Genomic DNA, 55643 nt, shown 5'->3' on the forward strand with positions numbered 1-55643 from the left:
ATTGTCGACGGTCGGCGCGAATTCTCCTCCTGGCTGCTGGCCCTGGTGGGTGCGGCTTCCGCCCTTGCCTGGAGCCTGTGTGCCTCGTTCGGTGAGGAGGACGACATGGTGGGCATGCTTTTCGCCGCCATTTCTCCTTTGATCAGTCTGCTGGCACTTGCCGAACTGATGCGCCAGTTGCGGACCCGGGCAGTGGGAGCGCCGGTCGGCTGAAGAAATGGGCCGGTGGTGAGAGAGTTCTTCCGCAGACGTCACTCGAGGCCCGCTAATCGAGGCTCGTCACGGGACGCTCACCGTCACCGTTCCCGAGCGGCCGGTCATTTCCGGTACGGGCTTCGACGACCTTCCGGGACCGGCGGCGGAGATTGCGGACGTCCGGGACGCACAGCACCGCCGCCGTGACGACCACGACCAGTGCGGCGCACCCCCACAGCGCCTCCGGGCGGCCGAACGCCGTCTCCGCCGGGCCCGCCAGGGCCATCGCCGCCGGCACCAGCGCGACCGAGCCGAACCAGTCGTACGCCGAGACCCGGGACAGCTTCTCCTCCGGTATCTCCTGGTGCAGCGCGGTCATCCAGGAGACGCCGAACACCTCCAGCGACACGCCGGTCACGAACATCACCGCGCACAGCACGGCGACCGGCGCCGGCACGGCGAGCGCGGCGGAGGGCAGAGCCAGCGGGAACACGCACAGGGTGCCGACGAACAGCAGACGGCGCGGCTGCCAGCGGGTCATCAGCAGCGCGCCCACCACCGTGCCCCCGCCGAAGAACGCCAGTGCCACGCCCCAGGGACCGGCGCCGCCCAGATGGTCCCGGGCGACGAGCGGCCCGTAGACCGCGTCGGCCGCGCCGACGACCGCGTTGGCGACGGAGAACTGGACGACGACGCCCCACAGCCAGGGACGGCCGATGAACTCCCGCCAGCCCTCCTTCAGATCGGCGAGCATGCCGCCGCCGGGGGCGCGCGGCGGTATGTGCCTCACGTCGAGGAACGCCCGCAGCGCCGCCGCGACCGCGAAGGCCGCCGCGTCCGCCGCCAGCACCCAGCCGGGCCCGATCGCGGCGACCATGGCCCCGCCCAGCGCGGCCCCGCCGAGCGTCGCCCCGTGCATCGCCATCCGGAACACCGCGAACGCCCGCCCGGCCTGCTCGCCCTCGACCGAGGACAGCAGCATGCCCTCGGCAGCCGGGTTGAAGAACGCCTGACCGGTACCGCCGAGCGCGCTGAGCAGCATCATCTGCCACAGTTGTGCCTCGCCCGCCAGGACCAGCGCCGCGAACGCGGCCTGCGAGACACAGTTCAGGGCGTTGGCCGCGACCATCACCCGGTGCCGCGGCAGCCGGTCCGCGACGGCACCGCCGATCAGCAGGAACAGCACCAGCGGCAGGGTGCGGGCGGCGGCCACCAGACCCACGTCGCCGCCGTCGCCGCCCGCGCCCAGCACGGCGAACGCGGCGGCGATCAGCGCGCCGTGACTGCCCAGGTTGGTCACCACGGCGGCGGCGGTCAGCAGGGAGTAGTTGCGGCCGGCCCAGGCGGGACGGCGGCGGGATGCGGTGGTCGGCACCCCGTGACTATCGCCGGGCCGGGGCCGACTTGCCAAATGGAATGCCGGCCCTCGGACCTGCTAGGACTCCGTCGGAGCTTCCTCGGTGAGGCGCACCGTGCTGAGGATCTTCTGCACGGTCGCCTCCGGGATCTCGTCCTTGACGCCCTTGGCGCCGTACAGGTTCCAGGTGACGAAGTCCCCGGCGCCGTTCTTGAAGCCGAACGTGATCGCCTTGCCCTCGCTGTCGCACTTGCCGTTCTGCGGCGTGTTCTCCGAGTGCGCCGTGGCCACGCTGCCCTCGAGACCGGACGTCGTGGTGTACGCCTTCGGCTTCTCGTGCTTCACGCTCTTCTTGTCGGGCTGCGTGTACCCGCCGTAGATCCACCACGGCACCCGGGTCTCGGCCGCCATGTCCGTGTCCTTGGCGCCGTTCTCACCGCGGGTACCGGCGGTGGCGAGGGCGGTGTCCTCCTCGCGGCCGTCCTTGTTGTCGTCGCTCGTGCACCACTTGGACTTCAGATACGCGGGGGCGGTGACGGTGGTGCGGTCCATCTCACCGTCCTTCTCCTCCCACTCGAAGCCCACGCTGGTGCCGGGAGTCTCGATCTCCCAGTCGGCCGGGACGTCGAACTTGGTGCCGAACCGCGTGTTGACGACGACCTTCCAGCCCGGGATGGTCGCCTTCTCCTCCTCACCGCCGCGCGGGTTGTCGTCCGAGGCGGAGACGCTCGGTTCCGCGGAGGTTTCCTTGGTCGCGGTCGCGGTCGCGGTCGCGGTCGGCTTGGCGTCCTTCTTGCCGTCGGCCGCGTCGTCCTTGTCACCGCCGAGCACCAGGAAGCCGGTGACACCGGCGGCCACGACCACGGCCGTCGCCGCCACGATCGCCACCAGCTTCGTCCGGTTCCCGCCACCCCCGCCCTGCGGTGGCTGCGGCCCGCCCGCCGTGGTCTGCGCGCCCCACCCCGGCTGCTGCGGGTACGTGTTCGGCTGCTGGTAGCCGGGCTGCTGGTACGGATTCGGCTGTTGGTACCCCGGCTGCTGGTACGGGTTGTTCGACTGCGGGTTCTGCTCGCCCCCGGGCGGCTGCTGTCCTGGCCACATGGGCAGTAACACTAGCCGCGCCAGGGACACGATTGGGTCACCGCCCTTTGACGGGGACGTAGCAAAACCGGATGCCGCGCGACATGGCGGCCCGAGGCTACTCGCGGGTAACCTGCGTTCATGAGCGCAGACCAGATGACCATCGGCGAAATGCTCGCCGCCACGGTGCCCATGGCCCGGACCCTCGACCTCCAGTTCCTGGAGACCACGCCCGAGCAGGCCGTGGTGGCCCTGCCGGACCAGGCCGACTACCACAACCACGTGGGCGGACCGCACGCAGGTGCGATGTTCACCCTCGGTGAGTCGGCGAGCGGCGCGATCGTGCTCGCCGCGTTCGGGGACCAGCTCGCACGGGCCGTGCCGCTGGCCGTCCGCGCCGAGATCGCCTACAAGAAGCTGGCGATGGGCCCGGTCACCGCCACCGCGACCCTCGGCCGCCCGGCCGCCGAGGTCGTCGCCGAACTCGACGAGGGCGTGCGCCCCGAGTTCCCGGTCTCGGTCGCCATCCGCCGCGAGGACGGCACCGTCACCGGCGAGATGACCGTCGTCTGGACCCTGCGCCCCAACGGCTGACCGCCGGCTCCGCAGCCGGACCGGGCGCACGGCACGACCCGGTAGGCTTCCCGTTCGTGCGCCGGGACCCGGCGCACGAACGGCGGACCGGGAGGACAGGGCGTTGCACGTACAGGAGTGGCTCGAGACCGTACCCGCGGTCGCCGTGTACGCCCTGGTGGGGCTGGTCATCGGGCTGGAGAGCCTGGGCATCCCGCTGCCGGGCGAGATCATCCTGGTCTCCTCCGCGCTGCTCGCCTCCCAGCACGGCGACATCGACCCGGTGGTCCTCGGCGCCTGCGCCACCGCCGGAGCGATCATCGGCGACTCGATCGGCTACGCCATCGGCCGCAGGGGCGGACGACCGCTGCTGGCCTGGCTGGGCGCCAAGTTCCCCCGCCACTTCAGCGAGGGGCACATCGCGACCGCCGAGCGGTCCTTCAAGAAGTGGGGCATGTGGGCCGTCTTCTTCGGCCGCTTCGTGGCCCTGCTGCGCATCTTCGCCGGCCCGCTCGCGGGTGTGCTGCGGATGCCCTACTGGAAGTTCCTGATCGCCAACGTCCTCGGCGGCATCGTCTGGGCGGGCGGCACCACCGCCGTCATCTACTACGTCGGCATCGTCGCCGAGTCCTGGCTGAAGCGCTTCTCGTGGCTGGGCCTGGTGCTGGCGGTACTGATCGGCGTGACGTCGATGCTGGTGCTGAAGCGCAAGGCGAAGAAGGCGGCACCACGAACGCCGGAGCCTGTTGTCACCGCTGACTAGGACGCCCCGGCAGGGGCGCGGGGCCGTGCTGATGTGCGGCTCCGCCGCGTGGGCGCGACAAGCCCTCCACGCCCCGCAGACCGCCTGCGGCCCTAGGGGGTGTCGTTTGGGTCAGGCCGGCTTCAGGCGACGGCGCCTCACAGCCGAGCCGGGCGGGGTCCGGTGCGTGCGGCCGCAAGACGGCAACGCCGCAGAGGTGCGTGCCGGACCCCGCGACCCCGGCAAGATCCAAACGACATCTCCTAGGCCCCGTGCTCGTCCCGGTGGACCTTCGCCAACTCCGCGTACATCGTGCCGTTGAGAGTGAGCCCCTGACGCTCTTCGTCCGTCAGCTCCCGCCGGACCTTCGCCGGCACCCCCGCGACCAGCGACCCCGGCGGCACCCGCATCCCCTGCGGCACCAGCGCCTGCGCGGCGACAAGCGACCCCGCGCCGATCACGGCGCCGTTGAGCACGGTCGCCCCCATGCCGATCAAACAGTCGTCCTCGACAGTGGCCCCGTGCACCACGGCGTTGTGCCCGATCGACACCCGCTCGCCCACGCCGACCGGGAACCCCGGGTCGGCATGGAGCGTGCAGTTGTCCTGCACATTGCTGCCCGCCCCGACGGAGATCCGCTCCACGTCCCCGCGCAGCACCGCCCCGTACCAGACGCTCGCGCCCGCGTGCAGCGTCACGTCCCCGATCACCGAGGCCGTGGGTGCCACGAAGGCGCCCCCGTCCACCTTCGGCTCCCTGCCTCCGATACCCGTGATCAGCGCGCGGTGCGTCATCGCCCTCTCCTCCACACGACGTCGTAGACATCACGCACCGTACGCCAACCCGGTGGGGTGAAGATCACAGGGTCACCGGCCCGTCGGTGAGCCGCCCGCCGACTACGGTGAGCGGGTGCCGAAGCGCAAGAACACGTTCTCGTCCTGGCCGCGCCGCCTCGCTCAGCGCGCGGTCCACGCGGGCTGGGCCTGGGTGCAGCGCACGGGTTCGGTGACCGCCGAGCACCCCGGCCGCTTCCGCTTCGGGGCGATGGGAACAGGTACCAGGCTCGCCTTCCCGCTCGGCACGGTCTTCGGTGAGCCCTGGATCCGGATCGGCGCGCACTGCATCGTCGGCGAGCAGGTCACCCTCACCGCCGGCCTGATGCCCGGCCTCGACCTCGGCCCCGAGCCGATCCTGCGCATCGGCGACGGGGTCGTGCTGGGCCGCGGCAGCCATGTCATCGCCGACACGACGGTCAGCATCGGCAGCGACTGCTACTTCGGGCCGTACGTCTACGTCACCTCCACCAACCACTCCTACGACGATCCGCACGAGCCCATCGGCAAGCAGTGGCCGCGAATGGAGCCGGTGGAGATCGGCACCGGCTGCTGGATCGGCACCGGCGCGGTGATCCTGCCGGGGGCGCGCATCGGGCGGAACGTGGTGGTGGCCGCGGGCGCGGTGGTGCGGGGCGCGGTGCCCGACCACGCCGTGGTCGCGGGCGCCCCGGCCCGTGTCGTACGCCGCTGGACCCCAGCCGACGGCTGGCAGCCGCCGCTGCGCACCCCGGCGCCCGTACCGATCCCGGAGGGCATCACCCCGGAGCAGTTGCGGGCGCTGTCGGAACTGGACGAGGAGAGCGCCGCGCGGCTCGCGGAGCTGGACGAGGAGGGCGTGACCCGGCTCGCCGAGCTGGAACCCGAGGGCTGAACCGTCCTCACCCGGTCGTGAGCAGCGCCGATTCCGGTCGCAGTACAGTGCGATGGACGATCGGGTCCGTCCCGCGGCAGCCGGACACGGGGCCCCGGTCGCCCCACCTGTTGGACGGAACGGACGGAACGTGTCGGACCTCGACCTGCTGACCCAGTCCCTGGCGCGCAACGTCAAACGCTGGCGCACCGAGCGCGGCTTCACGCTGGACACGCTCGCGGCGCGGGCCGGTGTCAGCCGCGGCATGCTCATCCAGATCGAACAGGCCCGCACCAACCCGAGCATCGGCACGGTCGTCAAGATCGGCGACGCGCTCGGCGTCAGCGTTCCCACCCTGCTCGACTACGAGCGGGGACCGCAGGTCCGGATCGTCCCCGCCGACCGGGCCGTGCGGCTCTGGCACACCGAGGGCGGCAGCTACAGCAGGCTGCTCGCCGGGACCGAGGCGCCCGGCCCGCTGGAGATGTGGGACTGGCGGCTCATGCCGGGCGAGAGCAGCGACTCCGACCCGCACCCCGCCGGCACGGTCGAACTCGTCCACGTCACGTCCGGGGAGCTGACCCTCACCGTCGACGGGGCGGAGCACCGGGTGCCGGCCGGCGCCAGTGCCTCCTTCGAGGCCAACGCACCGCACACGTACGGAAATCGGGGTGACGTCCCGATGGAGATGATCATGACCGTCTCGGTGCCGCGCGTGCACTGAGAGGCCCCTGTTACGGTGCGGCCATGCGCGCACCCATCGGAGACTTCGACCACGTCACCCCCGCCCCCGACTGCCTCGACGAACTGACCGCCCCGGTCGCCGCCGCCGTCCGCGCCTGGAGAGGCAGCGTCCCCGCGGACCGGCTGCTCCACGTCGACACCGACCCGCGCTGGGCGGACACCGCCGTCTTCGTCGAGCACTACGGCCGGGAGCTGCTGGAGCGGTCGGCGAACTGCGTGGTGGTGGCGGGCAGGCGCGGCGGCGGGACCACGCTCGCCGCGTGCGTCGTCCTGTCCACCACGCGGCTCGACGTCAACGGGGTCGTACGGCGTCATCTCGGCGCCCGCAAGGCGTCCTTCGCCCCGATGGACACGGCCACGGGGGAGACCGGCATGGAGTACGGCGGCATCACCCCGATCGGACTGCCCGGCGACTGGCCGGTGCTGGTGGACGCGGCCGTCGTGGACCTGCCGTACGTGCTCGTCGGCAGCGGCCGACGGCGCGGCAAGCTGCTGGTGCCGGGCAAGGCGTTCGCGGAACTGCCCGGAGCGGTCGTACTGGAGGGGCTGGGAGCGGCCTGAGCTCACCTCACCGTGTGGTGGGCGAGCGGCAGATGCGGGTCCGCCGCGCCCGGCACCGGTTCCGGATCGGCGTGGACCAGGGCCGCGGTCAGCCGGGGGACGGCGTGCAGCAGCGCGTGCTCGGCCTCGACGGCGACGCGATGGGCCTCGCGCACCGTCGCCTCGCCGTCCACCACGACCGCCACCTCGGCGCGCAGCCGATGGCCGATCCAGCGCAGCCGCAGCTCACCCACCCCACGCACACCCGGAACCCGCGTCAGCGCCCGCTCGGCCCGGTCCACCAGGGCCGGGTCGACGGCGTCCATCACCCGCCGGAACACCTCCCGCGCGGCGTCCCGCAGCACCAGGACGATCGCCGCCGTGATCGCCAGCCCGACCACCGGGTCCGCGTACCGCCACCCCAGGGCCGCGCCTCCGGCGCCCAGCAGCACCGCCAGTGAGGTGAACCCGTCCGTACGGGCGTGCAGCCCGTCGGCGACCAGCGCGGCCGAGCCGATGGACCTTCCGACCCGGATGCGATACCGGGCCACCCACTCGTTGCCCGCGAACCCGACCAGCGCCGCGACGGCGACCACCGGGACGTGCTCGACGGGGCGCGGGTCCAGGAGCCGGTCGAACGCCGTCCAGCCGGCGAAGGCCGCGGACGCGGCGATCGTCAGCACGATCGCGATGCCCGCCAGATCCTCGGCCCGCCCGTAGCCGTACGTGAAGCGACGGGTGGCGGCACGCCGCCCCAGGACGAAGGCGATGCCCAGCGGTACGGCGGTCAGCGCGTCCGCGGCGTTGTGCACCGTGTCACCGAGCAGCGCCACCGAGCCCGACACGGCCACCACGACCGCCTGCGCCAGCGCCGTCACGCCCAGCACCGCGAGCGAGACCCACAGGGCGCGCATGCCCCGGGCCGAGGACTCCAGTGCGGAGTCGAGCTTGTCGGCCGTCTCGTGGGAGTGCGGGGTGAGGAGGTGGGTGAGGCGGTGCAGCGGCGAAGCCCGGTGGTGCTCGTGCCGGTGCTCGTGCGCATGTTCGTGGTCGTGGTGGCGGTCGCTCACGATCGTCCCCTTCCGGTGCGCGAGGTGGACGCGATGGCGCCCACACCTCATTATGTGCGTATGAGCGCACGCATGCACCTATCACCTGCGCACGATGCGCACCCACGCACACCCGGCGAGGAGCACTTCGCGCTCGCGGCGGAGCTGCTCGCCCTGCTCGGCGACCGCACCCGGCTGACCCTGCTGCACGCCCTGACCGGCGGCGAGGCCGATGTCACCACGCTCACCGAGGCCTGTGGCGCGGCACGGCCCGCGGTCAGCCAGCACCTGGCGCGACTGCGGCTCGCGGGTCTTGTGGGCACCCGCAAGGAGGGCCGCCGGGTGATCTACTGCCTGCGCGACGGCCATCTGCGGCGGCTGGTGGACGAGGCGCTGAACGTGGCCGACCACCGGATCGGCGACCGGCCCCCGCACGACTGACGGGGCAGCGGCCTCAGTACCGGGCCGCCGTGCCCAGGTACTGCTCCGCGAAGGCGGCAGCGGCGGTGGGGGAGGAGAACAGGCGGCGCAGCCGCGCGAGCGTGGTGCCCGCGCGGAACGGGTCCCCCGCCGCGGTGCCGTGGTACAGCTCGGACAGCCACTGCGAGAACTCCTGGTAGTCCCACACGCGCCGCAGACAGGCCCCGGAGTAGCCGGTCAGCCCGCTGCCGCCGTCCCCGGTGAGACGGGCGACCAGCGCGTCGCCGAGCAGGAACGCGTCATGCAGGGCGAGGTTCATGCCCTTGGCGGCGATCGGCGCGACCAGGTGTGCCGCGTCCCCGGCCAGGAAGAGCCGGCCGGACGCCATCGGCTCGGTGACGTAGTCGTGCATGTCCAGCACGCGCTTCTCGATCAGCCGCCCCTCGGCAGGCGGGGCCGCTCCGGCCGCCCCGAGCCGGCGCCGCAGCTCCGCCCAGACGCGCTCGTGCGGCCAGTTGTCCGGGTCGTCGCCGGGCGGGCACTGGAGGTAGTAGCGGGTCACCTCGGGGCTGCGGGGCATCTGACCGGCGAAGCCGTCCGGATGGCAGCCGAACAGGACGCAGTCGGCGGACGGCGGCGCCTCGGCGAGCAGGGCCAGCCAGCCGATGCCGTAGTCGTGCCGTACCACCCTGGCCCGCTCCGGAGCGAGGGAGGCCCTGGTCACCCCGCGGGCTCCGTCGCAGCCCGCGACGAAGTCGCAGGCGACGACCTCCCGCCGGCCGGTCTCCGGGCAGACGTACGACACCGACGGACGGTCACCGTCCAGGTCGTGCAGCCGCACGTCCCGCACGCCGAACCGGATGTCCCCGCCCCGCACGTCCGCGTACTCCCGCACCAGGTCGGTCACCAGCAACGGCTGCGGATACACCCAGTGGTGACTGCCCGTCAGCTCCTGATACGAGAAGCGGTACCGCTCCCCGTCGAACCGGAACTCGCACGCGGTGTGCAGCCCGGCCCGCTCCAGCAGGTTCCGCGCGAGACCCCGTCGCTCCAGACCGCGTACCGCCCACTCCTCGATCACCCCGGCCCGCGGCCGCCGCTCGATGAACTCCCGGGTCCCGGTCTCCAGGACCAGACACTCCAGGCCGGCCGCCCGCACGATGTTGCCGACGGTGAGCCCGGCGGGTCCGGCACCCACGACGACGACCGGAAAGCGCTGCGGGAAAGGTGAGTCGAGGTGGGGGGAGCTCTGGCTCATCGCGCCATTATGGCGGCGCGGCCCCTCGGTGACAGGCCCTGGGAGATGTCGTTTGGATCTTGCCGGGGTCGCGGGGTCCGGCACGCACATCCGCGGCGTTGCCGTCGGTCCTCGACGCTCCGCGCCGACTCCCTCCTCCGCCTTGCGGCCGCACCCACCGGACCCCGCCCGGCTCGGCTGTGAGGCGCCGTCGCCCGAAGCCGGCCTGATCCAACGACACCCCTAGCCGAGCCGGGGTATCTCGATCGCCGGGCAGCGGTCCATCACCATCTCCAGGCCCGCCGCGCGGGTCCGCTCGTAGGCCGCCTCGTCGATGACGTCGAGCTGGAACCACACCGCCTCGGCGCCCTTGGCCACCGCCTCGTCCGCGACGGCCCCGGCCAGGTCACTGTTGACGAACACATCCACGACGTCCACCTCGAAGGGGATGTCCGCGAGGGAGGCGTAGCCCTGCTCGCCGTGCACGGTCTCGGCCTTCGGATGCACCGGTACCACGCGCTTGCCGAACCGCTGGAGCACCTGGGCCACGCCGTACGCCGCGCGCTGCCGGTTCGACGACAGGCCCACCACGGCCCAGGTGTCACCGAGTCCGGTGAGGATCTTGCGGACCGTTGCCTCGTCGCCGTACACCGTCGGCCTCCCGGGGGTCGTGAAAGAGCTGTCGTCCCGCACAACGAAGCGGGACGCGTGGTGATTCCCGGCAGGGGCCACTCGCCCCGGGTAGGCGGTGGACTGTACCGGCCACCGGGCCGCCCGGCGCCGGGAACCGCACACGGTGACCCGAAAAGCGGCCCGGATACCTGCGTACGCCCGCTCGCGCGCCTACGCTCGCCTCGTGCTGCGCATCACCGACGCCCGAACCGGCGAACCCGTGGACGCCGCCCCCGCCCGGCGGGGCCTGACCAGGGTCGAGGCCCACCCACAGGGGCCCGGCCCGACGAACCTGCGTGTGCTGCTCGTCGCCGACCTGCTCGTACGTGCCCTGGAACTCGGCGGCACGCCGGTCTGGGCGCTGCTCACCGGCGGACGGCGGCAGGCGGAACTGCGCGCGGCGGGCGCGGCCCTCGGGGTCCGCCCCTTCGAGTACGGCGGGGACGCCGGCACCGGCCTGGGCGAGGCCCAGGTGCTGCACGTGGTGAGCGAGGGCGGCGCGACACCCGACGACGGGGTACGCGTCGCCGTGGCCCCCGTGCACGGGGAGGCACCGGGCCCAGCGGGCGGCGCCGACCCCGCCGCCCTGCGGCTGGCCCTGCTCACCCGTCCCAGGAACGAGCCCGTGACGGTCGGCCCGGCCGCCCTGGGCGACGCCGCCGACATCCTCGACCGCTGGCGCCGCGCGGTCGCCGACTGGGCGCGACGGCCCTCGCGGCCGATCCCCGACGCGGTGCGTGCCGGTCTGCGCACCGCGTGGGAGGACGATCTGGACACGGCCGGCGTGCTGGGCGTCCTCCGCGCGGTGGAGACGGCCCCGGACCTGGCGGACGGCGCCCGCTTCGAGGCGTACGCCTACGCCGACCGGCTGCTCGGCCTCGACCTCACCCGCGACCTGGGAGCCCCGGCGTGATCGAGCGCGCCGGGCGGGGACCGCTGCGCCGCCTGGTCGTCCTGCGCCACGCCAAGTCCGCCCGGCCGGAGGGCGTCACCGACCACGAGCGTCCCCTCGATCCGCGCGGCCGCCGGGACGCCCCCGCCGCCGGACGCGCGCTCGCCGAGGCCGACTGCCTGCCCGGCCTCGCGCTGTGCTCCACCGCCGTCCGGGCCCGCCGCACCTGGGAACTGGCCGCCGCGCAGTGGGGCACACCCCCGCCGGTCCGCCACGACCCCCGCCTCTACCACGCCGACATCCCCGCGCTGCTGGACGTGGTGCGCGAGACACCGGCCGAGGTCGAGACGCTGCTGCTGATCGGACACAACCCGGGACTGGAGGACCTCGTCCTGACCCTGGCCGGTGACGGCCTGGACGACACCCTGGACCGCGTCCGCGTCAAGTTCCCCACCTCCGCGATCGCCGTACTGTCCTGGCGCGGCGCCGCATGGCGGGACCTCGCCCCCGGTGCCGCCCTGCTGACGGCGATGACGGTGCCCCGGGGCGGGCGGGGGTAGCCGGGACGACCCTCCCGCGCGAAGGCACATAGGCTGGTGCGATGCAGGACGAGTACCGCACCGTCGCCCGCGCGGGTGTGCACGAGACCGAGGTCAACCGCTCCCGCTTCCTGTGCGCCCTCGCCCCGGCGGCCACCGAGCAGGATGCGCAGGACTTCATCGCCGCCGTCCGCAAGGAGCACGCCGACGCCACCCACAACTGCTTCGCCTACGTCATCGGCGCCGACGCCTCCACCCAGAAGGCCGGCGACGACGGCGAACCCGGCGGCACGGCCGGTGTCCCCATGCTCCAGATGCTGCTCCGCCGCGACACGCGGTACGTCGTCGCCGTCGTCACCCGCTACTACGGCGGCGTCAAGCTCGGCGCCGGCGGCCTCATCCGCGCGTACGGCGGCGCCGTCGGAGAGGCACTGGACACCCTCGGCACGATCACCCGGCGCCGCTTCCGGCTGGCCACGGTGACCGTCGGCCACCAGCGGGCCGGCAAGGTCCAGAACGACCTGCGCGCCACCGGACGCGAGGTGCGGGACGTGCGCTACGGCGAGGAGGTCTCGATCGAGATCGGCCTCCCGGACGCCGACGTGGCCGCCTTCCGCGCGTGGCTCGCCGACGCGACCGCCGGGACGGCCGGGTTCGAGCTGGGCGGGGAGGCGTACGGGGACGCCTGAGGGGACTCACGGGGCGGGCTCGTGCAGCGGGCTGGGGTCGGAGCCGCCCGAATAGAGGGTCATGGCGTGCGTGCACGGGGCGTCTGCGCAGTCCTCGCAGACTTCGGCGTCCGGCAGGGGGAACAGCTCCGCACCGAGGGACCGCATGCGGACCTCAACAGTGGGCTCTTCCGGCGGTTCGTTCCGCATCGCGTATCAGTCCTTCCATCAGGAGTTTTCTGCCATTGCGGCAGAAGAGGGTCTCGGTCGCGTCCAGCCGGCCCGTCTCGAAGTACTTGTTGGCGGCCTGCCCGCCACGGCAGTAGGCGAACAGGTCGCACACGGCGTGACAGGCGTCGACCCCGGCCAGGGCTTCGGCGACCCATGGGGCCTCCTCGGCACGGGCCAGGCAGCCGGCCAGCCCCAGTTCCCGCACATCGCCGACGGTGAACCGGCCGTGGCGCGCGGAGAAGAAGCCGGCGAGGTCCGGGCTGAGCGGCACCACCTGCCCGTCCCAGGTGACCATGGGAAGCGGATCGGCCGGCAGGCCGGCCCACCGTCCGGCCACACCGGCCAGCTCCGCCCTGACATACCGCCAGGCGTGCTCCAGGTCCCGCAGCGCCATACGCCGGTCGGCGCGCCCGCGAGCGGCCAGCGCGGCCCAGAACTCCACGATGTTCTCGTCGTCGTGGAGGGTCCCGGCGTACACGCCCTTGCGTTCCACCAGGTTCACCCCCAGAACGCGACAGCCGAGAGCGGCGAACCACTGATGCAGTTCGGCCGCCCTGCGCGCGGACGGGTCGGACACGACGGCGACGGCCCCGAACGCGATGCCGTGCTTCTTGAGCAGCTCGATGCCGCGCAGCACGCGATCCGTCGCCTCCCGGCCGGCGCGGTCCACCCGGTCGGTGCCGGGGCCGGGACCGTCGACACTGACGGAGACCTCGATCCGCCGTTCCGTGAACAGCCGGCACCACGCCTCGTCGATGAGCGAGGCATTGGTCTGCACGGCGTGCCGTACCGGGTGCCCACGGCCCGGAGGAAACCGGTCGAACAGCTCCCGCAGACGGGACACCCCCGTGGTGAGCGGCTCGCCGCCGTGCCACAGCACGGTGACCGGGTGGTGTTCCGACCAGGAGTCGACGGTCCCCGCGACGGCGTCGGCGACCTCGTCGGACATCACACGGGCGAGCCCGCGGGAGGGCAGGTAGCAGTAGCGGCAGTCGAGGTTGCACAGTGGGGTCGGCTGGAGCAGGACGAGGGAACCGGTCCTCGCCAGTCGTGCCGCCGGGGCGGCACGTGCCGGTGGCGGCGGCCGCGTCATCGGCTCCCCACTTCCCCCGGCGGTTCTTCCTCCCCGTGCCCGGCGGCGGTGAGGAGCTTCAGCGTCTCGTCCTCGCCGTAGCGGTCGGCGACCTCCCGGTAGAGGCACAGCGCCTGGAGGTGGGCCGCGACGGCCTCGTCGCGGCGGCCCGCGCGCCGCAGTGCGACTCCGAGGTCGTTGGCGGCGATCGCCTGGCCGTGCCGATGGCCCACCTCCTGCTGCTCCCGTACGGCGAGCAGGTGGGCGTCGACGGCCTCGTCGAGGCGGCCCAGCGCGGACAGGGCGACACCGAAGTCGTTCCACGCCGTGGCGGTACGCTCCCGGGCGCCCAGCTCCTGGAAGACCGCGCGAGCGGTGGTGTGCGCCGACAGGGCTTCCTCGAGGCGTCCGGTCTCCCGGAAGGAGCGCCCCAGATTGTTCGTCGCGGTGGCCTCGTGCAACCGGTCGCCGACCGCGCGGAACATGTCGCGGGCCCGGGTGAGCGCGACGACCGACTCGTCGCAGCGGCCCAGCTTGAACAGGGCACGGCCGGCGTTGTTCCAGGTCGATGCCTCGACCTGTCGGTCGCCGGCCGCGTGCACCAGCTCGCGGGCGCGTTCGTGGGCCTCGATCGACTCGTCGAATCTGCGCGCTTCGGTCAAGGAGACTCCCAGCATGTCCCAGCTCTTTCCCTCTTCGAGCCGGTCCCCGCGCGACGCGTGGATCTCGCGGGCCCGCGTGTGCGCCGCGACGGCCTCCTCGATCCTGCGGCTGTAGCGCAGGGCCAGCCCGAGAGCGTTCCACGCCCGGCCCGCGCCGAGGTCGTCACCCAGGGCGTGCGCCGCCCCGGCGGCGCACCGGTAGACGGACACGGCGTCGTCGAAGTACCGCCGCCAGCTGAGATAGCCGTGAAGGCTCAGCGCCAGTCCCAGTGCGGCCCGTGCGTGGACGGGGTCGGACGCCCACAGCGCGGCGGAGATGAGGCCGGTGCGCTCGTGGTCGAGCCAGCTCAGCGCGTCCCTTCGGCCGCTGAAACCGGGGGCGGGGCCGGGACGGGACTGCATGTGCCGGTCGGCCGCCTCGGCGCGCCGCCGGTAGTGGGCGAGGAGCCGGGCCCGTGCCCGGGTGCCCTCGGCACGCAGTGACTCCTCGCGGTTCACGCGGTCCAGCGCGTAGGCGCGGACCAGGTCGTGCATGGTCCAGTAGCCGCGTACGCTGCCGGGCCCGACCAGATGGGCGCGGACCAGCACGTTCAGCTCCGGCCGTGGCAGCGCGTCGGCCCCGTACAGCATGGTGATCGCTTCATCGCTCGTCTCCGGTCCCGGGGCGAGCGCCAGGAGCCGGAACAGGCGGGAGGGGCCCGGACCGAGGCGGCGGTAGGACAGGTCGAACGCGGCCCGTACGCCGCGTTCGCCGTCGTCCAGGTGATCGATGACCGTGGCGGAGTCGGTCAGCTCCGTGACCAGTTCCGTCACCGGTTTGCCCGGATCGGCGATGAGCAGGGCGGCGGCGATCTGCAGCGCCAGAGGCAGATACCCGCACAGGGCGCACAGGTTCCCGGTCGCCTCGGGGGCGTCCAGGACGCGGAGGTCGGCGGGGGCGGCCGTGCGCAGGGCCACGCCCAGCACGTCGCGGGCCACCTCGGGCCGGAGGATGTCGAGACGGAGGAGGTGGGCACCCAGCTGCGGCATGGTGTCGCGGGAGGTGACGAGGACGCGGTGCGCGCTGTGGCCGGGCAGCAGCGGTCTGACCTGCCCGGGATGCGAGGCGTTGTCCACCACGATCAGCACCGCACCGCTCGTGCGGGCCCGTTCGGCCAGGACCGAGCGGTAGAGGCCGGCTCGTTCGTCCAGCGTCGTCGGCACATGGGCGGCCGCCACGCCCAGGGCGCGCAGCAGGGCCTCCACGAGCTGTTCGGCTCCGGCGGGCGTCTCGTCGTAGCCGTGGCAGTCGACGAACAGCGCGCCGCCGGGGAACCAGCCGCGTTCCCGTGCCGTGTGAGCGGCTCGCACGGCCAGCGCGGTCTTGCCCACGCCGCCCAGCCCGGCCACCGCGGTCACCGGGACCGGGGCGTGACCGCCGGGGCCGGGGGCAAGTGCCGCCAGCAGCGCGTCGAGTTCCTCGGCACGCCCGGTGAACTCGGCGGCAACCGGCGGAAGCGCGTCCTCTACGTGCGGCATGGGGCCGTAGTGGTGATGATGCTCCACCTTCTTCCCGATCGCCTCGCCCCGGAACGTCCCGTTGCGGAAGTCGATCCGGTCCCCGTTGTGTGTGTCCCCGCTCACACGGCTCATCTTGCCCTGAAAGGAAGGCCTCCGGCAGAGCGGCAACCGGCAATGAATCCGACATGCCGACGTTCGTGTGATCTGTCATGACGGGTGATGCGGGAGTAACCGCCCGTGCTGTCGGCCCCGGCGGCTACGCTGCGGGGATCATGAGACTGCTGCACACTTCCGACTGGCACCTCGGCCGGTCCTTCCACCGGGTCGGCATGCTCGGTGCCCAGGCCGAGTTCATCGGTCACCTCGTCAGCACCGTGCGTGAGCGCGAGGTGGACGCGGTGGTCGTGTCGGGAGACGTGTACGACCGCGCGGTACCGCCGCTCGCCGCGGTCGAGCTGTTCGACGACGCCCTGCACCGGCTCGCCGGTCTCGGCGTGCCGACGGTGATGATCTCCGGCAACCACGACTCGGCCCGCCGCCTGGGCGTCGGCGCCGGGCTCATGGAGCGCGCGGGCATCCACCTGCGGACCGAACCGTCCGCGTGCGGCACGCCAGTGGTGCTGTCCGACGGGCACGGGGACGTCGCCTTCTACGGGCTGCCGTACCTCGAACCCGCCCTGGTGAAGGACACCTTCGGGGTGGAGAGGGCCGGCCACGGGACGGTGCTCGCCGCCGCCATGGACCGGGTCCGCGCGGACCTCGCCGCCCGCGCGCCCGGCACCCGCTCGGTCGTCCTCGCGCACGCCTTCGTCACCGGCGGCGAACCCAGCGACAGCGAGCGGGACATCACCGTCGGCGGGGTGGCCGCCGTGCCCGCCGGGGTGTTCGACGGCGTCGACTACGTGGCGCTGGGGCACCTGCACGGCTGCCAGACCCTCACCGAGCGGGTGCGCTACTCCGGCTCCCCGCTGCCGTACTCCTTCTCCGAGGCCGCGCACCGCAAGAGCGTGTGGCTCATCGACCTGGCCGCCGACGGGGCGGTCACCGCCGAGCGCGTGGACTGCCCGGTACCGCGCGCGCTGGCCCGGATCCGCGGCGCCCTGGAGGAACTGCTCGCCGACCCCGCGCTGACACGGCACGCGGAGGCGTGGGTCGAGGCGACGCTCACCGACCCGGTCCGCCCGGCCGACCCCATGGCCCGGCTCACCGAGCGCTTCCCGCACATCCTCAGCCTCGTCTTCGACCCGGACCGGGCGGCGGACGACCCCGAGGTCTCCTACGCCCGCCGTCTCGCCGGACGCGACGACCAGCAGATCGCCGAGGACTTCGTCACCCACGTGCGCGGCGCAGGCCCCGACGCACACGAACGGGCGGTCCTGCGGGACGCCTTCGACGCGGTCCGCGCGGACGACGCGGTACGGGAGGTGGCGCGATGAGGCTGCACCGGCTGGACATGACGGCCTTCGGGCCCTTCGGGAGCACCCAGAGCGTCGACTTCGGTGAGCTGTCCGCCGCGGGGCTCTTCCTGCTGCACGGCCCCACCGGCGCCGGCAAGACCTCCGTCCTGGACGCCGTCTGCTACGCGCTGTACGGCTCCGTCCCCGGGACCCGGCAGAGCGGTCAGGGCATGACCCTGCGCAGCGATCACGCCGCTGTGGGCATCCGCACCGAGGTCACCCTCGAACTCACCGTCGCCGGACGCCGGCTGGAGATCACCAGGCAGCCGCCCTGGGAGCGTCCGAAGAAGCGCGGCACCGGCACCACCCTGGACAAGGCCCAGACCTGGCTGCGCGAACGCGACGCCGCCTCGGGCACCTGGAAGGACCTCAGTCGCTCGCACCAGGAGATCGGCGAGGAGATCACCCAGCTCCTCGGTATGAGCCGGGAGCAGTTCTGCCAGGTCGTGCTGCTGCCCCAGGGCGACTTCGCCCGCTTCCTGCGTGCCGACGCCGAGGCCCGCGGCAAGCTGCTGGGCCGTCTCTTCGACACCCGCCGCTTCGCCGACGTGGAGAAGCGCCTTGCCGAGCGCCGGCGGGCCGTCGAGTCGCGGGTGCGGGACGGTGACGCCGACCTGCTCGCCGACGCGCACCGGATGCAGCAGGCCGCGGGCGACTCCATGGAGCTGCCCGGGCTGACGCCCGGCGAACCGGGACTGGCCGAGGCCGTGCTGGGCGCGGCCGCCGTCGCCCGCAGCACCGCGCGGGAGCAGCTCACGGCCGCCCGCTGCCGCCTCGCCACCGCCGAGTCCGCCCTCGCCGACGCCGACCGGGTCCTGGACGTCGTACGCGAACGGGACCGGCTGCAACGGCGCTTCGCCGAGGCACGGGAGCGGGCGGCCCGGCTTCAGGAGCGCTCCGGCGCCCACCGCGAGGAGCGGGCCCGCATGGAGCGGGCCCGCAGGGCCGAGACCGTCGCCCCGGCCCTGGACCTGCGGGACTCCGCCGAGGCCGGGCACGGACGGGCGGCCGGTGCCGAGCTGCGCGCGCGGGCCCTGCTCCCGGCGTCCCTCGCGGACGCGGGAGCGGCCGGGCTCGCGGTCGCCGCCCGCCGGGCCGCCGAGGAACTGGGCGGGCTGGAGTCGGCCCGTCGCGCCGAGCGGCGGCTGACGGAACTCCTCGGCGAGCGCGCCGACCTGGACCGCCAGGAACATGCCGACGAGGAGGTGCGGGAGGACGCGGAGACCTGGCTCGCGGACTGGGAGGAGACCCGAACCGGTCTGCAGAGTCGCATCGAGTCCGCGCAGCAGGCCGCGTCGCGGGCCGGTGAACTCGACGTGCAGCGCGCTCCCGCGCGGCAGCGGCTGGACGCCGCGCGGCTGCGCGACCGGCTGGCCGGGGAAACGGAGACGGCCGAGGAACAGGCCCGCGCCGCCCGGGAACGGGCGCTCGCGGCGAGGCAGCACTGGCTCGACCTCAAGGAACAGCGCCTGAACGGCATCGCCGCCGAACTGGCCGGCGGCCTCACCGACGGCGAACCCTGCGCGGTGTGCGGCGCCACCGAACACCCCGCACCCGCCCGCAAGGTCGACGGGCACGTCGACCGCGAGACGGAGGAACGCGCCCTCGCCGACCACCAGCGCGCCGACGACCACCGCGCGGAGGCCGAGCAGCGGCTCGGCGCCGTCCGGGAAGCGCTGGCCGCCGCGAGCGCGGAGGCCGGGGACACCGCCACCGAGCAACTCTTCCGCGCAGCCGAAGAGTTGGAGCAGCAGTACGCACAGGCCCGGGACGCCGCCTCCGTACTGCACGCCGAGCAGGAGCGGCTGCGCCGCGCCGAGCAGGAGCACGAGCTGCGGATCACCGCCCAGCGGGAGGCGGCCGTCCGGGCCGCCTCCCGCGTGGGCCGCCGCGAGCGGCTGGACCGGGAACACGCCGCGCTGGAGGAGGAGTTGACGCAGGCGCGGGGGGACGCCACCAGTGTGACCGCGCGCGCCGCGCAGCTGGAGCGGAGCGTCGCACGGCTCACGGACGCCGCCGACGCCGCCCGCACCGCCGCGGACGCGGCCCAGCGGCTCAAGGAGGCCGACGCCCGGCTCGCCGACGCCGCCTTCCGTGCGGGATTCGACACCCCGGGGGCCGCCGCCGAAGCCCTCCTCGACGACGCCGCCCACCGCGAACTCCAGCGGAGCCTGGACGCCTGGCAACACGAGGAAGCCGCCGTACGGGCCGTCCTCGCCGAACCGGAGACCGCGGCCGCCGCACAGCAGCCGCCCGCCGACCTCGCCCCGGCGCGGCGGGCCGCCGAGGACGCGGACCGCAGGGTGCGCGAGGCGGTCTCCGCGCGGGACGCCGCCGCCCGGCGCTGCGCCGAACTCGACCGGCTCTCCGCACGGGCCGCCACCTCGGTACGGAGGCTGGGACCACTGCGCGAGGAGTACGACCGGGTGGCCCGCATGGCCGGACTCACCGCGGGCACCTCGGCGGACAACGAGCGCAGGATGCGCCTGGAGTCGTACGTCCTCGCGGCCCGCCTGGAACAGGTCGCCGCCGCCGCGACCGTACGGCTGCAGCGCATGTCGTCCGGCCGGTACACCCTCGTCCACTCCGACGACCGCACCGGCCGGGGACGCAGCGGACTCGGACTGCATGTCGTCGACGCCTGGACCGGACGGGAGCGGGACACCGCGACCCTCTCGGGCGGCGAGACCTTCTTCGCCTCGCTCGCCCTCGCGCTCGGTCTCGCGGACGTCGTCACCGACGAGGCGGGCGGGGTCCGGCTGGACACCCTCTTCATCGACGAGGGCTTCGGCAGCCTCGACGACCAGACCCTCGACGAGGTCCTGGACGTCCTGGACTCCCTGCGCGAACGCGACCGCAGCGTGGGCATCGTCAGTCACGTCGCCGATCTGCGACGGCGGATACACGCCCAACTGGAGGTCGTGAAGGGGAGGTCGGGTTCGGAGCTGCGCCGGCGGGGGACCCGCTGAGGCCGGCTCACCGCCCCAGCGCGCGGCGCGGCAGCGGCGAGGAGTAGACGACGCTCGTGGTCACCGAACCGAGTGCGCCGATGCGCCCCGCCACCTCCTCCAGATGCCGCATCGAACGGGCGGCGACCTTGATGACGAAACAGTCCTCGCCCGTCACATGGTGCGCCTCCAGGATCTCGGGCGTCACCGCCACGAGATCGTGGAAGGGCTTGTAGTTGCCGGTCGGGTGGCGCAGCCGTACGAAGGCCAGGATCGGCAGCCCGATCCGCTCCGGGTCCACCACCGCCGTGTAACCCCGGATGACCCCGGCCTCCTCCATGCGGCGCACTCTTTCGGTGACCGCGCTCGCGGACATCGAGACGGCACGGGCGAGTTCGGCGAAACCGGCCCGTCCCTCCCGCTGGAGGACGTCGAGAATGCGCCAGTCGGTGGCATCCGGGGAATACGCGGTCATTCCTGAGAAATAGCAGGGAATCCCCGGCAGATCAAGGCAAAGGCCGAGGTTCTCCGCTTCAGAACCGGATCTCGCGGCCGTAGCTTCTCTCCCATGACCACCACCGCCGTGAACCCCGTCCTGCGCGTCGCCCCCGCCTCCCCGGCCGAGGCCGCCGCCCACTTCCGCGCGAGCCTCGCCTTCCACGCCGATGTCTCCGACGTGGCCGCCGCGCTCGCGGCCGGCGGCGACCCCGGGTTCGTCCTGGTGGACTCCCGTTCCACCGAGGCCTGGGAACAGGGCCGCGTCCCCGGCGCGGTGCACCTTCCCACCGCGCTCGTCCCCGAGCAGGCCGCGGAGCTCCTGGATCCGTCGGTTCCGGTCGTGACGTACTGCTGGGGCCCCGGCTGCAACGGCGCCACCCGCGCCGCGCTCGCCCTCGCCGAACTGGGCTACCGGGTCAAGGAGATGCTCGGCGGATTCGAGTACTGGGCGCGTGAGGGTTTCGAGTTCGACACCTGGCAGGGCCGCGATCGCCGTGTCCCCGACCCGCTGACGGCACCCGCGGGAGCCGACGACTGCGGATGCTGAAGCCCCGGCTCCGGTACGGGAGTCGACCCGGTAGGTTCTGCGCATGGTGCGATACGCGGAGCCGGGCACGGTCGAGTGGGTGGAGTCGGGCGGCGGGCCCCTCATCGCGGTGCCGGAGACGGTGCTGCCGTTCTGGACCGGCGCCGACGGCGAGGAGACGGCCTCGGACTACGACCGGGCCTGCGAGGTGGACGAACTCGTCGGACTCCTCCCGGTCGGCGACGCGGCGGCCCTGGTCCTGGGCGACGAGCCCGCCGCGACCGCCTTCCTGCCCGAGCACGACACCCTCGTCCGCCGGCTCGCCGGTGACTCCGAGGCGGAACTCCTGGCGAGCGTCCCGGCGGCGCTGCGCACCGCGCGGTGGCAGCCCGAGGTGCACTGGAAGGTGCCCGGCACGGTCGTCCTGTTCGACGCGGCCTGGCCCGGCAGTGACTCCACGGGCACCGACCATGTGAGCCTCATGCTCACTCCGGGCCGTTACGCGGTCCGCGCGGCCCGGGTCCGGCCGGGCCCGGAAACCTGGCTGGTCCTCGTCCGGGTCCGACCGCTGCCCTGACCCGCCCACCGCCACGGCGGTCGCGCCCGCCACCGGGGGCCGGAGGGCGACCCGCCGGCCTCGGCCGGGATCGGAGCGGTGGCCGCGCGGGCGGGTGTCGCGGCCGGTATGCGCGTGCGCCGGCCCGCCCGGCCCTGCATCATGGATGACCATGCCCAAGCTCCCGCACCCAGCACCCGAAGCGCTCCGCCGTGACCCCCTGCCGCTGCGGGGCCGGACCGCACTGGTCACCGGGGCCAGTCGGCGTGGTGGCATCGGTCATGCCGTGGCCCGGCGTCTCGTCGCCCACGGGGCGAGTGTCTACCTGCACCATCACGTGCCGCACGACGCCGCCATGCCCTGGGGCGCCGACCGGATCGAGGACGTGACCGCCTCCGTGCGCGACGCCCTCGGCGACCCCGACGCCCACGTGCTCGCCGGCCCCGGCGACCTCACCGACCCCGCGGCCCCCGCCGAACTGCACGCCCGGGCAGCCGAGGCGCTCGGCGGACGGCTCGACATCCTCGTGGCCAACCACGCCCTCAGCGGCTCCGACGGCGATCTCGACACCGTCGACGCCGCCATGCTCGACGCGCACTGGGCCGTCGACGCCCGCTCGGTGCTGCTGCTCGTCCAGGCCCACGCCCGGCACCGCGCCGCCCTGCCCCCGCGCACCCCGGGCGGGCGCGTGGTGATGATGACCTCCGGGCAGGACATCGCCGGCGGTATGCCGGGCGAGATCGCCTACGCCGTCCAGAAGGGCGCACTCGCCTCGGTCACCCGCTCCCTGGCGACCGCCCTGGCCGAGCACGCGGTCACCGTGAACACCGTCAACCCCGGCCCCGTGGACACGGACTACCTGACCGGCGACACCTACGACGCCATCGCGGCCCTCTTCCCCGCCGGCCGCTGGGGCATGCCCGACGACCCCGCCCGCCTCATCGCGTGGCTGGCCACGGACGAGGCGGACTGGATCACCGGACAGGTCATCGATTCCGAGGGCGGCTTCCGGCGCTGACGGCGCCGGCCCGGCTCACAGCGCCGACAGCTCGTCCACCAGGTCGTCCAGGCCCAGCGAACCCTGGGACAGCGCCGCCATGTGCCACGCCTTGAGGTCGAAGGCGTCGCCGTGCCGCTCGCGGGCGTTCTCCCGGCCCAGCAGCCACGCCCGCTCGCCGAGCTTGTAGCCGATCGCCTGGCCCGGAATCGTCAGATAGCGGGTCAGCTCGCTTTCCACGAAGTCCGCCGGACGGCTGCTGTGCGCCCCGAAGAACTCCTCGGCCAGCTCCGGCGTCCAGCGCTCACCCGGGTGGAACGGCGAGTCCGCCGGGATCTCCAGCTCCAGGTGCATGCCGATGTCGACGACGACCCGGGCCGCCCGCATCATCTGCGCGTCCAGGTAGCCCAGCCGCTCCTCGGCGTCCGTGAGGAAACCCAGCTCGTCCATCAGCCGCTCCGCGTACAGCGCCCACCCCTCGGCGTTGGCGCTGACCATACCGACGGAGGCCTGGTAGCGGGAGAGGTCCTCGGCCACGTGCACCCACTGCGCCAGCTGGAGGTGATGGCCGGGGACGCCCTCGTGGTACCAGGTGGAGACCAGGTCGTAGACCGGGAAGCGGGTCAGGCCCATCGTGGGCAGCCAGGTGCAGCCCGGCCGGGAGAAGTCCTCCGACGGGGGCGTGTAGTACGGCGCCGCCGCGCTGCCCGCGGGGGCGATCCGCGACTCCACCTTCCGTACCCGCTCGGCGAGGTCGAAGTGCGTGCCGTCCAGGGACTCGATCGCCCGGTCCATCACGCCCTGCAGCCACGCGCGGACCTCGTCCACGCCCTCGATGTGCCGGCCGTGCTCGTCCAGGTGCGCCAGCGCCACCCACGGCGTCCCGGCGCCGGGCAGGACCTTCTCGGCCTCCTTCTTCATCTCGCCGAGCAGCCGGTGGTACTCGGACCAGCCGTACGCGTACGCCTCGTCCAGGTCGAGATCGGTGCCGTTGTAGTAGCGGGACCAACGGGCGTAGCGCTCCCGGCCCACGGTGTTCGGGGCGCCCTCGATTGCCGGCGCGTACACGTCGCGCATCCAGTCCCGCAGCTCCACGACGGCCGCGGTCGCCGCGCGGGCGCCCTCGTCCAGCTCCGTGCGCAGCGCGTCCGGTCCCGCGGCGGCGAAGTCCTCGAACCAGCCGCGGCCCTCGCCGGTGTCCGCCCACTCGGTGAGCTGCCCGACGAACGTCTCCGTCGGGCGCGGAGCCGCGTACAGCCTGCGCTCCAGGCCCAGCGCGAGGGACTCCCGGTAGCCCGCCAGTGCGGCCGGCACCGCGCGCAGCCGCTCGGCGAGCGCCGCCCAGTCCTCCTCCGTCTCCGCCGGCGTCACGGTGAACACCTCGCGCACCGAATGCGCGACCGTGCCCAGGTTGCCGACCGCGCGCAGACCCTCGTCGGCCTCGTGCACGGCCAGCTCGGCGGTGAGCCGCTCGCGCAGCAGTCGGGCGCAGCGGCGCTCGATGTCGCTGTCCGCGCCCGGCTGTCGCTCGGCCTCGTCGAGCCGCACGAGCGTGGCCCGCCGGAGCTCGGCGAGCGCCTCCTGTCCGGCGGGCGAGAGGTCGGGCAGGCGGGAGGAGCTCGCCTTCACTCCGAGGAACGTTCCGGTGACCGGGTCGAGGGCGATGAGCTCGTCGACGTAGGTGTCGGCGACCTGACGGGGAAGCGCGCTGTGGGTCTGAGACATGCGGACCATCCTGGTACGCGGCCCGTTGCCCGTCATCCCGTTTGAGCTGTGGGCGAAGACGGCAGCATCGGGCCGCAGTCCCACTGCTGGAAGATCAGCCGGGTCTCCACGCGGGCCACCTCCCGCCGGGACGTGAACTCGTCGAGCACCAGCCGTTGCAGATCCGTCATGTCAGCGACCGCGACATGCACCAGATAGTCGTCCGGGCCGGTCAGATGGAACACGGTCAGCGACTCCGGCAGTGCCCGGATCCGCTCCACGAAGGGTCCCACCAGCTCCCGCCGATGCGGTCTGACCTGCACCGACAGCAGCGCCTGCAGACCCCTGCCCAGCTTGGCGGGGTCCAGTTTCAGCCGGTGCCCGAGGATCACGCCGGAACGGCGCAGCCGGGTCACCCGGTCCAGACAGGTCGACGGCGCGACCCCGACCTGCGCGGCGAGATCCCGGTACGTCGTCCGGGCGTCGTTCTGCAACAGCCGCAGCAGATGAAGGTCCACCGGATCCAGTACGACAGATTCGGCCATCGACCGAACGTAGCACGGTGTCCGACGCGAACAGCCCGTTCGGTGTTCACCCTTCCGTCCATGGACTTGGGCATGGACACGCGACGCACCACACGAGCACTCGCCACCGAGGCCGTGCACGCAGGCCGCGACGACCTCGCCGGACTGGGACTGCACGCCCCGCCGATCGACCTGTCGACCACCTATCCCTCGTACGACAGCCGCGCCGAGGCGGCCCGCATCGACGCCTTCGCCACTACCGGCGCCGAACCGGAGGGCCCGCCCGTCTACGGGCGGCTCGGCAACCCGACCGTCGCCCGCTTCGAGACCGCCCTGGCCCGGCTGGAGGGCACCGAGTCGGCGGTCGCGTTCGCCAGCGGCATGGCCGCCCTCAGCGCCGTCCTGCTGGTCCGCGGCTCGATGGGACTGCGGCACGTCGTCGCCGTACGCCCCCTGTACGGGTGCAGCGACCATCTGCTGACCGCCGGACTGCTCGGCTCCGAGGTCACCTGGACCGATCCGGCCGGCGTCGCCGACGCGCTGCGCCCCGACACCGGCCTGGTGCTCGTGGAGACCCCGGCCAACCCCACGCTCGCCGAGATCGACCTGCGGGCCGTCGCCCACGCCTGTGGCTCCGTGCCACTGCTCGTCGACAACACCTTCGCCACGCCGGTCCTCCAGCGCCCGGCCGAGCACGGGGCGCGGCTGGTGCTGCACAGCGCCACCAAGTACCTCGGCGGCCACGGGGACGTGCTGGCGGGCGTGGTGGCCTGCGACGAGGAGTTCGCCGGGCGGCTGCGCCAGGTGCGGTTCGCCACGGGCGGTGTACTGCACCCGCTGGCCGGCTACCTGCTGCTGCGCGGCCTGTCGACCCTGCCGGTACGGGTGCGGGCCGCGTCCGCGGGTGCCGCCGAACTCGTCGGCCGGCTCGCCGCCGATCCGCGCGTGGCCCGGGTGCACTACCCGAGCATCGGCGGGGCGATGGTCTCCTTCGAGGTGCACGGGGACCCGCACGAGGTGATCGCCGGCGTACGGCTGGTCACCCCGGCGGTGAGCCTCGGCAGTGTGGACTCCCTCATCCAGCACCCCGCGTCCATCAGCCACCGCATCGTCGACGCCGACGACCGCAGGGACGCGGGTGTCAGTGACCGGCTGCTGCGGCTCTCGGTCGGCCTGGAGGACGTCGAGGACCTGTGGGCCGACCTGGACGCGGCCCTGGGGGAGCGGGTCGGGACACCCGTACCGGCGGAGGCGCCGGCCCGGGGCTGAGGCCGGACACACGGGGAACGGCCCGGCGGTGTGATCCGCCGGGCCCTTCCCCGTGTGCCCGTGCGGCGGCCGGAACCCCGTGTTCACGCGCTCGCCGTGCGCCGGCCGGCGCGTTGTGGCCGTCGCCCCGTGGCCGCGCGGTGGCCGTGGCTTCGTGCTCGGGCGCCGTGCCGGCGCCGCGTGTCCGCGCGACGGGCTACGACCGGCCGATCCGCTCGCCGTGCTCCCGCTCCTCCTTCGCGCGGCGGTCCGCCACGGCGTCCAGGCGGGCCGTGACGACCAGCGTGCCCTCCTCGATCTGGTAGTCGAGCGGCAGTCCCAGGCCGCGCATCGCGGCGACCATGCCGGTGTTGGACGCCTGCGTCACGGCGTACACCTGGGCGCAGCCGTCCTCGGCCGCCATCGCCACCAGCCGGGTGAGCAGCTCGGCGCCGATGCCCCGGCGCTGCCAGGCGTCCTCCACGACCAGCGCCACCTCGGTCTCGTCGCCGTCCCAGAGCAGATGGCCGAGGCCGACGATGCGGCCCGAGGCGGTCTGCGCGGCGAGCGTGCGGCCGAAGCGCGGGCTGAGCAGGTGGTTCAGATAGCGGTCCGCGTCGCCGACCGGCCCGTGGTACCGCATCCGCAGGGTCTCGGTGGAGCACCGCTCGTGCATCGCCCGCGCGGCCGCCAGATCGCCGGTGTCCGCGCGGCGCACGGAGATGGCACTGCCCTCCGGCAGCGTGAGGACGTCACGTCCGCGCGGGATCCGCGGACCGAGCCGGGCGTCCAGCTCCACCAGAGCGCGGGCGCGGGCGAACTCGGTGGGCGTGAAGGGCAGATACGGCCGCTCCACGGTGATCACCCCGCCCTCCGGGGCGCGCAGCCGGATCACGGTGTCCTCCAGGCAGCCCTCCTCGGGCACGGTCCCGGGCATCCGCCGGCCGCCCATGGACGTGGCGGGCCTGGAGTGGATCGTGCACCGGCCCAGCAACTGGCGCAGCGCGAGAGGAAGTTCGGCCGCGTCCTGTGCGGTGCGGGCGGCCAGCCCCAGGATCCGGGTCGGCGCGTCCACCAGGTCATGGGTGTCGGCCCGCTCGGTCCAGGTGTCCGAACCCCCGGCGAGCGACACGGCCGCGACGAGGTCCGTTCCCTCCGGTGCCCGCAGCAGGAACTCGTCGACGGTGTCCTCGCCCAGCGGGTGCGTCTGCAGGCTCAGGATGTCGACCCGCCGCTCGGCCAGCGCCGTGCAGAGCATGGCCAGCGCGCCCGGTTCGTCCCTGACCGTCGTCCGCATCCGCCACAGCACGCTGCCCCCGGCCACGGCGGAGGGAGGCAGGGCACCGCCGGTATCGCGCGCCGGCGGTGCGTGGCCGTGGCGCCGTGCCCACCACGCGTGGAAGGCGGCCGTGCACCGTGCGGCGAGTTCGACGGGGTTCCACCGGCGGTGCGCGGGGCCGGTGTGCCGGGTGTTCGTCACTTCAGACATGTCTCGACTCATACAGCCACTGTGAAGGAACCGTGTTTCGTGATCACGAACGCACTGTGACTGATGGGTAAAGCGTGCTTCCGCCCGTTTTGTTGAGTTACTGACCGACCAGGCCCGGCCGCAGCGTCTTCGTGAACAGCACGGTGCCGTCCTGCTCCCGCATCCGCACCGTCAACTCGCCGCTGTCGCCGTCGATGTCGACCTCGCCGAAGAACTGGTAGCCGCCGGCGGGCGAGACGTTCGAGGCGCTCGGCGCCTTCACCCACACCCGCTCCGGGCCGAAGGTGCCGTCGAGCGCACCGGCCGGGAAGGCGCCCGCGTTCAGCGGACCGGAGACGAACTCCCAGAACGGCTCGAAGTCGTCGAACGCGGCCCGCGAGGGCTGGTAGTGCTGCGCCGAGGTGTGGTGCACGTCGGCGGTCAGCCACACCGTGCCGGTGATCCGCCGGTGCTTGACGAACCGCAGCAGCTCCGCGATCTGCAGCTCCCGCCCCAGCGGCGTCCCCGGGTCGCCCTGGGCCACCGCCTCGACGTTCTGCCTGCCTTCACTCGTGTCGGACACGACGAGACCGATCGGCATGTCGGCGGCGATCACCTTCCACACCGCCCGCGACCGCGACAGCTCCCGCTTGAGCCACTCCAGTTGCTCCCGCCCGAGGATGCCCTGGGGGTCCACGGTCCGGTCACCGGAGGAGTTGGCATTGCGGTACGTCCGCATGTCCAGCACGAACACGTCGAGCAGCGGCCCCTGCCGCAGCACCCGGTACACCCGGCCCTCCCGGGCACCCGGCCGCAGCGTGGACATCGGGAAGTACTCGCCGAACGCGCGCCGCGCCCGGGCCGCCAGTACGTCGACGCTCTTCTCCGTGTACCGGGCGTCCGTCTCCGCGATCCGCTGGCCCGGGTACCAGTTGTTGCGCACCTCGTGGTCGTCCCACTGCACGACGGACGGCACCTGGGCGTTGAACCGGCGCAGGTTCTCGTCGAGCAGGTTGTAGCGGAAGTTGCCCCGGAACTCGGCCAGGGTCTCGGCGACCTTGGCCTTCTCCTCGGTGGTGACGTTCCGCCAGACGCCGCCGTCCGGCAGGGCGGCGGTCGCGGAGACGGGACCGTCGGCGTAGACGGTGTCACCGCTGAACAGGAAGAAGTCGGGGTCCAGCCGCGCCATCGCGTCGAAGATGCGGTAGCCGCCGAAGTCGGGGTTGATGCCCCAGCCCTGTCCCGCCAGGTCGCCCGACCACAGGAACCGCACACCGTCCCGGCGCCGGGCGGCGACCGTGCGGAACGTGCCGGTGACCGGCTCACCGGTGCGGCGCGGGTCGTCGGGGTCGGCGAGCAGCACCCGGTAGTGGATCTGCTCGCCGGACGGCAGTCCGCGCAGCCGGGTCGTACCGGTGAAGTCGGTGCCCGTGCCGAGCAGCGGACCGTGCCACCTGTGCGGGCGACGGAACGACTCGGTCGCCGACGTCTCGACGGTCATCCGTGCCGGACGGTCGGAGCGCACCCACACCAGCCCCGAGTCACGGGTGACGTCGCCGGTCTGCACGCCCCACTCGGCCCGTGGGCGCCCCGAGCGGGCGAAGGCGGGCGCCGCGCCGAGCGCGGTGGGCAGGGTCAGGGCCGCCGAGGCCGCGAGCGAGCCGCGCAGCACGGCGCGACGGCCGGGGAGCGGACGGTGTGACATGGATGCGCCTCCAGGGACGGGATCCGGCCAGTGTGCGCAGCCACAACTACTCGGGCGGCGCGGCTCGCACGCGAACCCAGGGTGAACAACTCGCACGGGCGGGGAGCGGGCACCTATCGGGCGGCGGCCTGTGCCATCAGACGCACGCCCTCGCGGATCCGCGCGGGCGTCACATGCGCGTAGCCCAGCACGAGCCGTACGTCCTCCTCCGGCGCCTCGTCGTGCGCGTAGTCCGTGAGCGGGCGCACCGCCACACCGGCCTCCGCCGCGCGCGCGAGGAAACGCTCCCGCGGCCCGTAGCGCCCGGGCAGCGAGACGATGACGTGCAGCCCCGCCGCGATCCCGGAGACCCCGGCGCCCGGGAAGTGCTCCCCGAGGGCGGCGACCAGGGCGTCGCGCCGTTCGCGGTAGGCGCGCTGGCAACGCCGGAGCTGACGGTCGTAGTCGCCGCGCTCCAGGAACCGGGCGAACAGCGCCTGGTCCAGGGTGGGGTGGCCGAGATCCATGGTGCGCTTGCGCTCCACCACCTCCTCGGCCCACCCCTGCGGCACCAGCAGCCAGCCGAGCCGCAGCCCCGGGGCGAGGGACTTGCTGACCGAGCCGGTGTAGGCCACGCGCTCGGGGTCGAGCCCCTGAAGGGCGCCGACGGGTGCGCGGTCGTAGCGGAAGTCGCCGTCGTAGTCGTCCTCCAGGACGATTCCGTCCACGGACCGCGCCCAGTCGAGCAGATCGGCCCGGCGCCGCGCGGAGTACACGATGCCGGTGGGGAACTGGTGCGCCGGGGTCACGACGGCCGCCCGCACCCCCGACGCCCGCAGCGGTTCCATCGCGAGCCCTTCACCGTCCACCGGTACGGGTACGGCGGTGACCCCGGCCGCGGCGTACAGGGACTCGTGCTGCGGGCTGCCGGGATCCTCCACACCGACGGTGCGCACCCCGCGCGCGTGGAGGGCGAACCCGAGCAGTGCCGTCGCCTGCGCGACTCCGGAGACCACCACGATCCGCTCGGGATCGGCCACCACGCCCCGGCGCCGCGCGAGCAGTCCGGCCAGTGCCGTACGCAGCCGGGGCAGCCCACGCGGATCGGGGTAACCCAGCTCCTGGTGCGGAAGCTCCGCGAGCACACCACGCTGCGCCGCCGCCCATGCCGCGCGGGGGAACAGCGACAGATCGGGTGTGCCGGGGACGAAGTCCGCGCGGGCGCCGGGGGCGCGCGGGGCGAGGTCGTGGGCGTGCGGGCGGGCGGCCCGTACCGCCGCTCCCACCCACGTCCCGGAGCCCCGGCCGGAGCGCAGATAGCCTTCCGCCGTCAGCTGCTCGTACGCCTCCGTGATCAGCCCCCGCGACACACCGAGGTCGGCGGCCAGGTCACGGCTCGACGGCAGCCGGGTCCCCGGCGCGAGCCGCCCCGCCCGCACCGCCTCGCGCAGCGCGGCCTGCAGCGAACGGCCACGCGCGCGTGCCGGTGCGGCGGCGGCGGGCAGCAGCAGCTCCCAGGCGGAGGAGGCGGCGGGCCCCTCGGGGCCGGTCTGCGGTGACGTCATGACGGGGCCACACTAGGCGTTCCCGGGCCACGGGGCGCCGCCGTACGGATCGCCCTCAGCGGCTGCCGTCGAGGATGACGCGCGCGACCAGCGCCGGGTCGTCGTTCATCGGGACGTGGCCGCAGCCGGGCAGCCGGACCAGTCGGGCCCGGGGAATGATCTGCTTGGCGCGCACGCCCTGGCGGGGGATCAGCAGCCGGTCCCGGGTGCCCCAGGCGACGGTCACCGGGATGCCGGGCACATCGTCGGTGAACCGTACGGCGGTGCCCGCGCGGAGGGTCTCGGCGAAACCGGTGGCCCCGGCGAGCGCGAGCGTCTCGGCGACCACGGCCTCGGGGGAACGCCGCCCCGGACGGGCGTAGATGGTGCTGGTCAGCGCCGCCCGGCCGGCCGCGAAGCGGGCGAGGCGCTCGACCAGCGGAAGCGGCATCCGTTCCGCGATCCGCCGCATGCCGATCAGCACGCCGAAGGCGTACCGCCGCTCGGCCCGGGTCCAGAAGCCCGCCGGGGACAGGGCGGTGACGGACCGTACGAGCCGTTCCCGGCCGAGTTCCAGGGCGAGCAGGCCGCCGAGCGAGTTGCCCGCGACATGCGGCCGGTCGAGCTCCAGTTCCTCGCACAGGGCGCTCAGGGCGGCGTTCATGGTCGGCAGGTCGTGGGTGAGGCCTTCGGGCAGTGACGGGGAGGCGCCGAAGCCGGGCAGGTCCACGGCGATCACCTCGCGCTCGGTCGCCAGGATGTCCACCACCGGGTCCCAGGCCTGGCGGTGATGACCGATGCCGTGCAGCAGGAGCAGCGGTTCGCCGCGGCCCACACGCGCGTAGGACAGGGTCACGGTCTGCGGGCCGAGGGGGGAGGTGACCTTGAAGGAGACGGTCGCGGACATGAGGGTGCTCCTCGTCTGGGACTCGCGGAAACGGACGCCGCCCGGCGCCGTGGACAGCTTGTCAGCAATTGCTACCGACGGGTAGCCCCCATGTCGGTGGCCGGCCGCCGGTGCCGCCTGGACACGACCGCGCGGGTCGGTTGGGATGGTGCCGTGACCACCGACACCGTGACCGACGTCTTCGAGGAACACCGCCCCGTCCTCCTGGGGGTCGCCTACCGCATGCTGGGCCGGGTGGCCGACGCGGAGGACGTGGTGCAGGACGCGTGGCTGCGCTGGTCGGGCGGCGACCGGGCCGAGGTGCGCGAACCGCGCGGCTACCTGGTGCGCGTCACCACCCGCCTCGCCATCGACCGGCTGCGCCAGATCAAGGCGCGCGGCGAGACGTACGTCGGCCCGTGGCTGCCCGAGCCCTACGTCACCGACTTCGGCGACACCGTCCCGGACGCCGCCGAGCGGGCCGTCCTCGCCGACTCCGTCTCCCTCGCCGTCCTCGTCGTCATGGAGTCCCTGTCGCCGCTGGAGCGCGCGGTGTTCGTGCTGCGGGAGGCGTTCGGCTATCCGTACGCCGACATCGCGGCCATGCTCGACCGCGGCGAACCGGCCGTACGCCAACTCGCCGGCCGGGCCCGCACGCACGTCGAGGAGCGCCGCCCGCGCTACGAGGTCGACCCCGCCGAGCGTCGCGACCTCACCGAACGCTTCCTGGCCGCGGCGGCCGACGGCGACCTGGAGGGCCTGCTGGAACTGCTCGCCCCGGATGCGCGTCTGGTCGGCGACAGCGGCGGCAAGTCGCGTGCCCCGCTGCGGGTCCTGGAGAGCGCCGACCACGTGGGGCGCTTCCTCCTCGGCGTCACCCGCAAGAGCGTGCCGGACCTCTCCTTCCGCTTCCTGGAGCTCAACGGCGGCTTCGCGGTGCTCGTCCTGTCCGGCGACAAGCCCGACTCCGTCGTCCAGCTCGACGTCGCCGACGGGCGCGTCCGGACGGTGTACGTCATCCGCAATCCCGGCAAACTGCGTTCGCTCGCCGCGGTCCGGTAGAAGCCCCCGCACCGGAGCCCCCGTCGTGACAGCGGCCTCGCCGTTGTGCCCGATTGGTATTGACCAAGGGTGAGGGGCGCCTTATGGTCGCAGATAAGTGAAACAACCTTTAATAAACAAGGGCGCTAAAACGCGGCCGGACACGGCGATCGTGGAGGACAGGGTGGGGACCACGCAGCTGGAAACGGTGCCGGAACCGAAGTACTGGCATCTCAGGACCGTGCTCAGCGAGGCGCTGGACTCGGAGTTCTCCGTGGGTGAGATCCTGCCCAACGAGCGCGACCTCGCCGCCCGCTTCGGCGTCGCCCGCGCCACGCTCCGACAGGCCCTGGAACAGCTCGAACTCGAAGGCAGGCTGCAGCGCCGCCGCGGTGTGGGCACGACGGTCGCCCCGCCGCGCATGGGCGTGTCCGTCGGCACGGCACAGCACGCCTGGCCGGGCGGGCCGCACGACGCCTGGCAGACCCTCGACTGCGTGCTCGAGGTGCCGCCCGCCGCCGTCGCCGAGACGCTGGTGACCGGCCCTGACGAGCCCGTGCACGTCGTGCGCCGCTCCCGCGTCTCCCACGGCCAGCCCGTCGCCGCCGAACTCCTCTACGTCCCGGCGGACTCGGTACCGGACCTGTCCGGCATCGACGCGCCGTCCGGCACGGCACGCGCGCGTGCCGTGCTGCGGGAACTGCAGCGCCTGGAACTGGAGCGGCAGGAGAACGCGGTGGAGCTCGGCTCCGCCCGCGCGGACGACGCGCGCGAACTGGACCGTCTGCCCGGCGCGCCCGTTCTCGTCGTCACCACCCGCTTCATCGCCCGCGGCCGTACCGCCGCGCTCTCCGCGGCCACCTACCGCGCGGACACCTGCCGCCTGACCTTCGGTGACTCCGGCGGCGTCGAGATCCACCACGGCCCGGAACGCCGCGCGTCCTGACACCGCGCCGGCCTGTGGGGGCGCACTCGCGCCCTCTCACCGGCCGGCCGGGTACGGGCGTGCCCGCGGCTCCCGGCCGGGTGGCCGGTGACGGGGCGGGGGTTCCGCACCGGTGCGAAGGGCGGGGCCCCTGGGCCCTGTCGTCGAATTCCCGCCTGCCCCGCGACGCCGTGCGCGCCCTCTCGCCGCAGCGGGCCCTGATCCTCGTACTGGACGTACTCGGGTCAGGGCCCGGCACGCCGGGGGCACGCACCCGATGCCGCAGGGCCCGCTCTCCGGGCGGACGGCGGGAATGTGACGACGGGACCTGGGAGATGTCGTTTGGATCTTGCCGGGGTCGCGGTGTCCGGCACGCACCTCCGCGGCGTCGTCGTCGGTCCTCGACGCTCCGCGTCGGCTCCCTCCTCCGCCTCGCGGCCGCACGCACCGGACCCCGCCCGGCTCGGCTGTGAGGCGCCGTCGCCCGAAGCCGGCCTGGTCCAAACGACACCCCTAGCGGCGCGCGGTCACCGTGCCCTCCACCGCGAAGAGTTGTTCCTCCACGTGGTCGAGGGCGAGACGGACCGCGCCGGTGGCGACCGCAGCCTCGCCGAGGTGGGACAGGGTGACCTTCGGCGGGCGCAGGCAGTAGCGGGCCAGTTCGCGGCGCAGCGGCTCCAGGACGCCGTCCAGGCCGGCCGCCCAGCCGCCGATCACGACCAGCTCCGGGTCGAGGGCCAGCACCAGTGCCGCCACGTCGTGGACGAGCCGGCGGATGAACCGGTCCATGGCCGCCAGCGCCCGCTGGTCGCCCTCGCGGGCCTGGGTGAAGACCTCGGCGACCGCCTGCTCGTCGAGTGGGTGCAGCGGTTCGTCCGTGGTGGACAGCAGGGTTTCGGGGGTCGCTTCCCGGCCCAGCAGATGCAGTGCCCCGATCTCGCCGGCCGCCCCGCCGTACCCCCGGTGCAGCCGCCCGCCGATGAGTGAGCCGGCGCCCGGGCTCAGCCCGGCCAGCACGAACACCACGTCGTCGGTCCCCCGGGCGGCGCCCTTCCAGTGCTCGGCGACGACAGCCGCGTTGGCGTCGTTCTCCACCAGCACCGGACACCTGAAGGACCGGCTCAGGCGTTCGCCGAGGCCGAGTCCCGTCCAGCCGGGCAGCGCCGTGCCCAGCCGCACCGTGCCGTCCGCCTCCACGATCCCCGGCGTGCCCACGCCCACGGCCCGCAGCGAGCCGCGCGGGACACCGGCCCGCCGCAGCAGCTCCGCGACGGCCGTGCTGATCCGCTCCAGCCGCTCGTCGGCGTCGACGGTCTCGTCGACGTCCCGCGCCTGGGCGCCGATCACCCGGCCGTCCAGATCGGCCAGCAGCGCGGCCACCCGGTGCACCCCGATCTCCAGGCCGAGCAGGTGCCCGGCCTCCGCCCGGAACCGGAACCGCCGCGCCGGCCGTCCCTGCCTCCGCGCGGCCCCCTCCTCGGCCGCCGTCTCCACGACGAGACCCGCCTCGATGAGCCCCTCCACGACGCCCTCGACGGTCGGCCGGGACAGCCCCGTCACCCGGGTCACCTCGGTCAGCGTCGCGCAGTCCGTGGCCCGCAACGCGTGCAGCACCACCGCGGAGTTGATCCTTCGCAGCAGCGAGGGGTCCCCGCCGGTCAGCCGACCCACCGTCCGTCCTCCCAGCTCGTGCGCGTGTTGGGCGGATCGTACTCGGCGCCGCCGACCCCGGCGACCTCCGGGCACGGCCGCCCCGGGGACGCCGTTCAGCCCGGCGTCACGAAGCCCGACTCGTAGGCCGCGATCACCGCCTGGGTCCGGTCCCGCGCCCCCAGCTTCGCCAGCACGGCACTCACATGGGACTTCACCGTCTCCGTCCCCACCACCAGCCGCGCGGCGATCTCCGCGTTCGTCAGGCCCCGCGCCATCAGCCGCAGCACCTCCCCCTCGCGCTCGGTCAGCCGCGCCCGATCCAGCACGTCGCGCGCCGCGCGGTTGCCGTCGGCGTACTCGGCCGCGAGCCGGCGCACCGAGGCGGGGAACAGCAGCGACTGGCCCTCGGCGACCAGCCGCACCGCGTGCACGATCTCCGCGGGCCGCGCCCGCTTCAGCAGGAACCCGTCGGCGCCCGCGCGCAGCGCCCCGTACACGTACTCGTCGTTCTCGAACGTCGTCACGACGAGGATCTTCGGCGGCGCGTCGACCGACCGCAGCAGCGCGCGCGTGGCCTCGATCCCGTCCATCAGCGGCATGCGTACGTCCATGGCGACCACGTCCGGCCGCAGTTGCCGCACCAGCGGAATGACCGCCGCACCGTCGGCCGCCTCCCCGACGACCTCGATGTCCGGCTGCGCCTCCAACACGGCCCGCAGACCCGCGCGTACGAGGGGTTCGTCGTCGACGAGCAGAACGGTGACCGGCATCCGGCCAGCCTAGATCAGCGCATCGGCAGCTCGACGCGCACCCGCCAGTCGCCCTCGTCGGGGCCCGTCCACGCCCGGCCGCCCAGGAGTGCCGCGCGCTCGCGCATGCCGCGCAGACCGCTGCCCCGGCCGGGCCCGGGTACCGCCCCGGTGAACGGATTGCGGACCTCCAGGCCGAGCGAGTCGTCGTCGACCGCGATACGGACCCGCACGGGGACGGCACCCGCGTGCCGCAGCACATTGGTCAGGGCCTCCTGGAGGATGCGATACCCCTCCCGGGAAACCGGCCCGGGCACGGTGTCCAGGGGCCCGGTCATGTCGACGTCGACCTTCGCGCCGGACGTCCGCGCGGACTCCAGCAGCCGGTCGGCGTCCGTGAGGGTCGGCCGGCCGCTGACCGGCCGCCCGGACTCGCGCAGGACGCCGAGGACCCGCTCCAGGTCCTCCAGCGCGGCCCGGCCGGTCTCCTCGATGGCGTCCAAAGCCCGGTCGGTGAAGGCGGGATCGCCGGCCGCGCGGGCGGCGCCCGCCTGCACGACGGCCACGGTCAGGGCGTGGCCGATGGAGTCGTGGAGCTCCCGGGCGATACGGGTGCGTTCCAGGAGCTGCTCGGTGCGTTCCTCCATGGCGGCCAGCCGCTCGGCGGGGGAGGGACCGAGCAGCCGGTGGGCCAGCGCCGTGATCAGATGGCCCGGGGCGACCACGGCCACCGCCAGGGTCACCAACGCCGGGGGCAGCAGGAGGACGTGCCACCCGTCGTGGCCTTCGAGGAGGAGCAACTCGCCGGAGGCCGTGTCCCCGCCGAACGCCGCCGCCCCCAAGTCCACCGTGGCCATGAGCAGGTTCACGGTGAACACGGAGGTCGCGCAGCCGATCAGCAGCCGCGCCTGAAGCCATACGACGAGCCTGCCCCGGTCGCTCCAGGAGGCGGACGGCGCGACGACGACACCGGCGCTCTCGCTGTCGTGCCGCTGACCGGTCAGCAACAACCTGGCCTGCAACCCCTCCACGGTGCGCATCGCGGGCACCAGCCCGACGGGGACGAGCACCAGGGCCGCCGCCGCCCAGGTCCACCACGCCTCCTCGAGAAACAGCCACAGCGACGGCCACACGATCGCGATGAACAGATGCAGCAACCGTGTGTACGTCACCGTCCGCCCGAACGGGCGCAGCAAACGGACCATGCCGTCATCGTGCCAGCCGTCACCGACGAGGGACCTCCCCCGCACGGGGGAGACGATCTCCACCGGCGGGGGAGGCCCCGCCCTCGTACGAGCCGTCACGCTGCTGTCATGACCAGCATCGACGTCCAGGACCTCACCAAGGAGTACGGCACCCGGCGAGCCGTCGACCACCTCACCTTCCGCGTCCTGCCCGGCCGCGTCACCGGATTCCTCGGCCCCAACGGCGCCGGCAAGTCCACCACCATGCGCCTGGTGCTCGGCCTCGACCACCCCACGTCCGGCTCCGCCACCATCGGCGGCCGGGCGTACGCCACCCTTCCCGAACCCCTGCGTCACGTGGGCGCCCTGCTCGACGCGCAGGCCGCGCACGGCTCCCGCACCGGCCGCGACCATCTGCGCGTCCTGGCGTCGAGCCACCGGATCCCGGACCGCCGGGTCGACGAGGCGTTGGAGGAGACCGGCCTGGGCCCGGTGGGGCGCCGCCGGGTGCGGACGTACTCCCTGGGCATGCGCCAGCGGCTGGGCATCGCCGCCGCGCTGCTCGGGGACCCGGCGGTGATCATGCTCGACGAGCCCTCCAACGGCCTCGACCCGGAAGGCATCGTATGGATCCGCACCCTGCTGCGCCGGCTCGCGGACGAGGGACGGACCGTCCTGGTCTCCAGCCATCTGATGAACGAGACCGCCTCCTTCGCCGACCACCTCGTCGTCCTCGGACGGGGCCGGCTCCTCGCCGACACCCCGATGCGGGAGTTCATCGACGCGCGCGTGCGCCCCGCCGTCCGCATCCGCACCTCCGACCCCACCGCCCTCAAGAGCGTTCTCGCCGGGCACGGTCACGACGCCGTGGAACACCCCGACGGCCACTGGACCGTGCCGGACGCGCGCGTGGACGACATCGGACGCCTCGCCTCTGCCGCGGGGGTGCCGATCCTCGAACTCACGGCGCACGAGGGCACGCTGGAACAGGCATATCTGGACCTGACCGCCGCCGAGACCGAGTTCGCCGCGCAGCCCCAGGAGGCCTGACCGTGCAGTTCGCATCCGTTCTCCACGCCGAGTGGCTGAAGATCCGCACCGTCCGCTCGCTCCCCGGAACTCTGCTCGCGCTGTTCGCCGCGACCACGGCGTTCTCCGCGATCGCCGGGGTCTCGAACACGTCGGACCCCGAGTTCGACCCCCTGTTCATGGCCCTGTCCGGTGTCGCGCCGGGCCAGATCGCCGCCATCTCCTTCGGCGCCATGGCCGTATCGGCGGAGTACCACAACGGGGCCCTGCGGCTCTCGCTGGCAGCGGTCCCGCGGCGCGGACGCTGGTTCGCCGCGAAGGTCACGGCCATCGCCGTCCCCACGCTGGCCGTGAGCCTGCTGACCGCCCTGGCCGCACTCCTCGTGGCGCGGGCGGGGCTCGGCCCGGCGGCGAGCGGCCTCACCCCGGCCGAGCAGATCCGCGGTGTCGTGGGCTGCGGCCTCTACCTCACGCTGATGGCCCTGTTCGCCGCGGGCCTGGCGACCCTGCTGCGCAGCGGAGTGGCCACGCTCTCCGTGCTGATCCCGTTCGTCCTCGTCGTGTCCTTCGTGATCGGTGACGCGGCCGGCACCGTCGTCGACTTCCTGCCCGACCGCGCCGGACAGGTGGTCCTGCACGAGACCTACGACGGAACCCTCGGCCCCTGGTCGGGACTCGCGGTGACCGCGCTGTGGACGGCCGCCGCCCTGGTGGCCGGGGCGTGGAGCCTGCGCCGCCGGGACGCCTGACCGGAAGCCGGCCGGCGCCCCCCGGCTGCCGGGGGCGGCGGGTTTACCGGAGCCATGGACATCGCCCGGCACATCGCCCTCATCGACGAGCTGTGCTTCCGTCCCTTTCCGGCGGAGCACGGCCCCTCGGACGTCGGCTTCGGGGGACCGGTGACGGACCGGGCGGCGATCCCGCGCGGTGGGCGGTCACGGTGGACCGGTTCGAGAAGGACCGCGACGCCGTCTACGAGGTGCCGGCCTCCCGCTGGGGTGACGTCGGTCCCTGGACCCTGCGGACGGTCCCGCCGCGCACGGAGGGGGAGGAGACACCCGAGCCGTGGGCCTGGCTCGGTGCCCGCGCCGGCGTGGCCTGGCTGTGGGAGGTGCAGGGCACCGGCCGCTGGGTCGCCGTGGCGGTCGCCGACCGGGACCCGGGCGACGCGATCCGGTTGCTGGCGGTGTCACGGAAACAGCCCCGCCCTGACCACCGGCCGTCACTGCTCGGCCGCGGCCTGCCGCAGCCGTCCGAACTCCTCCGCCAGCGTCGCCGGCGTCCAGTGGGCGTTCAGTCCGCTGGGATTGGGCAGGACCCACACGCGGGTGTCGCCGATGGTCCGCGCCTGCGGCCCGACTCGTGCCTTCCGGTCGTCGAACGCCGCGCGGTACGCGGTGACCCCCACCACGGCCAGCCACCGCGGCTGCAGCCGGGCCACCTTCAGGGCGAGCAGCCGCCCGCCCTCCCGGTACTCCTCGGCGCTCAGCTCGTCGGCCCGCGCGGTCGCCCGCGCCACGACATTGGTGATCCCGAGCCCGTACGACAGCAGCTCCCGCTGCTCGGACGGCAGCAGCAGCCGGGGCGTGAAACCGGAGCGGTGCAGGGCCGGCCAGAAGCGGTTGCCGGGGCGGGCGAAGTGGTGGCCGGTCGCGGCCGTCATCAGACCGGGGTTGATGCCGCAGAACAGCACGCGCAGGCCGTCCGCGACCACGTCCGGTACGAGGCGGTCGCGGGCGGCCTGAAGCTCCTCCTGGGTGAAGCGCGTCAGAGGATCGCTCCCGGGGTGTACCCGGCGGCCTCCGGGCGCTGCTTGACGATCTCGTCGACGCGGCCGACCACGGTGGCGACCTGGTCGCTCGCGGCACCGGTGAAGGACAGCTTGTCGGCCATCAGCGCCTCCAGCTCCGCGCGGCCGAGCGGCAGCCGCTCGTCGGCGGCGAGCTTGTCGAGGAGGTCGTTGCGCTCGGCGCCCTGCTCCCGCATGGCGAGGGCGGTGGCGACGGCGTTCTCCTTGATGGCCTCGTGCGCGACCTCGCGGCCGACGCCCGCGCGCACGGCGCCCATCAGCACCTTGGTGGTGGCGAGGAACGGCAGGTAGCGGTCCAGCTCCCGGGCCACGACCGCCGGGAAGGCGCCGAACTCGTCGAGCACCGTCAGGAACGTCTCCAGCAGACCGTCGAGCGCGAAGAACGCGTCCGGCAGCGCGACCCGGCGCACCACCGAGCAGGACACGTCGCCCTCGTTCCACTGGTCGCCGGCCAGCTCACCGGTCATCGAGGCGTAGCCGCGCAGGATCACCATCAGGCCGTTGACGCGCTCGCAGGAGCGGGTGTTCATCTTGTGCGGCATCGCGGACGAGCCGACCTGGCCCGGCTTGAAACCCTCGGTCACCAGCTCGTGCCCGGCCATCAGCCGGATCGTCTTCGCCAGCGACGACGGCGCGGCGGCCAGCTGCACCAGCGCGGTGACGACCTCGTAGTCGAGCGAACGCGGGTAGACCTGACCGACGCTCGTGAACGCCTGCGAGAAGCCCAGGTGCCCGGCGATCCGCTGCTCCAGCTCCGCGAGCCTGCCCGCGTCACCGCCGAGCAGGTCCAGCATGTCCTGCGCGGTGCCGACCGGGCCCTTGATGCCGCGCAGCGGGTAGCGGCCCAGCAGCTCCTCCACCCGGCCGTACGCGACGAGCAGCTCGTCGGCGACGGTGGCGAACCTCTTGCCGAGGGTGGTGGCCTGCGCGGCCACGTTGTGCGAGCGGCCGGCCATGACCAGCTCGCCGTACTCACCGGCCAGCCTGCCCAGGCGGGCCAGCACGGCCACCGTACGGTCGCGCACCAGCTCCAGCGAGAGCCGGACCTGCAGCTGTTCGACGTTCTCGGTGAGGTCGCGGGAGGTCATTCCCTTGTGCACGTGCTCGTGCCCGGCGAGGTCGTTGAACTCCTCGATCCGCGCCTTCACATCGTGCCGGGTGACCTTCTCGCGCTCGGCGATCGAGGCCAGATCGACGGTGTCGAGGACACGCTCGTAGTCGGCGATCGCCGCGTCGGGCACCTCGATCCCGAGGTCCTTCTGGGCCCGCAGCACGGCGAGCCAGAGCTGCCGCTCCAGCCTCACCTTCTGCTCGGGCGACCAGAGCGTGGCGAGCTCGGCGGAGGCGTAGCGTCCGGCGAGGACGTTCGGGATACGGGGCTTGGCGGGCGCAGCAGTCACGTACAGGGAGTCTACTGGCGATTCCTGCAGGCCGGCGCCACCGGGTGGCCTGGAGGAAACCACAAGGCGGGGCTACAGGCCCTCGTAGGGCAGCAGCTCGGGCCGCTTCGGCGGCAGACCGTCGCCCGAGGAACGGCCGGTGAGCCGGCGGCCGATCCACGGCAGCAGGTACTGCCGGGCGAACCGCGCGTCCGTGACCCGTCGCGCCACCCAGCGCGGCGGAAGCGATGCCTCCGGGGGCAGATGCCACTCGGGGTCCTCCGGAGGGTGACCCAGTGTCTGCCACACCGCCTCGGCGACCCTGCGGTGCCCGTCCGCGGTCAGATGCAGCCGGTCCACGTCCCACAGCCGGGGGTCGGCGAGCGAGGGCGCCCCGTACAGGTCGACGACCAGCGCGCCGTGCCGTTCGGCGAGCTCGTCGACGCACTCGAACAGCGCCTCCATGCGCGGGCGGAAGCGCTCCAGGACCGGCCCCTGGCGGCCGGGGCTGCGCATCAGCACCAACTGCTCGCAGTGCGGGGTCAGCCGCTCCACGGCCTCGGTCAGCAGATCGCGGACCATGCCCATGTCGCACTTGGGCCGCAGGGTGTCGTTGAGCCCGCCGACCAGGGTGACGACGTCGGCCCGCATGGCGACGGCGACCTCGACCTGCTCGTCCACGATCTGCCGGATCAGCTTGCCGCGCACCGCGAGGTTGGCGTACCGGAAACCGGGAGTGGTGGCCGCCATCCGCGCGGCGAGGAGATCGGCCCAGCCCCGGTAGGTGCCGTCGGGAAGGAGGTCCGACATGCCCTCGGTGAAGGAGTCGCCCAGGGCGACGAGGCTGCTGTGGGTGGGATTCGTCTGCATGGCGACACAGATGGTATCCCGTGGCACATACCCGTCGGTCGGTCGCCCTTCCCCGTGCTCAGGCCCGCTGCCCGAACAGCTCCTGCAGCACGTCCTCCATGGTCACCAGCCCGGCCAGCCGCCCGTCGGACCCGAGGACGGCCGCCAGATGCGTACGGCTGCCCCGCATGGCGGTGAGGACGTCGTCCATCGGCGTGCTCTCCCGCACGCGCGCGATGGGCCGCATGTCACCCAACCGGAACGGAAGGTCCCGCGGCGAGGCGTCGAGGGCGTCCTTCACATGCAGATAGCCGACGATCCGCCGCTGCTCGTCCACCACCGGGAAGCGGGAGAACCCGGACTCCGCCGACAGCCGCTCCAGTCCCTCCGGGGTGACCCCCACGCTCGCGTAGACCACGTGTTCCAGCGGCATCACCACGTCCCGTACGGGCCGCCGGCCCAGCTCCAGCGCGTCGTGCAGCCGTTCGCGCGCGCGGTCGTCGATGAGGCCCGCCTCGCCGGAGTCCTTCACGATCTGGGCCAGCTCGGCGTCCGAGAAGGACGCGGCGACCTCGTTCCGTGTCTCGACCCGCATCAGCTTCAGCAGCGCGTTGGCGAACGCGTTGACCGTGAAGATCACCGGGCGCAGCGCGCGGGACAGCGCCACCAGCGGCGGACCCAGCACCAGGGCGCTGCGCACCGGCTCGGCGAGCGCGATGTTCTTCGGCACCATCTCGCCGAGCAGCATGTGCAGATACGTCGCGAGCGTCAGCGCGATCACGAACGACACCGCGTGCCCCGCGCCCTCCGGCACACCCACCGCGTGGAACACCGGTTCCAGCAGATGCGCGATGGCCGGCTCGGCGACGACGCCGAGGACCAGCGTGCACAGCGTGATGCCGAGCTGCGCGGCCGCCATCAGCGCGGACACATGCTCCAGACCCCACAGCACGCTCTTCGCGCGCCGGTCGCCCCTGTCCGCGTACGGCTCGATCTGGCTGCGGCGGACCGAGATCAGGGCGAACTCGGCGCCGACGAAGAAGGCGTTGACGACCAGCGTCGCCAGGCCGATCAGCAGCTGTACGACGGTCATCGCCGCGCCCCCCTGTCATCCGTGGCCACGGCCGTCCGCCGTTCCACCGTGTGCCGGTCGTCGAGGGGCGCGTGCAGCAGGACGCGTGCCGCGCGGCGGCCGGTGGCGTCCACCACGTCCAGGCGCCAGCCGGCGACCTCGGAAGTGTCACCGACGGCCGGGATGCGGCCCAGTTCGGCCGCCACGAGTCCGGCGAGGGTCTCGTACGGCCCCTCCGGCGCGCGCAGGCCGACCCGGGCGAGCTGGTCCACCCGCGCGGAGCCGTCGGCCGAGAACAGGGAGCGCCCGCTCTCATCGGTGCCGGCCCGGGCCAGGTCGGGGGTCTCGTGCGGGTCGTGCTCGTCGCGGACCTCGCCGACGACCTCCTCGACGATGTCCTCCAGCGTGGCCACGCCGGCCGTGCCGCCGTACTCGTCGATCACCACGGCCATGGTGCGCCGCCCGGAGAGCCGGTCGAGGAGACGGTCGACGGTGAGCGTTCCGGGGACCAGCAGTGGTTCGCGCATCAGCTCCGACACGGGCACCCGGGCGCGGCGCTCCGCGGGCAGTGCCAGTACGTCCTTGACGTGCGCGGTGCCGACGACCGCGTCGAGGGTGTCGCGGTAGACGGGGAACCGGGACAGCCCCGTCGCCCGGGTCACGTTCGCCACGTCCTCACAGGTCGCCCGCACCTCCAGCGCGATGACCTGGACGCGCGGTGTCATCACGTTCTCGGCGGTGAGGTCGGCGAGATTCAGCGTGCGGACGAAGAGCTCGGCGGTGTCCGGCTCCAGGGCGCCCTCCCGGGCGGAGTGCCGGGCGAGGGCCGCGAGCTCCTGAGGCCCGCGCGCGGACTCCAGTTCCTCGGCGGGCTCCACGCCGATGCGGCGCACTATGCGGTTGGCCGTGTTGTTCAGATGCGTGATGAACGGGCGGAAGGCCGCGCTGAACCAGCGTTGCGCGTTGCCCACCCGTCTGGCGACGGTCAACGGCGAGGAGATCGCCCAGTTCTTGGGCACCAGCTCGCCGACCACCATCAGGAACACCGTCGACAGGGCCGTGCCGATCACCAGGGCGAGGGAGCGGGCCACCGGGCGGGAGACGCCGATGTCCTCCAGCGGTCCCGCGATCAGCGCGGCGATCGACGGCTCGGCCAGCATGCCGACCACCAGGTTGGTGACCGTGATGCCGAGCTGCGCGCCGGACAGCTGGAAGGTCAGAGCGCGTACGGCCTTGAGCGCGCCCGCGGCCCCCCGCTCGCCGCGCTCGACGGCCCGCTCCAGCTCGGCCCGTTCGACCGTGGTCAGGGAGAACTCGGCCGCGACGAAGGCGCCGCAGGCGAGCGACAGCAGGATCGCCGCCAGAAGGAGGAGCACTTCGGTCATCGGGTCACCTCTGTCCCATGGTCGGACAGGACGGGAACGGATGCGCGATGTCGTGGACCGGGGGCTCGCCCATGGGCGGACGCACACAACCTTTCATGGAGGACCGAGGGGCCGTCCAAGGGTAAAGGATCGGCAAAGGGGCGCCGTCGGGCCGTGGATCACCCGGTGAGGGGCTTCACCCAGCGCCGCCAACGTTCCTCCCGCGTGTACCCGGCGGCGCCCCATGCATGGCGGGCGGTCCCGTTGCTCTCGAGCACCATCGCGTCCGCGCGGCGCCCGCCGAACCGTACGAACCGCTCCTCCGCGGCGGTCAGCAGCGCGGAGCCGATGCCCCGACGGCGACGGTCCGGGTGCACCGCCAGCCGGTAGAGATGGCACCGCCAGCCGTCGAAGCCCGCGATCACCGTGCCGACCAGCTCACCGCCGCTCTCCGCGAGGATCAGCGCCCCGGGATCACGGGCGACCAGCCGTTCCACGCCGTCCCGGTCGTCACTGATGCTCGTGCCCTCGGCGGCCACCTTCCAGAAGGCCAGCACGGTGTCGAGGTCCTCGGGCGTCGCGGCCCGTACACGCAACTCGGTCATGCGGTGATCACAGCACGCGGGGTCCCGTACGACAGGCCATTCCACGATCCGGACCACCCCGACCGCGCGAGCCGCCCCGCCCCGCCCCCACCCGTCCGTGACGCCCGCTGTGGGCCGCGTGCCCTGCCCGGACTCGTCCGGCGCCTGTCCCGTGGGGGCGGCGGGGTCCCGTGCGGCCGCGTCCGGCGACCGCCTTCCGCACGGGGCGGCACGGCCACGCCCGGCGACGCCTCCCCGCGTGTGCGGCATGCTCCGGGTGTTCCGCCCACCCGACACGCCGGGCCGGGCACGCCGTGCCGACTCGCGGCGACGGCCGCCGGCCCGCCCCGCCGGCTCCCACGCGGCGCCACGGGGTCCGCGCGTCCGCACGGGCCGTGTGCCGCAACCGCTGCCGGGCGGGCCCGCGACCGTCGGACGGGCCCGCACGCGGGCGAGGGGCACGCGACGGCCCCCTGCGCGCCCGTGCGGGGTCACTCGTGCGCGATGGCCTCCAGCACGTTCATCCGGGACGCCCGCAGAGCCGGCAGCAGGGCCGCCGCGATGCCCACCACCGCCGAGCCGATGACGACCGAGACGACCGTGCCCCAGGGGACGGCGAGGGCGGTCATGCCCTGGAGGGCCAGGACCTGCTGGATGCACAGGCCCCAGACCAGCCCCAGCGCGAGTCCCAGAACCGCGCCGAACACGGCGATCACCACCGACTCCAGCCGGATCATCCGCCGCAGCTGCCGCCGGGACAGGCCGATCGCCCGCAGCAGACCGATCTCGCGCGTGCGCTCCACCACCGACAGCGCGAGGGTGTTGACCACGCCCAGCACCGCGATGACGATCGCCAGCCCCAGCAGCGCGTACACGAGGTACAGCAGGACGGCGATCTGGTCGTGCACCAGCTCCTTGTAGTCGGCCTGGTCACGGGCCTGCACCTGGGGATACGGCTCCAGCGTCGTCTCCAGCCGGTCGCGCAGTTCGTCCACGCTCGTCCCCGCGGCGGCGTTGACGTACAGCGCGGAGTCCTGCCCGCCCGGCACGTACTCCTCGACCGTCGCGATGCCGAAGACCAGCCCGCCCTGCGTCCCGAAGCCCTCACCGCCCTCCATGTCGGTGAGGGCGGCCACCGTCAGCTCGGTGCTCCTGCCGCCGGGGAACTCGACCGGGACCGTGCCGCCCATGCGGACGCCGTGCTCCTCGGCGAAGTCCGCGTCCATGGCGATGTTGCCGTCCGCCAGCGCGGCCGCCGTGCCACCGCTCGCGTACGTCACGCGCGCGACCTCGTCCGCCCGGTCGTCGTACCCGGCGGCGGTGGTCTCGACCCGCTCCCCGTCCGGCAGCCGTACCGCCACCGGCGCGAACCGCTGCCGTACGACCAGCCCGACGCCCTCCGTGTCCCGGACCCGGTCGGTGACCTCCTGGGAGAACGGCACGAAGTTGGCGTTCTGCAGCACGAGGTCGGCGCCCAGCGTCTTGTCGATCTGCTCGTCGAAGGAGCGGGACATCGAGGCGCTGGCCACCGACATCCCGCCGACCAGGGCGAGCCCCACCATCAGCGCGGCGGCGGTCGCGCCGGTACGGCGGGGATTGCGCAGGGCGTTGCGCTGGCTCATCCGGCCGACCGGGCCGAACAGCGCGGGGAACGCCCCGCCCAGCACCCGGATCACCGGCCGCACCAGCAGCGGACCGGCGATGACCGTCGCGATCAGCGTGAGGACGACACCGAGCCCCAGCAGCGAGGCCGCCGAGGAGGTCTCGCCGGCGAGTACGCAGCCCACCAGCGCGGCCGCGCCGAGAGCGCCCACCGAGGAACCCACCACCGCGCGGGTGCGCAGCGGCCGTCCCACCCCGGCGATCTCCGCGTCGGCCAGCGCGGCCATCGGTGACACGCCCGCCGCGCGGCGGGCCGGGAGATACGCCGCGACGAAGGTGACACCCACGCCGACGACGTACGCGGTGACGGGCGTGGGCCATCCGACGACCATCTCCGTGGTCTTCAGGTTCATGCCGAACACGCCCATGAGCCGGATCAGCCCGAAGGCGAGCCCGACACCGGCCGCCAGCCCCAGCGTCGAGCCGACCAGACCGAGCAGCACCGCCTCGGTGAGCACCGACCGGCGTACCTGCCTGCGGTCGGCACCGAGTGCCCGCAGCAGGCCGAGCTCACGGGTCCGCTGGGCGATCAGCATCGAGAAGGTGTTGACGATCAGGAACACGCCCACCAGGACCGCGATGCCGGCGAATCCCAGCATCACGTACTTGATCACGTCGAGGAATCCGCCGAGTTCCTCGGCGGCCGTCTCGGCCAGCTCGTCCGCCGTCCTCACCTCGTAGCTTCCGCCACCGAGCTCCGCGGTGACCCGGCGCTTCAGCTCCGCGTCGGTCACGCCCGGCGCCGCGTCCAGGGAGATGCTCGTGGCCCGGTCCGCCGAGCCGAGCAGTCTGGTGGCCGCCACCTCGGGGTCGAGGAAGACCAGCGCCGCGCCGGGGTTCGTGGTGGTGAACGTGGCGATCCCGACGATCTCCACCCGGAACGAGCCCGGCTGCGCCTGCACGGACAGCGCGTCCCCGATCTCCACACCCTTGGTGTCGGCGGTGTCCGCGTCCAGCACGGCCTCGCCGTCGCCGCGCGGGGCGCGGCCGGAGGTCAGCTCCACCACGCTGCGCTCGCTGACGTACCAGTCCACCGCGAGGGTCGGCGCGCCCGTGGTCGGCCCCACCGACTCGCTGTCGCTGTCGACGACCGTGATGTTCGAGGCCTCGACGTCCGGATGGGCCGACCCGACGCCGTCGACACGGGCCAGCTCCCGCACCAGCGAGGCCGGTACCGTCCGGACGGCGCCCGTGGGCACCGACGACTCCAGGTCCTCCCGGGGCTCCACCGTCACATCGGCGGAACTGGACGCGAACAGCCGGTCGAAGGTATGGGAGACCGTGTCCGAGAAGATCAGGCTGCCCGCGACGAACGCCACGGACAGGACGACGGCCAGCGCGGACAGCAGCAGCCGCCCCTTGTGTGCGAGAAAGCTCCGCAGCGTCGCCCGCAGCACGGCGTCAGTCCTTCTCGGAGGTCTGCTCGCCGTCCGCCGGGACAGTGCCCGGGGCCGGGCCGTCGGCGTCGTCCGCGGGGGCGCGGAGCGCGTCGAAGCGCTTCATCCGCTCCAGCACCGACTCCGCCGTGGGCTGCCGCATCTCGTCCACGATCCGGCCGTCCGCGAGGAAGAGCACCAGATCGGAGTGGGCGGCGGCGCCCGGGTCGTGCGTGACCATCACGACGGTCTGCCGGAGCGAGTCCACGGCCTCGCGCAGAAAGCCGAGCACTTCGAGACCCGCGCGGGAGTCGAGGTTGCCGGTCGGCTCGTCCGCGAAGATCAGCTCGGGCCGTGAGGCCAGCGCCCGCGCGCAGGCCACCCGCTGCTGCTGGCCGCCCGACAGCTGTGCGGGCCGGTGCCTGAGCCGGTCCCGCAGCCCCAGCGTGTCGATGACCTGGTCCAGCCACTTCTCGTCGGGCTTCTGGCCCGCGATGTCCATGGGCAGGGTGATGTTCTCCCGCGCGTTCAGCGTCGGGATGAGGTTGAACGACTGGAACATGAACCCGATCCGGTCCCGCCGCAGCCGGGTCAGCTCACGGTCCTTCAGACCGGTTATCTCGGTGTCTCCCAGCCACACCTGTCCGGCGGAAACGGTGTCGAGCCCCGCCAGACAGTGCATGAGCGTGGACTTCCCGGACCCCGACGGCCCCATGACGGCGGTGAACCGTCCGCGCACGATGTCCACGTCCACCGAGTCCAGGGCGAGCACGGTCGTCTCGCCCGAGCCGTACGCCTTGGTCAGTCCGCGGGCGCGGGCCGCGATCCCGTCGGCCGACGCGAGGCCGGGGGCGTGCTCCGCAGCAGGTGTGGACAAGGCCGCCTCCTCCGAGTGGACGTCAGGTCGTGCTCGTCGCGCCGAGGGTAGTGTGATCCGGCCCACACCCGGTATCCCCCGTGGGTGCAGGTCCGTCTCCACCCCAGGTCTGGTACCTGATGCCGGTGTAAGGGGCACGTTCTTCACGTTCCTCGGCCCCGCCGCAGCGCTTGCCGCTGCTAGCGTCCCGGCGCTAGCTTCGAGGTATGGCGAAGACCCAGCTGAACGTGCGCGTGGACGAGGGCACCGCCCGCGCGGCGCGGGAACGTGCCCTTGCGCGCGGGATGAGCGTGAACCGCTACATCGAGGAACTGGTCCGGCAGGACACCGGTGAGGCGGGCAGAGCGTTCGTCGAGGCCGCCGCCGACTTCATGAAGCAGTACGAGAACGTCTTCGCCGAGGAGTTCGGCAAAGAGCGCGAAGGCACGCGCGAAGGTCGCCGCTGAGCCGTTGGACAACCTGCGCATCGACCTCGCGTGGCTGCTCATGCTCGCCGAGCGGCAGACCCCGGGGGACCCCCGGGTCACCGACTGGGGCGCCCTCGTCGCCGCCGTCGCACGCCACGAGGCCGAGATCTTCGACGTCCCCGTCTACGACAGCCCGCACGCCCGCGCCGCGTCGATGCTCCAGCTGCTGATCCACATCCCCGCGCTGGAGCGTTCCAACGCCCTGTTCGCCTCCGCCGTCGCGTACGGCTATCTCGTCGCCGGCGGTCTGAAGGTCGTCACCTCGCCGGAGCAGGTGCGCGATCTGGCCCGGCTCGTCAACGACGGCGAGGCGACCGTGGACGACATCGCGGCCGAGCTGCGCCGCTGGTACGAGTGATCAGCTCCCGGTGGCCGCCGCGTCGCCCGCCGGCCGCCACGCGGTGCCCATGACGCAGTACGAGGTGGGCAGCGCCGGCCCCTTGTCCGGCATCAGCATCCGCCGGTACGGGCCGAGCTCGAACCCCGCCTCACGCAGCGCGCCGACCGGGTCCCGCGCCACGTGGCAGCCACCGGCCAGCGTCGGCCACACCGTCCGGTCCAGTGCCCGCTGGGTGAGGTGCATGACCCGGCCGCCGCCCCTGCCGTGCTCGAAGAACCGCACCTCGCCGCCCGGCCGCAGCACCCGCCGCAGCTCCGCGAGCGCCCGCGGCACGTCCCGGACGCTGCACAGCACCAGCGAGAGCACCGCCGCGTCGAACGCCTCGCTCTTGACCGGCAGCGCCTCCGCCGCACCCGGCGCGACATCCACCGGCACCTGCGCGCGCAGGGCGGCCTCCACGGCCAGCGCCCGCAGCTCCCGCTCCGGTTCGATGGCGACGATCTCCGAGACGGTCCCCGGATAGTGCGCGAAGTTCAGACCGTTGCCCGCGCCGACCTCGATCACCCGGCCGGACAGCCCGCCGAGCAGTCTGCGCCGCACCCCGGCCATCCCCCCGCGGGTCTCGGCGGCGACGCTGAGCCGGGCATAGCACCGCGCGAACAGAGGATGGTGCACGGCATCCCGCTCCACCTTCGTGGACCGGCCGGACGGTAGTTGCATGAGGACCTCCCCCAGGACTGGCCTACGCCGATTCTCCCCCGAACGGGTGATCCACACCCCCGCTGTCGTCAGGGTGCCTCGCGCACCCGGAACGTCTCCGCGTCCCAGGTTCCCTCCAGCCGGGGCGCCAGCCAGTGCGGTGCCGAGGCCCGGAACCCGGCGGGGTCCAGCGCGCCCGCCCCGGCCGGTACGGCGCCCAGCAGCGGGGCACCGGTCACGTCCGGCAGATCCAGCAGATTGCACCGCGAGGCCAGGTCCGGTTCGGCGGGCCAGCTGCCGATCACCACACCCGCCAGGTCCAGTCCCCGTCCGCGCAGTTCACGGGCCGTCAACTCCGTGACGTTCAGGGTGCCGAGCCCGGCCGACGCCACCACCAGCACCGGCGCGGCCAGCAGCGCCGCCGCGTCCGCCAGCGTCCCGCCGGCCGCGTCGAACCGTACGAGCAGCCCGCCCGCGCCCTCCACCAGCACCAGATCGTGCTCCGTGGCCAGCTTGGCGGCCCGCTCCGCGACCTCGTGCGGATGCACCGGCGCCCGGCCGGCCCGGCGGGCCGCCGTGGCCGGCGCCAGCGGATCCGGGTACCGGGCCAGTTCGGCCGTCGTCACCGCGCCGGCGAGCCGGGCGACCTCCTCGGCGTCCCCCGGCTCGTCCGGCCGCACACCCGTCTGCGCCGCCTTCAGCACGGCCACCGACCGGCCGGCCGCCAGCGCCGTGGCGGCCACCGAGGCCGTCACCACGGTCTTGCCGACCTCGGTACCCGTACCCGTGATCACCATCACCGGCATGTCATCCCTCCTTCGCCGCCGCGCACACCGCGCGGGCGATGCGCGCCACGTCCGCGTCACCCGTGACGTACGGCGGCATGGTGTAGATCAGATCGCGGAACGGCCGCAGCCACACGCCCTCACGCACGGCGGCCTCCGTGGCCGCCCGCATGTCGACGGCGTGATCGAGCTGGACGACCCCGATGGCACCGAGCACCCGCACGTCCCGCACACCGGGCAGTCCGGCCGCCGGCGCGAGCCCCTCCCGCAGGCCCGCCTCGATCCGCTCGACCTCGGAGAGCCAGTCCTGGCCGAGCAGCAGCTCGATGGAGGCGCAGGCCACGGCCGCCGCCAGCGGATTGCCCATGAACGTCGGACCGTGCGCCAGCACCGGCACCTCACCGCGCGAGATGCCTCTCGCCACCCGCGCGGTGCACAGCGTCGCCGCCAGGGTCAGATAGCCGCCGGTCAGCGCCTTGCCCACACACATCACATCCGGCGTCACCGCCGCGTGCTCCGCCGCGAACAACGCGCCCGTGCGCCCGAACCCGGTCGCGATCTCGTCGAACACCAGCAGCACGTCGTGCGCGTCGCACACCTCGCGCAGCACCCGCAGATACGCGGGGGAGTGGAACCGCATTCCGCCCGCGCCCTGGACCACCGGTTCCACGATCACCGCGGCCAGCTCGCCGGCGTGCCGCTCGACCGTCGACCGCAGGTGCTCCGCGTACGCCTCCTCGTACCCGGCCGGCGGCTCGTCCGCGAAGACCTGGCGCGGCAGCACCCCGGACCACAGCTCGTGCATCCCGCCCTCGGGGTCGCACACCGACATCGGCTGCCAGGTGTCACCGTGGTAGCCGCCCCGCCAGGTCAGCAGCCGCCGCTTCTCCGGGCGGCCCAGCGAACGCCAGTACTGCAGGCACATCTTCACCGCGACCTCGACCGACACCGACCCGGAGTCGGCGAGGAAGACATGCTCCAGACCGTCCGGCGACATGTCGACAAGCAGCTTCGCCAGCCGTACGGCGGGCTCGTGGGTGAGCCCGCCGAACATCACATGACTCATCCGCTCCAACTGCCCGCGCGCGGCCTCGTCGAGCACCGGGTGACGGTAGCCGTGGATCGCCGACCACCAGGACGACATCCCGTCGACCAGTTCGCCCGAGCCGTCGGCGAGCCTCAGCCGCACCCCGCTCGCCGACTCCACGACGAGCGGTTCCTGACGGCCCGGCATGGGCCCGTACGGATGCCAGACATGCCGCCGGTCGAGCTCCAGCAGTTCGGCGACGGACCGCTCAGGCATTGGGTGCGAGGTCCGTTCCGGCACCCCGGCGGCGGACGGCGACCAGGTCCGTACGAGGCTCCTCGGGCGTGCTCCCACAGGAGTCCGCGGTCGCCGAACCGCACACACCGGCGCCCTCGTGCGAGGTGCAGCCGCCGCCCGCGCGGTGCTCCGGCAGTGTCACCTCGCCGGTGCCCTCCACCTCGAACCCGGCGTCCGCGATCATCTCCAGGTCCGCCTTGCCGGCCTGGCCCTCGCTGGTGAGGTAGTCGCCGAGGAAGATCGAGTTGGCCAGGTGCAGCGCGAGCGGCTGCATCGTGCGCAGGTGCACCTCACGGCCGCCGGCGATCCGCACCTCGACGTCCGGGCAGACGAACCGCGTCATCGCCAGGACGCGCAGGCACCGCTGCGGGGTGAGGTTCCACTCCTTGGCGAGCGGCGTCCCCTCGAACGGGATCAGGAAGTTGACCGGCACCGAGTCCGGGTCCAGCTCACGCAGCGAGAAGACCACGTCGACCAGGTCCTCGTCGCTCTCGCCCATGCCGGCGATCAGACCCGAGCAGGCGGAGAGCCCCGCGGCGTGCGCCTTCCGCACCGTGTCCACCCGGTCGGCGTACGTGTGCGTGGTCGTGATGTCCCCGTACGTCGACTCGGACGTGTTGAGGTTGTGGTTGTAGGCGTCCGCGCCCGCCTCGCGCAGCCGCTCCGCCTGGCCGTCGGAGAGCAGACCGAGACAGGCGCACACCTCGACGCCCTCGTTCTGATCCTTGATGGCCTTGATGGTGTCGGAGACCCGGTCCACGTCACGGTCGGTGGGGCCCCGGCCGCTGGCCACCAGGCACACCCGCTTGGCGCCGCCCGCGAGACCGGCGGCGGCCGCCTGCGACGCCTGGTCCGGCTTGAGCCAGGTGTACTTCAGGATGTCGGCCTTGGAGCCGAGCCGTTGGGAACAGTAGGAGCAGTCCTCCGGGCACAGGCCGGACTTGAGGTTGACGAGATAGTTGAGTTTCACCCGTCGGCCGAACCAGTGCCGCCGCACCTTCCCGGCCGCGGCCACCACATCGAGCAGGTCGTCGTCGGACGTCGCGAGGACGGCCAGAGCTTCCCCGCGGGTCGGCGTCTCGCGCCGAAGCCCCTTGTCCACCAGCGTGTTCAGCAGGTCCATGAAAGCCGATCCTGTCCTACCCGCCCCGCCCGGGCCAAGGAGAGTTCGTACAACAGAGGCACTTCGAGGTGTGGGTATTGCCACACAGTGGTCCGTCCGGCCTCCCGCTAATGTCTGTGCACTGCCTACAAAATCCCCGGAGGACCCATGGCGTTCGGCTGGATCGACGAGCAGGCGGAACTGCGCCGCCGGGCCGGACTCGTACGCGCCCTGCGCCCCCGGGCCGCCGACACGCCCCTGCTCGATCTGGCGAGCAACGACTACCTGGGCCTGGCCCGGCATCCGGAGGTCACCGAGGGTGCCGCACGGGCCGCGCGGACCTGGGGCGGCGGGTCGACCGGCTCCCGGCTCGTCACCGGTACCACCGAACTCCACACCGAACTGGAACGCGAACTGGCCGGATTCTGCGGCTTCGAGGCGGCCCTGGTCTTCTCCTCCGGCTACGCGGCCAACCTCGCCGCCGTCACCGCGCTGGCCCCGCACGGCTCCAGGATCGTCTCCGACGCGGGCAACCACGCCTCGCTGATCGACGGCTGCCGCCTGGCCCGAGGTGCGACGCAGGTCGCGGCGCACTCCGATCCCGACGCCGTGCGCAAGGCGCTGGACGGGCACGACGGACCCGCGGTCGTGGTGTCCGACACGGTCTTCTCGGTGGACGGCGACGCCGCCCCGCTCACCGGGCTCGCCGCGGCGTGCCGGGAGCACGGCGCGGGACTGGTGCTCGACGACGCGCACGGTCTGGGCGTGCTCGGCGACGGCGGGCGCGGGGCCCCGCACGCGGCGGGACTGGCGGGCGCCGACGACGTCGTCGTGACGGTGACGCTGTCCAAGTCGCTCGGCAGCCAGGGCGGAGCGGTGCTCGGCCCGGCCCGGGTGATCGAACACCTGGTCAACGCGGCCCGGACGTTCATCTTCGACACGGGGCTCGCCCCCGCCGCGGCGGGGGCGGCCCTGGCGGCCCTGCGGCTGCTGCGCCGCGAACCCGGGCGCGCGGCACGGGCGGGCGAAGTGGCGCGGGAACTGCACTCCCGGCTGACGGCCGCGGGTCTGGAAGCGGTACGTCCGGACGCCGCGGTCGTCTCCGTGCGTGTCCCTTCCCCGGAGCAGGCCGTGCGATGGGCGGCCGACTGCCGGGCGGCCGGCCTGTCCGTGGGCTGCTTCCGTCCTCCTTCCGTGCCCGACGGCATCTCACGGCTCAGACTGACCGCCCGCGCGGACCTGTCCGGGGTGGAGATCGAACGCGCTGTACGGGTGATCGGCGAGACGCGGCCATGAGTCGGCGGGGCACGGCCGTGCGTCGCCGGAGGACGGGTCGACCGGTCGGCTCGTCAGCCGACCGAGGTCACGAACTCCGTCCAGCCGGCGGGGGAGAAGAGCAGCGCGGGCCCGTCCGGGGCCTTGGAGTCGCGCACGGCGAGCAGTCCGGCCAGGGGGCCGGTGGCCGGCCGGGCC

55 protein-coding genes (2 of these 55 running past the window's edge) are annotated in these 55643 nt (G+C 73.5%); 23 read left to right on the top strand and 32 right to left on the bottom strand.

Translation table 11 applies throughout. The features are described from left to right. A protein-coding gene (locus ACH4VX_RS32100; protein ID WP_398372395.1) for a hypothetical protein crosses the window boundary here: on the top strand, positions 1–213 show its final stretch. The gene continues 213 nt to the left of window position 1, outside the view; the window shows 213 of its 426 coding nt (coding positions 214–426); its start codon lies beyond the left edge, outside the window; the stop codon is at positions 211–213. Between the two features lie 52 nt (positions 214–265). On the opposite strand, the gene ACH4VX_RS32105 is transcribed toward ACH4VX_RS32100, so the two are convergent. Further along, positions 266–1570, bottom strand: coding sequence for an MFS transporter (locus ACH4VX_RS32105; protein ID WP_398372397.1), 1305 nt, complete (start codon positions 1568–1570; stop codon positions 266–268). A gap of 60 nt (positions 1571–1630) precedes the next feature. Then, a complete protein-coding gene (locus ACH4VX_RS32110) occupies positions 1631–2653 on the bottom strand; it encodes a hypothetical protein (protein ID WP_398372399.1) in 1023 nt (340 codons plus the stop codon). Positions 2654–2788: 135 nt separating this feature from the next. Between ACH4VX_RS32110 and ACH4VX_RS32115 the strand changes: the two genes are divergently transcribed. After that, a complete protein-coding gene (locus tag ACH4VX_RS32115) occupies positions 2789–3226 on the top strand; it encodes a DUF4442 domain-containing protein (protein WP_398372493.1) in 438 nt (145 codons plus the stop codon). 103 nt (positions 3227–3329) lie between these two features. Beyond that, positions 3330–3968, top strand: coding sequence for a DedA family protein (locus ACH4VX_RS32120; RefSeq protein ID WP_398372401.1), 639 nt, complete (start codon positions 3330–3332; stop codon positions 3966–3968). Positions 3969–4210: 242 nt separating this feature from the next. Here ACH4VX_RS32120 and ACH4VX_RS32125 read toward each other — a convergent pair whose 3' ends face one another. Then, entirely contained in the window at positions 4211–4741 is a 531-nt protein-coding gene (locus ACH4VX_RS32125) for a gamma carbonic anhydrase family protein (RefSeq protein ID WP_398372402.1), read from the bottom strand. Between the two features lie 115 nt (positions 4742–4856). Here ACH4VX_RS32125 and ACH4VX_RS32130 point away from each other — a divergent pair, with 115 nt between their 5' ends. The 3 genes from ACH4VX_RS32130 to ACH4VX_RS32140 all read left to right on the top strand — a co-directional run bounded on the left by ACH4VX_RS32130 (position 4857) and on the right by ACH4VX_RS32140 (position 6938). Continuing rightward, positions 4857–5654 carry an acyltransferase gene (locus ACH4VX_RS32130; protein ID WP_398372404.1) on the top strand — a complete coding sequence of 266 codons (798 nt, stop codon included), beginning with the start codon at positions 4857–4859 and terminating at the stop codon, positions 5652–5654. 130 nt (positions 5655–5784) lie between these two features. After that, positions 5785–6357 carry a helix-turn-helix domain-containing protein gene (locus ACH4VX_RS32135; RefSeq protein WP_398372406.1) on the top strand — a complete coding sequence of 191 codons (573 nt, stop codon included), beginning with the start codon at positions 5785–5787 and terminating at the stop codon, positions 6355–6357. 23 nt (positions 6358–6380) lie between these two features. Further along, a complete protein-coding gene (locus ACH4VX_RS32140; protein ID WP_398372408.1) occupies positions 6381–6938 on the top strand; it encodes a YbaK/EbsC family protein in 558 nt (185 codons plus the stop codon). A gap of 2 nt (positions 6939–6940) precedes the next feature. On the opposite strand, the gene ACH4VX_RS32145 is transcribed toward ACH4VX_RS32140, so the two are convergent. Further along, positions 6941–7987, bottom strand: a complete 1047-nt coding sequence (locus tag ACH4VX_RS32145; RefSeq protein ID WP_398372410.1) for a cation diffusion facilitator family transporter — start codon at positions 7985–7987, stop codon at positions 6941–6943. Between the two features lie 60 nt (positions 7988–8047). Here ACH4VX_RS32145 and ACH4VX_RS32150 point away from each other — a divergent pair, with 60 nt between their 5' ends. Then, complete coding sequence (locus tag ACH4VX_RS32150) at positions 8048–8407, top strand: ArsR/SmtB family transcription factor (protein ID WP_398372412.1); 360 nt, start codon at positions 8048–8050, stop codon at positions 8405–8407. A gap of 13 nt (positions 8408–8420) precedes the next feature. On the opposite strand, the gene ACH4VX_RS32155 is transcribed toward ACH4VX_RS32150, so the two are convergent. After that, positions 8421–9644: a 4-hydroxybenzoate 3-monooxygenase gene (locus tag ACH4VX_RS32155; protein WP_398372414.1), complete on the bottom strand. Its 1224-nt coding sequence runs from the start codon at positions 9642–9644 to the stop codon at positions 8421–8423. A 222-nt stretch (positions 9645–9866) separates the two neighbouring features. Continuing rightward, complete coding sequence (locus tag ACH4VX_RS32160; RefSeq protein WP_073934631.1) at positions 9867–10274, bottom strand: CoA-binding protein; 408 nt, start codon at positions 10272–10274, stop codon at positions 9867–9869. Between the two features lie 205 nt (positions 10275–10479). Here ACH4VX_RS32160 and ACH4VX_RS32165 point away from each other — a divergent pair, with 205 nt between their 5' ends. From ACH4VX_RS32165 to ACH4VX_RS32175, 3 genes are read left to right on the top strand one after another with little or no spacing between them, the layout of a single operon-like run. Next, positions 10480–11208: a hypothetical protein gene (locus tag ACH4VX_RS32165; RefSeq protein WP_398372416.1), complete on the top strand. Its 729-nt coding sequence runs from the start codon at positions 10480–10482 to the stop codon at positions 11206–11208. Further along, positions 11205–11747, top strand: coding sequence for a SixA phosphatase family protein (locus tag ACH4VX_RS32170; protein WP_398372417.1), 543 nt, complete (start codon positions 11205–11207; stop codon positions 11745–11747). The genes ACH4VX_RS32165 and ACH4VX_RS32170 overlap by 4 nt, the downstream gene beginning before the upstream one ends. A 41-nt stretch (positions 11748–11788) precedes the next feature. After that, positions 11789–12415, top strand: a complete 627-nt coding sequence (locus ACH4VX_RS32175; protein ID WP_398372419.1) for a YigZ family protein — start codon at positions 11789–11791, stop codon at positions 12413–12415. 6 nt (positions 12416–12421) lie between these two features. On the opposite strand, the gene ACH4VX_RS32180 is transcribed toward ACH4VX_RS32175, so the two are convergent. The 3 genes from ACH4VX_RS32180 to ACH4VX_RS32190 are packed head-to-tail and all read right to left on the bottom strand — an operon-like array spanning position 12422 to position 15982. Beyond that, complete coding sequence (locus ACH4VX_RS32180; RefSeq protein WP_398372421.1) at positions 12422–12562, bottom strand: hypothetical protein; 141 nt, start codon at positions 12560–12562, stop codon at positions 12422–12424. 7 nt (positions 12563–12569) lie between these two features. Beyond that, entirely contained in the window at positions 12570–13718 is a 1149-nt protein-coding gene (gene amcB, locus ACH4VX_RS32185; RefSeq protein ID WP_398372423.1) for a cyclophane-forming radical SAM peptide maturase AmcB, read from the bottom strand. Continuing rightward, a complete protein-coding gene (locus tag ACH4VX_RS32190) occupies positions 13715–15982 on the bottom strand; it encodes a tetratricopeptide repeat protein (RefSeq protein ID WP_398372425.1) in 2268 nt (755 codons plus the stop codon). Before ACH4VX_RS32190 ends, amcB begins: the two co-directional genes overlap by 4 nt. Before the next feature lie 149 nt (positions 15983–16131). On the opposite strand from ACH4VX_RS32190, the gene ACH4VX_RS32195 reads away from it, so the two are divergent. Together ACH4VX_RS32195 and ACH4VX_RS32200 are read left to right on the top strand one after the other, a co-directional pair. Next, positions 16132–17295, top strand: coding sequence for an exonuclease SbcCD subunit D (locus tag ACH4VX_RS32195; RefSeq protein WP_398372426.1), 1164 nt, complete (start codon positions 16132–16134; stop codon positions 17293–17295). Beyond that, positions 17292–20285: an AAA family ATPase gene (locus ACH4VX_RS32200; protein WP_398372428.1), complete on the top strand. Its 2994-nt coding sequence runs from the start codon at positions 17292–17294 to the stop codon at positions 20283–20285. Before ACH4VX_RS32195 ends, ACH4VX_RS32200 begins: the two co-directional genes overlap by 4 nt. 7 nt (positions 20286–20292) lie before the next feature. Here ACH4VX_RS32200 and ACH4VX_RS32205 read toward each other — a convergent pair whose 3' ends face one another. Then, positions 20293–20739, bottom strand: coding sequence for an Lrp/AsnC family transcriptional regulator (locus ACH4VX_RS32205; RefSeq protein WP_398372430.1), 447 nt, complete (start codon positions 20737–20739; stop codon positions 20293–20295). Between the two features lie 93 nt (positions 20740–20832). Here ACH4VX_RS32205 and ACH4VX_RS32210 point away from each other — a divergent pair, with 93 nt between their 5' ends. The 3 genes from ACH4VX_RS32210 (at position 20833) to ACH4VX_RS32220 (ending at position 22862) form a co-directional block, all read left to right on the top strand. Then, the gene (locus ACH4VX_RS32210) at positions 20833–21309 is read left to right on the top strand and encodes a rhodanese-like domain-containing protein (protein WP_398372432.1); all 477 of its coding nucleotides are present in this window, start codon (positions 20833–20835) and stop codon (positions 21307–21309) included. Between the two features lie 43 nt (positions 21310–21352). Further along, positions 21353–21865, top strand: a complete 513-nt coding sequence (locus tag ACH4VX_RS32215; protein WP_398372434.1) for an immunity 21 family protein — start codon at positions 21353–21355, stop codon at positions 21863–21865. A gap of 151 nt (positions 21866–22016) precedes the next feature. After that, positions 22017–22862, top strand: a complete 846-nt coding sequence (locus tag ACH4VX_RS32220) for an SDR family oxidoreductase (protein WP_398372436.1) — start codon at positions 22017–22019, stop codon at positions 22860–22862. Between the two features lie 15 nt (positions 22863–22877). Here ACH4VX_RS32220 and ACH4VX_RS32225 read toward each other — a convergent pair whose 3' ends face one another. Further along, positions 22878–24566, bottom strand: a complete 1689-nt coding sequence (locus tag ACH4VX_RS32225; protein WP_398372437.1) for a DUF885 domain-containing protein — start codon at positions 24564–24566, stop codon at positions 22878–22880. Between the two features lie 32 nt (positions 24567–24598). Beyond that, positions 24599–25090 carry an Lrp/AsnC family transcriptional regulator gene (locus tag ACH4VX_RS32230; RefSeq protein WP_398372439.1) on the bottom strand — a complete coding sequence of 164 codons (492 nt, stop codon included), beginning with the start codon at positions 25088–25090 and terminating at the stop codon, positions 24599–24601. Positions 25091–25162: 72 nt separating this feature from the next. On the opposite strand from ACH4VX_RS32230, the gene ACH4VX_RS32235 reads away from it, so the two are divergent. After that, entirely contained in the window at positions 25163–26338 is a 1176-nt protein-coding gene (locus ACH4VX_RS32235) for a trans-sulfuration enzyme family protein (protein WP_398372441.1), read from the top strand. 196 nt (positions 26339–26534) lie between these two features. On the opposite strand, the gene ACH4VX_RS32240 is transcribed toward ACH4VX_RS32235, so the two are convergent. From ACH4VX_RS32240 to ACH4VX_RS32255, 4 genes are all read right to left on the bottom strand, one after another. Beyond that, a complete protein-coding gene (locus tag ACH4VX_RS32240; RefSeq protein WP_398372442.1) occupies positions 26535–27806 on the bottom strand; it encodes a GNAT family N-acetyltransferase in 1272 nt (423 codons plus the stop codon). A gap of 97 nt (positions 27807–27903) precedes the next feature. After that, positions 27904–29490 (bottom strand): alkaline phosphatase D family protein, encoded by a 1587-nt coding sequence (locus ACH4VX_RS32245; protein WP_398372444.1) that lies wholly within the window; start codon positions 29488–29490, stop codon positions 27904–27906. Between the two features lie 113 nt (positions 29491–29603). Continuing rightward, positions 29604–31034 (bottom strand): PLP-dependent aminotransferase family protein, encoded by a 1431-nt coding sequence (locus ACH4VX_RS32250; protein ID WP_398372445.1) that lies wholly within the window; start codon positions 31032–31034, stop codon positions 29604–29606. A 55-nt stretch (positions 31035–31089) separates the two neighbouring features. Next, on the bottom strand, positions 31090–31920 hold the full coding sequence (locus ACH4VX_RS32255) for an alpha/beta fold hydrolase (protein ID WP_398372447.1): 831 nt from the start codon (positions 31918–31920) through the stop codon (positions 31090–31092). Positions 31921–32073: 153 nt separating this feature from the next. Here ACH4VX_RS32255 and ACH4VX_RS32260 point away from each other — a divergent pair, with 153 nt between their 5' ends. Both ACH4VX_RS32260 and ACH4VX_RS32265 read left to right on the top strand, forming a co-directional pair. Then, positions 32074–32961 carry an RNA polymerase sigma-70 factor gene (locus ACH4VX_RS32260; protein WP_398372449.1) on the top strand — a complete coding sequence of 296 codons (888 nt, stop codon included), beginning with the start codon at positions 32074–32076 and terminating at the stop codon, positions 32959–32961. Between the two features lie 163 nt (positions 32962–33124). Then, entirely contained in the window at positions 33125–33886 is a 762-nt protein-coding gene (locus ACH4VX_RS32265; RefSeq protein WP_398372451.1) for a GntR family transcriptional regulator, read from the top strand. A gap of 492 nt (positions 33887–34378) precedes the next feature. On the opposite strand, the gene ACH4VX_RS32270 is transcribed toward ACH4VX_RS32265, so the two are convergent. The 3 genes from ACH4VX_RS32270 to ACH4VX_RS32280 all read right to left on the bottom strand — a co-directional run bounded on the left by ACH4VX_RS32270 (position 34379) and on the right by ACH4VX_RS32280 (position 37472). Next, complete coding sequence (locus ACH4VX_RS32270; RefSeq protein WP_398372453.1) at positions 34379–35536, bottom strand: ROK family transcriptional regulator; 1158 nt, start codon at positions 35534–35536, stop codon at positions 34379–34381. Between the two features lie 95 nt (positions 35537–35631). Further along, a complete protein-coding gene (locus ACH4VX_RS32275; RefSeq protein ID WP_398372454.1) occupies positions 35632–36288 on the bottom strand; it encodes a response regulator in 657 nt (218 codons plus the stop codon). 14 nt (positions 36289–36302) lie between these two features. Next, the gene (locus ACH4VX_RS32280; RefSeq protein ID WP_398372456.1) at positions 36303–37472 is read right to left on the bottom strand and encodes a sensor histidine kinase; all 1170 of its coding nucleotides are present in this window, start codon (positions 37470–37472) and stop codon (positions 36303–36305) included. 108 nt (positions 37473–37580) lie between these two features. Between ACH4VX_RS32280 and ACH4VX_RS32285 the strand changes: the two genes are divergently transcribed. Then, the gene (locus ACH4VX_RS32285; RefSeq protein WP_398372457.1) at positions 37581–38501 is read left to right on the top strand and encodes an ABC transporter ATP-binding protein; all 921 of its coding nucleotides are present in this window, start codon (positions 37581–37583) and stop codon (positions 38499–38501) included. 2 nt (positions 38502–38503) lie between these two features. Beyond that, complete coding sequence (locus ACH4VX_RS32290) at positions 38504–39229, top strand: ABC transporter permease (RefSeq protein WP_398372459.1); 726 nt, start codon at positions 38504–38506, stop codon at positions 39227–39229. A 473-nt stretch (positions 39230–39702) separates the two neighbouring features. Here ACH4VX_RS32290 and mug read toward each other — a convergent pair whose 3' ends face one another. From mug to ACH4VX_RS32330, 8 genes are all read right to left on the bottom strand, one after another. Continuing rightward, positions 39703–40251, bottom strand: a complete 549-nt coding sequence (gene mug, locus ACH4VX_RS32295) for a G/U mismatch-specific DNA glycosylase (protein ID WP_398372494.1) — start codon at positions 40249–40251, stop codon at positions 39703–39705. Further along, positions 40248–41690 carry an adenylosuccinate lyase gene (gene purB, locus ACH4VX_RS32300; RefSeq protein ID WP_398372461.1) on the bottom strand — a complete coding sequence of 481 codons (1443 nt, stop codon included), beginning with the start codon at positions 41688–41690 and terminating at the stop codon, positions 40248–40250. The genes mug and purB overlap by 4 nt, the downstream gene beginning before the upstream one ends. A gap of 72 nt (positions 41691–41762) precedes the next feature. Beyond that, the gene (locus tag ACH4VX_RS32305; protein WP_398372463.1) at positions 41763–42539 is read right to left on the bottom strand and encodes an SGNH/GDSL hydrolase family protein; all 777 of its coding nucleotides are present in this window, start codon (positions 42537–42539) and stop codon (positions 41763–41765) included. Positions 42540–42597: 58 nt separating this feature from the next. Next, positions 42598–43611 carry a hemolysin family protein gene (locus tag ACH4VX_RS32310; protein WP_398372464.1) on the bottom strand — a complete coding sequence of 338 codons (1014 nt, stop codon included), beginning with the start codon at positions 43609–43611 and terminating at the stop codon, positions 42598–42600. Then, entirely contained in the window at positions 43608–44975 is a 1368-nt protein-coding gene (locus ACH4VX_RS32315) for a hemolysin family protein (protein WP_398372466.1), read from the bottom strand. Before ACH4VX_RS32315 ends, ACH4VX_RS32310 begins: the two co-directional genes overlap by 4 nt. Positions 44976–45133: 158 nt before the next feature. Next, entirely contained in the window at positions 45134–45559 is a 426-nt protein-coding gene (locus ACH4VX_RS32320) for a GNAT family N-acetyltransferase (protein WP_398372468.1), read from the bottom strand. A 470-nt stretch (positions 45560–46029) separates the two neighbouring features. Then, positions 46030–48597 (bottom strand): ABC transporter permease, encoded by a 2568-nt coding sequence (locus ACH4VX_RS32325; protein ID WP_398372469.1) that lies wholly within the window; start codon positions 48595–48597, stop codon positions 46030–46032. A 4-nt stretch (positions 48598–48601) separates the two neighbouring features. Continuing rightward, positions 48602–49453, bottom strand: a complete 852-nt coding sequence (locus ACH4VX_RS32330; protein ID WP_398372471.1) for an ABC transporter ATP-binding protein — start codon at positions 49451–49453, stop codon at positions 48602–48604. Positions 49454–49659: 206 nt separating this feature from the next. Here ACH4VX_RS32330 and ACH4VX_RS32335 point away from each other — a divergent pair, with 206 nt between their 5' ends. Together ACH4VX_RS32335 and ACH4VX_RS32340 are read left to right on the top strand one after the other, a co-directional pair. Further along, on the top strand, positions 49660–49899 hold the full coding sequence (locus ACH4VX_RS32335) for a toxin-antitoxin system HicB family antitoxin (protein ID WP_398372473.1): 240 nt from the start codon (positions 49660–49662) through the stop codon (positions 49897–49899). A gap of 4 nt (positions 49900–49903) precedes the next feature. Next, complete coding sequence (locus tag ACH4VX_RS32340; RefSeq protein ID WP_398372475.1) at positions 49904–50278, top strand: fic family toxin-antitoxin system, toxin component; 375 nt, start codon at positions 49904–49906, stop codon at positions 50276–50278. Here ACH4VX_RS32340 and ACH4VX_RS32345 read toward each other — a convergent pair whose 3' ends face one another. The 4 genes from ACH4VX_RS32345 to bioB form a co-directional block, all read right to left on the bottom strand. Then, positions 50279–50980 (bottom strand): class I SAM-dependent methyltransferase, encoded by a 702-nt coding sequence (locus tag ACH4VX_RS32345; RefSeq protein ID WP_398372478.1) that lies wholly within the window; start codon positions 50978–50980, stop codon positions 50279–50281. It lies immediately after the preceding gene. A gap of 68 nt (positions 50981–51048) precedes the next feature. After that, complete coding sequence (bioD, locus tag ACH4VX_RS32350; RefSeq protein ID WP_398372480.1) at positions 51049–51765, bottom strand: dethiobiotin synthase; 717 nt, start codon at positions 51763–51765, stop codon at positions 51049–51051. A gap of 1 nt (position 51766) precedes the next feature. Beyond that, complete coding sequence (locus tag ACH4VX_RS32355; RefSeq protein WP_398372482.1) at positions 51767–53047, bottom strand: adenosylmethionine--8-amino-7-oxononanoate transaminase; 1281 nt, start codon at positions 53045–53047, stop codon at positions 51767–51769. After that, complete coding sequence (gene bioB, locus ACH4VX_RS32360) at positions 53040–54191, bottom strand: biotin synthase BioB (RefSeq protein WP_398372484.1); 1152 nt, start codon at positions 54189–54191, stop codon at positions 53040–53042. Before bioB ends, ACH4VX_RS32355 begins: the two co-directional genes overlap by 8 nt. Positions 54192–54338: 147 nt before the next feature. Here bioB and ACH4VX_RS32365 point away from each other — a divergent pair, with 147 nt between their 5' ends. After that, positions 54339–55466: an 8-amino-7-oxononanoate synthase gene (locus ACH4VX_RS32365; RefSeq protein ID WP_398372486.1), complete on the top strand. Its 1128-nt coding sequence runs from the start codon at positions 54339–54341 to the stop codon at positions 55464–55466. A 53-nt stretch (positions 55467–55519) separates the two neighbouring features. On the opposite strand, the gene ACH4VX_RS32370 is transcribed toward ACH4VX_RS32365, so the two are convergent. After that, on the bottom strand, positions 55520–55643 hold the 3' portion of the coding sequence (locus ACH4VX_RS32370) for a DUF397 domain-containing protein (RefSeq protein ID WP_398372487.1). Its footprint extends 101 nt past the window's final position; only the last 124 of its 225 coding nucleotides appear in the window; its start codon lies beyond the right edge, outside the window; it ends in the stop codon at positions 55520–55522.

This window comes from Streptomyces sp. NPDC020731, from assembly GCF_044334705.1.
Lineage (GTDB): Bacteria > Actinomycetota > Actinomycetes > Streptomycetales > Streptomycetaceae > Streptomyces.

Bases quoted from the DNA above. Each gene is read 5' to 3' on its own strand.
- ACH4VX_RS32345 (WP_398372478.1), bottom strand. From the start codon at position 50,980: ATGCAACTACCGTCCGGCCGGTCCACGAAGGTGGAGCGGGATGCCGTG.
- ACH4VX_RS32230 (WP_398372439.1), bottom strand. From the start codon at position 25,090: ATGGCCGAATCTGTCGTACTGGATCCGGTGGACCTTCATCTGCTGCGG.
- ACH4VX_RS32355 (WP_398372482.1), bottom strand. From the start codon at position 53,047: ATGCCTGAGCGGTCCGTCGCCGAACTGCTGGAGCTCGACCGGCGGCAT.
- ACH4VX_RS32315 (WP_398372466.1), bottom strand. From the start codon at position 44,975: ATGACCGAAGTGCTCCTCCTTCTGGCGGCGATCCTGCTGTCGCTCGCC.
- ACH4VX_RS32335 (WP_398372473.1), top strand. From the start codon at position 49,660: ATGGCGAAGACCCAGCTGAACGTGCGCGTGGACGAGGGCACCGCCCGC.
- ACH4VX_RS32275 (WP_398372454.1), bottom strand. From the start codon at position 36,288: ATGCCGGTCACCGTTCTGCTCGTCGACGACGAACCCCTCGTACGCGCG.
- ACH4VX_RS32320 (WP_398372468.1), bottom strand. From the start codon at position 45,559: ATGACCGAGTTGCGTGTACGGGCCGCGACGCCCGAGGACCTCGACACC.
- ACH4VX_RS32110 (WP_398372399.1), bottom strand. From the start codon at position 2,653: ATGTGGCCAGGACAGCAGCCGCCCGGGGGCGAGCAGAACCCGCAGTCG.
- ACH4VX_RS32140 (WP_398372408.1), top strand. From the start codon at position 6,381: ATGCGCGCACCCATCGGAGACTTCGACCACGTCACCCCCGCCCCCGAC.
- ACH4VX_RS32305 (WP_398372463.1), bottom strand. From the start codon at position 42,539: ATGCAGACGAATCCCACCCACAGCAGCCTCGTCGCCCTGGGCGACTCC.
- ACH4VX_RS32150 (WP_398372412.1), top strand. From the start codon at position 8,048: ATGAGCGCACGCATGCACCTATCACCTGCGCACGATGCGCACCCACGC.
- ACH4VX_RS32205 (WP_398372430.1), bottom strand. From the start codon at position 20,739: ATGACCGCGTATTCCCCGGATGCCACCGACTGGCGCATTCTCGACGTC.
- ACH4VX_RS32280 (WP_398372456.1), bottom strand. From the start codon at position 37,472: ATGGTCCGTTTGCTGCGCCCGTTCGGGCGGACGGTGACGTACACACGG.
- ACH4VX_RS32115 (WP_398372493.1), top strand. From the start codon at position 2,789: ATGACCATCGGCGAAATGCTCGCCGCCACGGTGCCCATGGCCCGGACC.
- ACH4VX_RS32155 (WP_398372414.1), bottom strand. From the start codon at position 9,644: ATGAGCCAGAGCTCCCCCCACCTCGACTCACCTTTCCCGCAGCGCTTT.
- bioB (WP_398372484.1), bottom strand. From the start codon at position 54,191: ATGGACCTGCTGAACACGCTGGTGGACAAGGGGCTTCGGCGCGAGACG.
- ACH4VX_RS32365 (WP_398372486.1), top strand. From the start codon at position 54,339: ATGGCGTTCGGCTGGATCGACGAGCAGGCGGAACTGCGCCGCCGGGCC.
- ACH4VX_RS32310 (WP_398372464.1), bottom strand. From the start codon at position 43,611: ATGACCGTCGTACAGCTGCTGATCGGCCTGGCGACGCTGGTCGTCAAC.
- ACH4VX_RS32285 (WP_398372457.1), top strand. From the start codon at position 37,581: ATGACCAGCATCGACGTCCAGGACCTCACCAAGGAGTACGGCACCCGG.
- bioD (WP_398372480.1), bottom strand. From the start codon at position 51,765: ATGCCGGTGATGGTGATCACGGGTACGGGTACCGAGGTCGGCAAGACC.
- ACH4VX_RS32250 (WP_398372445.1), bottom strand. From the start codon at position 31,034: ATGACGTCACCGCAGACCGGCCCCGAGGGGCCCGCCGCCTCCTCCGCC.
- ACH4VX_RS32240 (WP_398372442.1), bottom strand. From the start codon at position 27,806: ATGTCTGAAGTGACGAACACCCGGCACACCGGCCCCGCGCACCGCCGG.
- ACH4VX_RS32125 (WP_398372402.1), bottom strand. From the start codon at position 4,741: ATGACGCACCGCGCGCTGATCACGGGTATCGGAGGCAGGGAGCCGAAG.
- ACH4VX_RS32225 (WP_398372437.1), bottom strand. From the start codon at position 24,566: ATGTCTCAGACCCACAGCGCGCTTCCCCGTCAGGTCGCCGACACCTAC.
- ACH4VX_RS32220 (WP_398372436.1), top strand. From the start codon at position 22,017: ATGCCCAAGCTCCCGCACCCAGCACCCGAAGCGCTCCGCCGTGACCCC.
- ACH4VX_RS32210 (WP_398372432.1), top strand. From the start codon at position 20,833: ATGACCACCACCGCCGTGAACCCCGTCCTGCGCGTCGCCCCCGCCTCC.
- ACH4VX_RS32245 (WP_398372444.1), bottom strand. From the start codon at position 29,490: ATGTCACACCGTCCGCTCCCCGGCCGTCGCGCCGTGCTGCGCGGCTCG.
- ACH4VX_RS32195 (WP_398372426.1), top strand. From the start codon at position 16,132: ATGAGACTGCTGCACACTTCCGACTGGCACCTCGGCCGGTCCTTCCAC.
- ACH4VX_RS32235 (WP_398372441.1), top strand. From the start codon at position 25,163: ATGGACACGCGACGCACCACACGAGCACTCGCCACCGAGGCCGTGCAC.
- ACH4VX_RS32200 (WP_398372428.1), top strand. From the start codon at position 17,292: ATGAGGCTGCACCGGCTGGACATGACGGCCTTCGGGCCCTTCGGGAGC.
- ACH4VX_RS32180 (WP_398372421.1), bottom strand. From the start codon at position 12,562: ATGCGGTCCCTCGGTGCGGAGCTGTTCCCCCTGCCGGACGCCGAAGTC.
- ACH4VX_RS32255 (WP_398372447.1), bottom strand. From the start codon at position 31,920: ATGTCCGCGACCGTCTCCTTCAAGGTCACCTCCCCCCTCGGCCCGCAG.
- ACH4VX_RS32215 (WP_398372434.1), top strand. From the start codon at position 21,353: ATGGTGCGATACGCGGAGCCGGGCACGGTCGAGTGGGTGGAGTCGGGC.
- ACH4VX_RS32175 (WP_398372419.1), top strand. From the start codon at position 11,789: ATGCAGGACGAGTACCGCACCGTCGCCCGCGCGGGTGTGCACGAGACC.
- amcB (WP_398372423.1), bottom strand. From the start codon at position 13,718: ATGACGCGGCCGCCGCCACCGGCACGTGCCGCCCCGGCGGCACGACTG.